13 protein-coding genes and 1 pseudogene (1 of these 14 running past the window's edge) are annotated in these 57,671 nt (G+C 75.4%); 11 read left to right on the top strand and 3 right to left on the bottom strand.

Annotated elements, in window-relative coordinates; genetic code table 11:
• The 10 genes from ACY1JF_RS25225 to ACY1JF_RS25180 form a co-directional block, all read left to right on the top strand.
• A protein-coding gene (locus tag ACY1JF_RS25225) for a YbaB/EbfC family nucleoid-associated protein (RefSeq protein WP_462707530.1) crosses the window boundary here: on the top strand, window positions 1–200 show its 3' end. 211 nt of this gene lie to the left of the window's left edge; 200 of the gene's 411 nt are visible here — the last part of the coding sequence; its start codon lies off the left edge, out of view; it ends in the stop codon at window positions 198–200.
• Entirely contained in the window at window positions 193–522 is a 330-nt protein-coding gene (locus ACY1JF_RS25220) for a hypothetical protein (protein WP_462707529.1), read from the top strand. The genes ACY1JF_RS25225 and ACY1JF_RS25220 overlap by 8 nt, the downstream gene beginning before the upstream one ends.
• Window positions 523–525: 3 nt before the next feature.
• A complete protein-coding gene (locus ACY1JF_RS25215; protein WP_462707528.1) occupies window positions 526–44,076 on the top strand; it encodes a hypothetical protein in 43,551 nt (14,516 codons plus the stop codon).
• Window positions 44,077–44,279: 203 nt separating this feature from the next.
• Window positions 44,280–45,122, top strand: coding sequence for an alpha/beta fold hydrolase (locus tag ACY1JF_RS25210; protein ID WP_462707527.1), 843 nt, complete (start codon window positions 44,280–44,282; stop codon window positions 45,120–45,122).
• Window positions 45,123–45,151: 29 nt separating this feature from the next.
• The gene (locus ACY1JF_RS25205) at window positions 45,152–45,871 is read left to right on the top strand and encodes a hypothetical protein (RefSeq protein ID WP_462707526.1); all 720 of its coding nucleotides are present in this window, start codon (window positions 45,152–45,154) and stop codon (window positions 45,869–45,871) included.
• A gap of 131 nt (window positions 45,872–46,002) precedes the next feature.
• Complete coding sequence (locus tag ACY1JF_RS25200) at window positions 46,003–46,872, top strand: aldo/keto reductase (protein ID WP_462707525.1); 870 nt, start codon at window positions 46,003–46,005, stop codon at window positions 46,870–46,872.
• Window positions 46,873–47,095: 223 nt separating this feature from the next.
• Window positions 47,096–47,704: a flavodoxin family protein gene (locus ACY1JF_RS25195; RefSeq protein ID WP_462707524.1), complete on the top strand. Its 609-nt coding sequence runs from the start codon at window positions 47,096–47,098 to the stop codon at window positions 47,702–47,704.
• A gap of 71 nt (window positions 47,705–47,775) precedes the next feature.
• Window positions 47,776–49,050, top strand: a complete 1,275-nt coding sequence (locus tag ACY1JF_RS25190; RefSeq protein ID WP_462707523.1) for an MFS transporter — start codon at window positions 47,776–47,778, stop codon at window positions 49,048–49,050.
• 1 nt (window position 49,051) lies between these two features.
• Complete coding sequence (locus ACY1JF_RS25185) at window positions 49,052–49,621, top strand: TetR/AcrR family transcriptional regulator (protein WP_462707522.1); 570 nt, start codon at window positions 49,052–49,054, stop codon at window positions 49,619–49,621.
• A gap of 265 nt (window positions 49,622–49,886) precedes the next feature.
• Window positions 49,887–53,231, top strand: coding sequence for a right-handed parallel beta-helix repeat-containing protein (locus tag ACY1JF_RS25180; RefSeq protein ID WP_462707521.1), 3,345 nt, complete (start codon window positions 49,887–49,889; stop codon window positions 53,229–53,231).
• Here ACY1JF_RS25180 and ACY1JF_RS25175 read toward each other — a convergent pair.
• On the bottom strand, window positions 53,212–55,230 hold the full coding sequence (locus tag ACY1JF_RS25175; protein WP_462707520.1) for an AfsR/SARP family transcriptional regulator: 2,019 nt from the start codon (window positions 55,228–55,230) through the stop codon (window positions 53,212–53,214). The genes ACY1JF_RS25180 and ACY1JF_RS25175 overlap by 20 nt on opposite strands.
• A 258-nt stretch (window positions 55,231–55,488) precedes the next feature.
• Here ACY1JF_RS25175 and ACY1JF_RS25170 point away from each other — a divergent pair, with 258 nt between their 5' ends.
• Entirely contained in the window at window positions 55,489–56,877 is a 1,389-nt protein-coding gene (locus ACY1JF_RS25170; RefSeq protein WP_462707519.1) for a dihydrolipoyl dehydrogenase family protein, read from the top strand.
• Window positions 56,878–56,933: 56 nt separating this feature from the next.
• Here ACY1JF_RS25170 and ACY1JF_RS25165 read toward each other — a convergent pair whose 3' ends face one another.
• The gene (locus tag ACY1JF_RS25165; RefSeq protein ID WP_462707518.1) at window positions 56,934–57,554 is read right to left on the bottom strand and encodes a histidine phosphatase family protein; all 621 of its coding nucleotides are present in this window, start codon (window positions 57,552–57,554) and stop codon (window positions 56,934–56,936) included.
• Window positions 57,555–57,559: 5 nt separating this feature from the next.
• Window positions 57,560–57,671, bottom strand: a pseudogene (locus ACY1JF_RS25160) (6-phosphogluconate dehydrogenase); the annotation flags it as partial.

Raw genomic sequence — 57,671 nt, 5'->3', positions numbered from 1 at the left:
AGCTCGCCGCCGACGTGCTGGAGGCCATCTCCCAGGCACGCACGCAGGTCGGCGAACAGGTGTCGGCGCTGATGGAGTCGGTGGCGGGCCTGGGTTCCGGCGTGCGCAGCGACGGCTTCGGTGGACTGGACCTGGACAGGCTGCTGGAACCGACCTGGGTCGAGGACCTCGGCAAGGGCGGCGGGGGCGGCCGTGGCTGACGACGAGAGGACCGTCGCCCAGCCGGACCAGATGGTCCGCGGCGGCGAGCTGACCGATCAGGTGAGCCGGCGGGCGCGTGAGCTGGCCGACGCGTTCGTGGAGGCGACCCGGCAGGACCCGGCCCACCCGGTGTGGGGCGGTGACACCTACGGCAAGACGTTCGCCAAGGACTACGAGGAGTCGCACCGGCAGCTCGCCGAGGCCGTCGTGCAACTGGCCGACGCGGTGGCCTCGGCGGCCGGCATGACCATCTCCTCGGGCACGTCCTTCGCCACTGCCCAGTCCACCGCCGTGGAGCAGATCCAGAGCGGGTCCGCCTGAGCCATGGCAGTCGACGATTTCACCAATGGCGTGGTCCTGGCGCTCACGGGCATGCGGGTCCCGGAAGCGTCCGGCGATGCCGTGCGAGCCTCGGTGGTACGGCCGCACGAGGCCCTCGCCCGCGCGCTGGAGGACCTGCAGCGCCTGATCGCCGAAGTGGCGGGCTCGGTCGCGGGCTCGGCCGAGGGCCGCTGGAGCGACGCCTATGTGGCGGCGATGAAGACCTTCGCCACCGGTGAACAAGCCGACTACATCGAGAATCTGAAGAACACGGCCACCCGGCTCGCCAAGTTCTCCGACGAGTACGCCTACCAGCTCGACTACACCTCTCGCATGATCATCGCGCAGATCGTGCAGTTCATGATCGACTGGGCGCTCACCCTGATCATGGCCATCTGGAACCCCATCGGCGCCCTCATCGAGCAGACCTTCCTGCGCGCGCTGTACCGGGTCATCCTCCGCAGCTTCCTGCTGCGGATGCTCGTCGCCATCGCCGCGCAGGAAGCGCTCAACGTCGGCCTGGCCGCCGCCATGGACGTGTTCATCCGCTGGTCCCTGGCAGCCGAGGGCAAACACACCTCGCAGGGCGGTCAGTACCTCAAACAGGCTCTCGCCTACGGCGCCATCCAGGGCGCCCTCTCCCCCGTGACCATGCTCGGCGGGGCCGCCGCGTCCGTCCTCGGCCATGCCTTCGGCCGCGATGTCGCCGGCACGGTCGGCAGGGCCGTCGAACGCGCCGTGACCACCGAGGGCAAGGGCGCCCTCACCGCCGCCCGCCGGGACGGCCGTGCCTTCGGCCGGCAGGCGGGCGACCTCGCCGCCGCCATGGCCCGCAGCTTCGAGACCGGCGGCATCCCCCAGGCCTCCCGCGAGGTCTTCGCCGCGCGGACCGCGGACGCCTTCGGCGACTACTTCTCCGCGACGCTCGGCCGGGACGCGGCCCGTGACATGGGCCGGGACTGGGGCCGCGCCCTCATGTCCGCGTACGGCCGCAAGGACCTCGGCGACCTGCTCGCCGCCACGCTGTCTCGAGTGGAGTCCACCCGGCTCAAGGACGCCCTGTCGCACCAGCTCGCGGCGTCCCTGCGCACCGACTGGGGCCGCAAGGTGGCCGGCTTCACCGGCAACGCGGCGGCCTACGCCCTCCATCAGAACCTCTCCGAGGGCTTCTACAACCTCCTCACCACCGGCAAGTTCACCACCACGGCCGCCACCGCCCTCGCCGGTGGCGTCGGCGGCGTCCTCTCCCACCTGCTCAGTCGCAACGCCCACCGGCTGGGCTCGGGGCTGAAGGAGAAGATGGTCATCGGCCGCTTCCCCGACGCGCCGGTGGACGTGCCGAAGAACCCCCCGCCCGGCCCGGACCATCCCTTGGGCGGGCGCGGCGGCGCCTCCCGGCCCACGGCTCCGCCACCCGCCCCCATCGGGTTGCCCCTGGCCTCGACGGTGACGTCCTTCGAACCGGGCCGTGGCACGCCGTCGGCCCCGTCTCCGGACAGCACCTTCGTGGACGGCGGTGCCTGGCCGGTCAGCGCTGCGGACAACCCCGCGAAACCCGACCCCGACGCCCTCTCCGTGCTGTCCTCCGACACCTCGGGGACGGTCGCGGGCGCGGAGCCGGAAACCTCCGCCGGGACCGGAGCGGGAACGGGCGTCCGCACTCCCGTCCCGGTTCCCGGCACACCGGCGGCGCCCCCCATCCCCGCCACGGCTTCCGCCGATGAGGCGCCCGCCGCAGACGACGCCGGTACGGCCGCCCTGTGGGCGCGGCTGGGCTCGCTGTCGGCTCCCACCGCCGCCCCGGGCGGCGGGTCCGCGTCGGACGGTACGGCCCCGGCGGGCGACGGCACGGAGCGGGGCGGCGCCCGTCCCGGCGCGGACGGCTCCGCCCAGGAGCCGCTGGCACGGCTCGCCGACCTGCGTGTGCCGTCGGACCGTCCGGGCCCCACCCTCCCCGCCTTCCCCACCGTTCCGGCCGAGGCCCCGGTGTCGTACGCGGACCAGGTACGGGACACCGCCGTGCGCCTGGACGGTCTGGCTCGGGGCGTCGGGATGCCGGCCGAGGTCAGGGAAGCCCACGTACGGGACGTACGGGAAGCCGCCGACGCGGGCGACTGGCCGCGCGCGGCCGACGCGGTCGCCGGGTTCCGGGACGCCGTGGAGGGGCATGACCTGAGCGGCCGGTACGCGTCCTTCGAGGCGCACGTGGACCACGGGTTCGACCGGCTCGCGGAGCTGGGCGTGCCCCGGGCGCAGTGGCAGCGCGACGTCGACGCGGTGCGTACGGCGTGGGAGCAGGGCGACGGCCGCGCGGTGGACGAGGCACTGCGCGACTACACGGCCCTGATCGAACGGCACGTCCCGGTCGAGGTGCTGGCGGACCGGGACGTGCCGGTGCACCACGATCCCGAACTGGCGCACCTGCGGCGGCAGGCGGAGCAGGCGCTCGGCACGGACGCGGACCGGGCGCACGTGGACCTCCTGCGGGCCGAGGCCCTCTCACAGCACCTGCGGGCACGCCTGGACCAGGCCGCGGCGGACGGGCAGGGCGTCCAGGAGGCCGCCCTGCGGCAGCGGCTGCGCACGGCCGGCACCCCGGAGGAGGCGTCTGCCGCCGCGCGGGAGCTGGAGGAACTGCGGGGCGACCAAGACCTCGAGGAGCGCCTGCGCTGGCCGGCGCCGGACGACGACACCGGTCGGGGCGGACCCGCCGGGGACGACGCTCTCCTGCGCCGGCGCCTGGACGCGCTGGGCGACGGTTCCGGCGCGGACCGGCGTGAGGGGGAGCTGCTGCGCCGGCTGGACGGCGCGGACACGGACGGGGAACGGCGGGAGGCCCTGCGGAACCTGCACGAACACCGCGACCTGCGGCAGTTGCGGCAGCGCGTCGAGGAGCTGGGACGCCAGGACGAGGCCGCCTCTTACGCGGAGCTGCGGGAGCGTTACCTCACGCTCACGGCCGACGAGACGGGAGCGGTGGCCGAGACCCGCCGCGAGGTCCTGTCGATGCCCGACGACACCCCCGAGGAGATCGCGGCGCGGCGCGTCGAGCGGGTCGGCGAGGTGCTGCGCCAGGAGGAGGAGGCCCGCCTGGCGGAGGTCCGTGGGCTGGAGGGCGAACTCGCCCACCTGCTGGACCTGCGGCAGGCCGAGCGGGAGGCGTTGCTGACAGCGCTGCGCCCGCCGGCCACCGACCCGGCGACGCCGCTGGACACCCGTCCGGGAGCGGACGGTCCCGCGTCGCCCACCGCCGGCGCCCGTCCCGGCGCCGGCACGACCGGCACCCCGTCCGACGCCGCCGCCGACCAGAACACCTCCGACGTCGCCGGCGCCCCCGTCGCCACGTCCGGGGACGGCTCCGCGCCGCCGTCGCTCGCGAGCCGGATCGCCGAGGTCCGCGCACGGCTCGACACCGCGAGGAGCGAGGCGGAGCGTCTCCAGCGTCTGCGGAACGAGATGGCGGCCGAGCTGCCCCGGATGGAGCAGGACGGGCACCTGGCGCGCATCACCGAGGGCGGGCTGTCCGCCGTACGGGAACGGTCCGCCGAGGACCGGACGGAGGAGCTGCGCCGCCGGTTGCCGTCGCCGCCGGGCGCCACACGCGCCCCCGCGGACCGGTCCACCACCGCTCCGGCCCCCGCTGTCCGGCCCGCCGTGGTCGACACCTCGGACACTCCGGGGACCCGGGAGCCCTCGGGTGCTTCGGAGACTGCCGAGCCGCCCGCGGCCGTTCGTCCCGCCGAGGGAGACACCCCGACGGGCACCCGGCCCGACACCGTCGTCGACGAGGGCACGGCGACGCTCCAGCGCCCCCCGCTGGCCACCGACCCGGAGACCGGCGAGCAGGACGTCGCGGCCCGGCTCGGAGCGCTGCCGCCGCCCCCCTCGGCCGAGGGACTCGCGCAGCTCCGCCGCTCCGTCGCGGACGCCACCGAACCGGCACCCGTTCCGGAGGAGACCCGTCCCGCGCCGCAGGACGACGACGCCCTGCCGTCACCGGCCGGCCGCATGTACCACCCGACGGCCGCCGCCGGGCAGGACGCGACCGCACCGCCGCCGTGGAGCGAGGAGCCCGTCGACCTGGTCGCCGTCACCGAGGACGACGAACACCTCGCCGGCGTGGTGGTCCGTTACGTCCAGGAGTTCACGGGGGAGGTCGCCTCCCCCTTCGAGACGCACTACGACGTGCACCGCCACCGCCGAGGCGACGACACGATCGCCCGGCACGTCGTCCGGATCGGATGGCTCTACGACGAGCGGGACGACCCCCGTGCCCTGCCGCCCGTCGTCTCGGAGGACGGCGGGGAGACGGACGCCGTGACGGCGTTCGAGCGGGCGGTCCGGGACGGCGTGCGCGAGACGTGGAACCGGGGTGCCCGGCTGCCCAACGGCGATCTTCTCGAAGTGGACGTGGAGTTCGTCCCGCTGGGGCGGTACCTCCCCGTGGACCCGGCCACCGGCGCGCGCGAGGTGCTCCCCGCCGAGCGGCGGGCCCATCTCGCGGTCACCCTGACCAGCGCCCACGTGCGGGCGGAAGGGAAGCTGCTCTCCGTCAACGAGCCGCCGCTCATCGCGGCCCACGAGGCGGGGCACTGGCTCGGCCTGCTGGACGAGTACCGGGAGACCGGCCAGGGGCGGCGTGCCGTCTATCCCGACGCGTCCCTGATGAGCAGCTCCGTGGCGTCCCGGACACACGTCAGGGACGCCGACGACCGGGCCCCGGTGCCGCTCGCCGGGCCCTACCTGGCCCCCCGTCACCTCCGCCAGCTCGGCGCCCGGCTGGAGGAAGCCCTGCGGGACGCGGGCGCCGGCACCCCGGAACCGGCCGCCGGCCCGTACCCCGGACGAGCCGACTTCCCCCTGGAGGTGCGGCGGGAGGCGCTGTACGGCGGTCCGCGCGGCACGGGCGGGCATCTGGCCCCCGTCGGAAGGTCGGACCGTCCCCGGCCGCGCTACGTGTGGGAGCCGCACGCCAACGGCACGTACTACGCCGTCTTCGACGAACCGGCGGCGGCGCCACGGGAGCGGACGCGCGACGGCGACGCGCACACGCCGGCCGCCGGCGATCTCGCGGTGGCCGCCCCGGACCGCACGGCGGTCCCGGCACGCATGATGTTCCCCTGGCACTGGACCGAGGACGACGCCGTCTACGCGGCGGAGCAGGCGTACCTGCACGCGCTGCGGGAGGGCCGGGTGGAACCGGTGCCGGGCGGCGGGGGTCACCTGCTGCGCTGGGAGGGCGTCTACGCCGGCGTGCGCGTCGAAGGGGAACTGCGGGGCGGCTCGTTCACCGGCTTCCGTCCCGCCGGGTACCAGGAGGACCTGGTCGTCCCGCCGTACCTGCCGGCGCCGCCGCTGACCCACGGGCCGCGCTTCTCGCCGCGCGCCGAGGACATCGCACGGCTGGGCGACCGCGGGGCGCGTACCGGTGTCCACGTGTGGCCGCCCGCCCACGTGGACGCGGAGGCCGCGTACGGCGTGCGCGTCACCGAGGCACCCGGCACGGCGCACGACAACGGCACCGTCCGGGCCGAGGTGTCCTTCCTCGACCCGCTGGTGCGGCCGGGCGGTTCGGCCGCCGGACTGCCCTCCCGCTGGGAGCGGCACCGCGAGGCGGACGAGCACGTCATGTTCCCCCGGCGCTGGCGGGCGGCCGACGTACGCGCGGCCGTCGACGCCGCCTACGCCGGGGCGCTCGCCCACGGGCTGGTCGTGGAGCTGGACGGGGCGGGCGCGCACGCGTGGCGGGCCGACCGGCACGGGGTACGGATCGAGGGCGTCGTCGACGGGCAGCACGTCGCCTACCGGCCCAGCCCGTGCCAGCCCCGCCGGCACTGGCCCGCCGAGCCGCCGGTGGCCCGGACCGGGACCTACCCGGTGACCGTGCGGGCCGGCCGCGGCGTGCTGCCCGGCACCGGACTGGCGTACCTGCTGTTCGCCGACGGCGAGGTCGGGGCCGTGCTGAGCGTGCCGGTGACACTGGTCCCCGAGCCGGGCATGCCGCAGGCCGAGATCGACGCGTACGTGGCCGCGTTCGAGGCGACGGCAAACGAGCGTCTCGGCCGGCTCCGCCGGGCCGACGACGCCCATCTCCTCCAGGTACGGCTGGACTTCGTCGTCGCGCGGGAGGGCCGGCCCGGACAGCGGACCCTGGAGCTTCTCGGCGGGGCGGACCCCACCGCCTTCGACGTGGTGTCCCTGCTAGGCCTGCCCGGGAAGGCGGCGGCCTGGTGGGACGCGATGTCCGGTCTCCCGCCCGTACCCGACGCCCCCGAGGAGTGGACCGGGACCGGTGAGGAACACCTGACCCGCCTGCTGGCGGAGGGCGCCGGTCTGCGGCCCGGCCCGCCGGAGCCGACCTGGCAGGAGATCCGCCGCGTCGCCTCCCGGCGGCCCGCGCCAAAACGGCCCTGGCCGTCCCTCGGGGACCGCTCGGCCCGGCTGCTGCGCGACCTGGGCGAGGCGGGTGGCGTCGCCCCGGACCTGCTGGCCCGTCCCGCCCCGTGGACGACCGGCTTCCCGGCGGGCTGGACATGGCCGGAACAGCTCTACGCGGCCCGGCAGGTGGCCGCGAGCGCCGGCGGTTCCGGCGAGGAGACCGTCACCGGGGCCTTCGGCCTGCTCACGCTGCGCGTCACCGTGCGGGACGGTGTTCTCACCGGGTTCCGGGCCGTGCGCCCGGGGACCGCCGACGGCACCACGGCGGCGTCCGCCCGCTACGCGCCGGACGCCTCGCTCGAGTCCGGCGACGACCTGGCGCAAAGGCTCACCCAGGCGCTCCGCGGTTACCTCGGGGCCGCCGGGGACGAGGTCGGACCGACCGACGTGCGGCCCGGCCGGGTGGCAGCGCCGGCACACGGCGAGGAACCGTCCGCGTCCCAGGAGGGGGCGCACAGCGGCTTCGGCGGGGACTGGGGCGGCTTCGGCGCGTCGCTGTCACCGGTCAACGACGACATCGACGCGGTGCTGGAGCAGGCCGGCGTCCCGGCACGGAACCTCAAGCGGCTGCAGGCCGTCGCCGACGCGCGGAAGCTGCGCCTGGAGCTGCGGCAGACCAACAGGCACGCGGTCAAGTGGCTGGAGCGGGGGGCCCTGCCCAAACCGGAGGCGGTGAAGGCGAAGTCCGTCAACGACCTGGACCTCCACCTCGGTGCGAAGGCGGAACACCTCGGCCTGGTCGGCTACTTCAAACCGGTCCTGCCCTCCCAGGCGGCCTTGGAGGCCTCCGGCAGGGAACGGGAGATCCGCGACCGCTACGAGCAGCGCCGCGCGGAGTTCACCGGGCTAGCCGGGAAGATGGCCGCGCTCCAGGACACCTACCCGGTGATCGACGGAGTGGTGCACGGCTACCGCGACGGCCGCGCGGTCCCCGTCACCAGCGACCACGACATCTTCGACATCACCACGCCGGGCGGCTCCCCGCTCACCCCCGGCACCTACGATCGAGCCGTCTCCGCGCTGGTCGAGGCGGACGCGGGCGTGATGCACGGCGCGGCCACCTACTGGGAAGCCCGGGGGGAAGCCGACAGGGCGCTGCGCGACAGCATCATCGAGGAGGAGATCGCTCCGGGCCGGTCGGTCTTCGTGATCAAGCCCTACAAGCGCCCGTCCCTGGCCCCCGCCTCCCGCCGCGGGTCGCTCGGCGACATCCTGGCCTCCACCGGGACGGACCCGGCGCCGAAGCGGGCGTCCGAGGCCCGTGCGGCCGCCGCCCGTGTCCCGGAGGTGGACCGCGACGTCCTGGCGCGCTGGGAGAACCGCTTCCGGCGGGCGGAGCAGGCACTGGCCGGGCGGCACGGCGACGGGACGGACGCCGCGCTGGCCGCCGCCGGACAGATCATGGCCGCCGAGCACCAGAGCCCGCCCCTGGACCGCACGGCGCTGTCGGACGCCCAGGCGGAGTACCGGGCCCTCTACGACTCCATGGCCCACGCCGTGGCGCACACGTACCTCACCGACGGCAAGGCGGAGGCGCAGGAGCTGTCGGCCGTCCTGCGGGGCGAGTTCGGCACCCAGCGGCGTGGGGGACTCCCCGGCGGCGTCCCCCCGCAGGGCCGTGGCGCCCGCACCGGCGGTTCCTCCGCCCAGGACGCCCGCAACGCGCGCATCCGTACCAGGGCGGCGCGGGAACTGTCGCGTCTGTTCGTCCCCGTGCCGCTTCCCGCGCAGGAGGTCCTGATCACGGTGCTGACCGCGGCGTCCGCCCGGACCTGGCGCGAGAACTGGCCGGTCGAGGACGCCGCCCTGATGCTCGTGCACAACACGCGGTGGCGCCTGCCCGAGCACCACGGGCTCTTCGACCGCCTGATGCAGCCGGACAGCGCCGAGCTGCGTGAGGCCGTCCTGGAGGAGCCCGCCGTCGGGGATCTCCTGCAGGACCACCCCGACCTCGCGGACGTCCTCTCCGGCAGCGAACAGCTGCTGACGGCCGTACGGCACCTGGGACCGGAGGATCTCGAGGAGTACCTCGACAACCCCCACTTCATGGACGCCCTCCTGGAATCGCCGGGCGGGGACGGCAGGCGGCCGCTGATCGAGGCCGTGGAGGACGGCCGGCTACGGGCGGACCTCCTGATGGCCCTGCCGGGGCTGCCCGACGCCCTCGACCGCAAGGTGGAGCTGGTCACCGCCCTGACCTCACCCGGCCCGGCGGCACGGCTGGCGGTCAAGGACCCCCGCTTCGCCGCCGCCCTGAAGGCCAGGCCGGCCGAGCTGCGGGCGGTGGCCCACGAGTGGTCGGTGTTCACGGTGCTGCTGGACCACCCGTCCGCGTGGCCCGCCTTCGACCACGCCGCCTTCCTCAACCACCGCGAACTGCGGCGGCGGCTGCAACTCCACGCGGACCAGGCCACGCTCATGGTCCGGGTGCCGCGACTGCTGGCCGCCGCCCTGGCGGACCCCGGCGTCGTCGACATCCTCGCCGGGAGCCCGCGGCTCGTCGACGTCCTGGAGGACCTGCCCGCCCTCACCGCCCGGCTCGCCGGCGACCTCGCGCTGCTGCGCGCCGCGGTGGAGAACCCGGCCGTGACCGACGCCCTCTCCCACGATCCCACCCGCTTCGACGCGGTGCCGGACGCGGAACTCCAGGCGGCGCTGCTGGCCACGCGCCGACCCACGCCCGGCACGCCCGCCGCCGTCACGGGGGCCGCGTCCCCGGTGGCGGCGGCCCGAGCGGCCTCGCCCGCCCTGGACGCCGTCCTCGCCGCGGACCCCGCCCTGACCGCCGCCCTCGCCGAGGACGACTTCGCCCTCGCCCGAGTGCTGGCACGCCGGCCGACGGTGCTGGCGGCACCCCACGAGTTCCGGCGGCTGCTGGGCCCCGGCATGGCAGGGGTGCGCGCGGCGGTGCGCGAGGGATCCCCGCTGCTCGCCCCGCACATGCTGCGCGCCGCGCTGCGCCACACCTCGGTACGCGGCTGGCTGTTCGCAATGGACCCGCTGACCGCAGGGGCGGACAACAGCCGCTCCCTGTTCGCCCGGGAGACCGAGAAGGACCCCTCACTGGGTGTGAAGCTGTGGGCGACACCCGTGCTCGGCGACCTGATGCTCCAGCAGGCCGGCCCGTCCAACATCGCCCTCGTCCAGCAGAACACGGCCTTCCCCCCGGTCGACGAGCGGTACCTCGCCCTGTTGCCGGTGGAGGGCTTCCCGAACGCGTGGGTCGACAGCCGGGAGCGGGCGGCGCTGCTCGATCTGCTCCTCCACGACAGGGCCGCGTTCCTCCGCCTCGCGAACGGCGGCCGGACCCTGCTGGACGCGCTCGCGGACACCGCGAAGACCCGGCACGGGGCCCCGGACGCCGTGGGCGACTCGGCGGTGTCCCTGCTTCGCGCGTACCCGGCCACCGTGTCGGAGCTGGCGTCCAGGCCGCCCCTGCGGATGAGTCTGGCGCACTGGCGGGGACTGTTCACGAACCGCGCGCTGCTGGAGGCGCTGAACACGGACGACAGGGCGCGCAGTCTGCTGGCGTCCGCCCCGGAGGCGCTGCGCGAGGCGATCGCCCGTCCCGGGTTCGCCACGGCCCTGGCCAGGCCCGAGGTCCAGGAAGCGCTCGCCGCGGCGCAGGCCGCCAGGAAGCGGGGGAAGAGGGCCGTACGGAACCCGGTGTGGGCCGCGGACCTGCTCCGGCTCGTCCGGGACACCGGCGGCCGGCCGCTGCTGTCCCCGGAAGGCGCGCCGGTGGACCGCCACGACCTCGACCTGGCCGAGGTGTGGGCGATGCCACCGCAGGAGGCCGCCGACCGGCTGCGGGCACGGGGAGCCGCCGGGGAGGACGGCGGCACGGAGCGGATGCTCGCCGCTCACGAGCGGGTCCTCGGGAACGAGAACTGGCTGAAGGCCGCCCGCTCCAGTGCCGCCATCAGCTCGCAGTTCCTGACCAGTGCCGATCTGCTGGACCTGCTGGAGGCTCGGCCTGCGCTGCTGGAACTGCTGCGGAACCCCGCGTCCGGGCTGCTCACGGCACTGGTCACCTACCCGGAGCTGGCCGCGGCCCTGATGACCGACGACCACCTCTACCGTTTCATCAGCACGGACCGGGAGGCGGGCAACCACCTCCGTGCCTATCCCGACTTCGCGTGGGGGGTGATCAACAACCGGGAACTGGCCCGCCTCTTCCACCTGCACCGCCGGCAGCACGCGCTGAGTCACACGGACGGCAACCTGCACACCCTGGTCACGAACTACGACGACCTGGCCCGCGCCTTCGCCGACGACAGTCCCGCCGCCCGGCTCCTCGCCCACGCGCCGAGCCACGAGCTGGCGGCCCGGCTGGTCTCCATGGCGCAGGACGATCCGCAGGCGGCCGAGCGGGTCGTGCGGGCGGTCGTCTCCTCCGGGTCCGTGGCGCAGGCGCTGCTGCGCCGGCCGGCGTCGGCCCGGGTCCTGTCCGACGTCCCGCAGCTCGCCGACGCCCTGGCCCAGCGGGCTTCGCTGTTCACGGACGCCGCGCACGTCGAACGGTTCCTCGGCCACGGGCGGCTCGTCGCCGCGCTGCGGGCCCACCCGGAGCAGAGCGGGGCGGTACTGGCTTCCGCCGACGCGCTGGAGACGGCGATGCTCGCCCCCGACCTGGTGGCCGCGCTGGCCGCCGGGCCCGAGCTGGCGCGGGCGCTCGACCGGGTGCCGGACCTCCTGCCGCTGCTGCGCGAGCAGCCGGGGCTCGCCGCGACGCTGGCCCGCGCGGAGTCGGCGGCGCTGCGCACGGCCCTGGGCACGGTGCCCGCCCTGGCCTCGGCGGTGCGGACCCGGCCGGGCGTCGCCGAGGACCTGCGGGCGGCACCGTGGCTCGTGGAGGCGGTACGGCGCACCCACGGCCTGGCGGAGCACGCCGTCGCGGCCGAGGACCCGCTGTGGGGGGCGGCGCGGGCCTCCCGGGCCTTCGCCGACGCGCTGTCGGCGCGGCTGGTCGGCAGACTGGCCGCCCGCCCCGCCCTGACGGCCCTGGTGGCGAACCGGCCGGAACTCCTGGAGGGCGTCGGGGCGCAGGAGCTGGCGCGCCTGTTCAGCGACCCCGTCCTCACCCGCGTTCTCGACGCGGACCCCGACGCGGCGGCGGTGTTCCTCGCCTCCCCCGGCTGGCGGGCCTCGGCGCTGCGCACGCCCGGGTTCGCGCACGACCTGAGCGGCCTGGCCGAACGGTCGCTGCTGCTGCGGACGCTCACCGAGGAGGAGCCGGCCGCGCCCGGTCCGGCGGCGGACGGCCCGGCCTCGGCCGGCGCCGCGACGGATACGGCGACGCGCCCGGGACGGGCGGCCACGGCCGCGGCGGCGTCCACCCCGGCCGCCGGCGGCTCGCGCGGCGGGAAGGCGCGGCGGCGGCCGGCCCCGCAGGAGTCGGTCTGGGCCCGCGCGCTGGCCTCGGTGCCCGAGGCGGGCGAGCTGCTGCTGGACCCCTCGGCCGCGGAACTGGCGCGTGCCCTGGGCGACCACCCGGACCTGCTGCCGCTGCTGCTCGGGGCGCCCACCGTGGTGGAGGACCTGTCCGGCGACCCGCGGGCCTGGCGCGAGTACGCGTTCGGGGAGTTCCTCGCCGCCCAGGACGGGCCGCCCGAGCGGTTCGAGATCGCGTTCGAGGCCCATCTCGCCCGTACGGGCGTGCTCGTGGAGGGCGACTACCACCAGCGCGTACGGGAGGTGGCGCGGGGAGTGTGGGACCGGTTCCGCGCGGAGCGGGAGGCGCTGGCGGCTCGGCGGGACCATGAGATCGAGGAGCGGCTGGCCGCCTTCGACCCCCGGTCGCCGCACACGTGGACGTACAGCGGCGCGATCGTCTTCGCGGGAGTACGGGAGCAGGATCTGACGCCGGACGCGCTGCGGACGCTGCGGGCGGTGGCCGAGGGACGCTCCCGGCCGGAGGAGTCGCAGATCTCGGTCAACAGGGCACTCCACGTCCACCTCGACGACGGCAGCCACGGCGCGACGCTCGTCTTCACTGTGAACGAGGAGGCCGAGGTGCGCATGGTGGTGTACGCCCTCAGCACCTCGCGCAAGGGCAACGACTACCGCTGGAGCAACAACGGGGGCCGGTACACGGCCGGTCCGCTGGACATCTCCACGGTGTACAACCACCCCGCCCTGGTGACCTCCCGTGCCATGGTGCGGCGGGCGGCGGACCTCGCTGCCGCGCGCGCCGCCGAGTCACGGGCCAAGGAGAAGGACAAGGGCAAGGGAAGAGCCGAGGACCGGCGGGGCCCGGCCCGGGACGGCGGCACCTTCGTACCGGCCGACCCCGCCGCACGGCAACTGGCGGACGCGCTGGCCGCCTACCACACCGCCGCGGCCCGGCTGTCGGTGGCGCGGAACCTGCCGGACGCCGGCCGACGCCGGGGCGTGGCGCAGGAGTTGCACACGGCCGAGGAGCTTCTGCGGGACCTGGGCTGGGATGCCCGGCAACTGGCCCTGGCGCCGGTGGCCACCGAGGCCGCCCGGCGGCTCGGCGTCGGCCGGTCGCGGGCCCTGGTCGTCCTCCAGGAGGCCGCCGAACTCCTGCGGCCCCGCATGGTGATCGGCACCGACGCCACCGACCTGGCTCTGCGCGACGCCCAGCACGAAGCGCTCCTCACCGTCGCGGGCGTACTCCTGGAGGACCCGCGCCGGGCCCGCGCCCGCGCGGACGAACTCGCCGCCGCCGATCCGGCCCTGCGCTCCGTCGGCCCCGGCCTGCGCGGCGGCGCGGGCGGCGCCGAGCGTGTCCCGGCCGCGCCCGGGACCGCCGACGCGTCGACCGGCGTCGGGGAAAGGGTCCCGACGTCCCTGCTGGTGGAGGTCAACGCGCAGCTGAGGCAACTGGGCTGGCCCCATGGCCCGGTGGGCGGGGACCGCGTCGAAGAGGTGCTGCGAAAGCGTCCGGAGCCCCCGGCGTACACGCCCGAACGCTCCCTCGCCTTCGACATCGCCGGCCGGATCGCCCATCACGGCGAGCCGCTGCGGATGCGGGGCGGAGCGATCGGTGCGGAGGACGAGATCTCTACCGTGGTGCTGGGTTCGACCCGTGCGCTGGAACACGGTGACGAACTGTTCGAGAACGCCTACGCGGTGCTCACGGCCGAGAAGACCAGTGATCTGGACGCGCCGTTCCTGGAGATCGTCGGCAAGCCGCTCCGGGTGGTGCCCGGTGAGGACAACCGGCAGGACATCGACGGCTACCTGAGAACGGTCGAGTACGTCCTGTCGCGGCTGCGGCACCCGGGGGTCCCCCTCGCCTCCCTCTTCGGCAACGGTGACGGCTTCGTCTCGCGGGCCAGGGGCGCCGACACCTACGTCCTGAGCGCACCCGGCGACCGTGTGCGCGTCTCCTCGCAGTACACCGTCGGTGTGCCGATGTCGACGCTGCACGAGGTCATCCACTTCGCCATGCGCGGCTCGACGGTGGCGAAGCCCACCATGGTCCCCGACATGGAGGTGAGCCTCGCGCTGGGCACGAGCGTGGCCGCCCTCTACCACGCGCACAAGGAGGGCCGGACCGAAGCCGTAGCACCCTGGTTCACCGTCGAGTCGCTGCGGGACCCGGACGTCCACGCCGTGCGGAACTTCGTGACCCTGCTGTCGCTCCAGGCACTGGCACCCGTGCAGCGGGCCGCCGCGGCTGCGGCCGGCCAGCGGACGAGCTGGCCCAAGCGCTACCTCGCCGCGGCCTCCCGCCATGCGCCGCACGTGCTGCGGCAGGCGCTGTCCGTCCCCGCGCAACGGTTCCTGGACTCCCGCGCCGACGACATCAGGCGGTCGTTCCGCAGCCATGCGCTCCAGGTCGCCGGCCGGCACCTGACCACCGACCCGTTGGACGTCTTCTTCGGCCGCGCCGAGAACGTACGTGTGCGGGAGTACCTGGACAGCGGCCTGCTCGACCGTCCGGCACGCCTCGTCGACCAGCGGGAACTGGCGATGGAGACCACGTACCGCAGGCTCGACCGCAACGAGGACCGGGCGGGCAGCCCACGGCTGACGCACGCCCTCGTCCTCGTAGAACTGCGCAATCTCGCCGACACCTTCACGCCGGACGAGAGAAGGCGCATCCTCCACGACCTGGAACGCATGGCCGCGCGTGCCTACCGCGCTGCGCAAGACCTCAGTGCCTCGTCCCCCGAGGCTCACGCCGCACACAGCCGCGCCCTGCGGCGCCTCGCCGGACAGCCGGCGGTGGCCGCGCTCGAACAGGTCCTCGCGGGGCTGTCCCGGCTGAACCTGGTGCACGAGCACGCGCCTCTCGCGGGTGCCCAGCTGCTCGCGCGGGAGAGCGTCCCGGCCGTGGTGGCCGCGGTGACGGACGCCGTGCGGCGCTCCGCGCCCGGCGCGGGGCACCAGACCGCTGTGCGGGCGTTGGAAGGGTTCCTGGACCGGCTGACGGGCATCGGCACCGACCTCCAGCTGAAGGCGCACCGGCGGCGGGCCGAAGCCGAACAGAACGTCGCGACCTGGGTCGCCACGGTCGCGGCGGCACGTACGGTGCTGGGCTTCCTGGCGCCCGGGTCCGCCGCGCTCGTCCAGGTCGACGCGATGACGGAGTGGATGCGCCTGTCGGCCACCGACAAGAGGCGTTCGACAGCCCTCAAAGCCGTGGACCGGGCCGTCGAGTCGGCCGTGTCCCGCGGGGAGGTCACGGCGTTGCGGGACGTCCTCGACCGGGTGGAGCAGTGGCGGGCGACCAAGAGCGGTCCCAGCGTCCGTGACACGGCGGTACGGGATCTGACCCACGACGTCCTGAACCGTCTCGCCCGCCTGACCGCACCAGTCCCGGCCGCCGCGCGTACCCCGTTCGTCGGCATGGCCGACACCGGTGACGCCATGGCCAACGGACTGCGCCGCGCTCTGGACGATCTGCGCGGGCGGGACGGGGTGAGCGACACGGTCGTACGGCTGGCGGGGGCGCTGCGCACGTACGGACCGGCAGGGGCCGCCTCCTCCCCGGGCACCCCGGTGGTCCGGGCGCCCCTGCCGCCCGCCGTGACCCGGCTGACCCATGACGACCTGGCCGGCCGGCTCGGGCTGGTCCACCTCTCCCCTGTGCCCGAGCGGCCGGTCGCGGACCTGTGGGAGGCGGTGCTGCCTCGGCTCACCGAGATACTGGAGGCCCGTGGCGCGCTGGAGCGGGGCCGGGCGTGGGCCGTCCGGCTGCTCGGCGGCGCGGACGCCGGGGACGCCCGGCCCACCGCCGCCACCCTGAACGCCCGTCAGCGCGACCTGCTCGGCGCCGGCGTGGAGATCCCCCTGGCGGACACCGGACTCGTGCTGCGGGTCCGCCAGCGGCTCGCCGATCCCCGTCCGGCCGCCTCCCGGCTGGCCGACCGGCCCGGCGGGCCGCAGCGCTGGGCGCTGTCCTCCACCACCACGGGAGTCTCCGGCGGCACCGGTGACGTCCGTACGGGCACGTTCACGCGGTCGTACCCGTTCGCGGTCTCCGGCGCCCACTCCCTGACGTCGGCCACCCTCGGCCCGAGCCTGTCCGCGACCCTGAACCAGTGGGCGGCCTCGGCCTCCGCGAACCTCACGATGCGCTCGCTCAACCTCCAGGGCGCGCAGAACGAGGCCACCGGCCTGTACGACTACACCGCGCGCCTGGAGTACGCCCTGACCGCGTCCGGCTCCGGAACGGAACTGCCGGAGGCCGGCTGGCGGGAGGTGCCGGAGGCGCGGTGGACGCAGACGGCGTCCTTCCCCGCCCACCTGCTGGACACCGCGGGGGACGGGGCGGCGGAACGGCTGAGGCCGCTGCCATGGCAGTACGTCGAGGACGCCCTGCCGTACGTGGGCATCACCGAGTTCCCGCACACCGACCTGCTGTTCGAGCAGGTGCTGGAAGGCTTCCCCGACCTGCGCGGCCTCTCCCCCGACTCCTTGCGCGTCCTGCGCGACCACCTCTCCGAGGACGGTCTGCGCGGCGGCCTGGTCAAGCCCGCTTCTCCGCTGCTGTACGGCCGCGACGGCCACCTGATCGGCTATCTGGAGACCGACTTCCGGCTGACCTGGTCCGACGAGGAGGGCTACGCGGGACAGAGCACCGCCACGGCCCTGGAGGCCGGGGACAGCATCCGCGTCACGTCGGCGGGCACCGGCTCCTCGGTGACGAACGGGCTCTCCCTGGGCGCCGCGGGCAGTCTGGGCTGGCTGGACGGGCTGGTGCGCCTCGCCGGCGACGCCGGCGGCCAGTACCGCGAGAGCCACGGCCTGAGCGCCCACCGCACCGTGCTGGCCTCCTCCGGCCTGCGGACCTCCGCACCGCATGTCCTCCAGCGCGCGGAGCTGACCCCCCGGCTGCGCCTGGTGCGCGCCGAGGGCCCGGCGCTGGAGCCCTCGCGGGGGCCGCTCGCCCGGCCCGGCGCCGCCTTCCCGGTGACACTGCGGGTACCGGCCGCCGCGTCGGTGCGCCTGGACGGTACTCCGCCGGAGCGGTCCGTCCCTCCCCGTGACGTGCGCGAACTGACCCCCGGGCTGCTCGCCGCCCCGGTGGCGATGGCCGGCGCCGACGGCCTCTTCCGGGACCTGGAGAGCGCCCTGCGCGAGGGCGGCTGGCTGCCGGGCGGCGGGACGCCGGCGGGTGACGCCGTCACCCGCTTCCATCTCCTGACCAACCAGCGCAAACTCGGCGAGCTGCGCACCTCCTGGGGCCGGCGCGCCCTGGTGGCCGAGCCCTGGGACCTGGTCCTGGAGCGGCCCGGCACGGCCGGCACCTCCCGGCTGGTGGTCCGGCTCGGGGTCGAGCCCCCCGCCCAGGGCGACCCGGCCGGCGACAGCCGGTACGTGCTGCACGCCCCCGGCATCAGGCTGCTCACCTTCATCGGCTCGAACGCGGAACTGGCCCGGCAGCACACCCGTACCGAGTCGGCCTCCAGTGCGGGCGTGTCGGTGACCGTCGGGGGGTCGGTGACGGACCGGGCCGCTCTGAGCGGCGGCGTCGGCTACGCCCGCGGCGCGCAGAGCGCGCGGACCTCGGCCCACGCGATCGCGTTCGGGGAGGAGCAGTACTACTTCAGTCCCGGAGACGGCGGCGTCCATGTCACCGAGCATCCCGGTGTGCTCCGCGCCCGCTTCTCCGACGGGGCCACCCCGGATCTGACGGCCGCCGTGCGGGTGCGGTTCGCCGTCCCGGACCACCGCATGCTGGCGGCGGCCGAGCCGGACGGCCCGACTCCGGCCCCCGTGATCCGCGAGGTGGAGCCGGCGGACGAGCAGGCCCTGGCCGCGCGCGCGGACCGGACGGCGCCGCTGCTGTTCCCCCGGGGGGCCTTCCTCGAACGGCTGACCGTGGCCGAGGCCGTGCGGGACGCGGTCGTCCGCGCCGTGGCACCCGACGCCGCGCCGGCACCGGACGCGCCAGCCGCCGGCGAGGACATCGAACCGGCCGACCGGATGCCGGGAGCCTACGGCCCCGGCGCGGACCCGGCCGCTGCGACGGTCCCGCCCCTTCCCGGAGCGGGCGACGCGGTGCGGGCCGTACCTCATCTGCCGTCGCTCACCGCCCGGCTGCGGGAGCGGATGCGGGCGGCCACCGTCGGGGAGGACCCCGCCGGCGCCGGCTCCCTGTTCCAGGTGATGGTGCGCGGCGCGCTGTCGCGGTCCCACCTCATGGACCTCTTCTCCGGCATGGTCCGCGACCCCGGGGGCGTCCTGGTCGACGTGGGCGAGCGGCAGGTGCGGCTGCGGGCCCACCTCACCGACCCGCAGTGGCTCGGGGACACCGGCGGCGTGGTCACCGAGCGCTGGCACGTGGCCGGCGGCGGCGCGGACGCCACCCGGTCCGCCAGCGTGGCGCACACCGTCTCCGGCACGTTCGGCGCGACGGCCGCGGTGAACCCGTCCGGCCGCTACGACGAGGGCTTCAGCTCCGCCACCAGCGTCACCCGCTCGGACCGGACCGCGAGCTTCCGGATCACCACCGAGGGCGAGGTCCCGGTCCCGGTGCACCACTTCCGCGCCGGGGTCGTCGTGGTGGCCGAGGTCCTGCCCGGCCGGTCCGCGCTGCCGGCCGGTCTGCTGCCCGGCCGGGGGACACGGTCCGTGGCGGTCCGGGCCGACCAGGCCGTCGACTACTTCGTACGGCCCTCCGCCCTGCGCGAGGACGCCGAGCTGTCCCGGCTCGCCGGACCGGCGGACGGTGACGCGGCGGACGCCGCGACCCGCGCCGAGGCCGACCGGCCGCTGCCCGCGTCCTACGCCGCGACCGGTGCCCTGGGGCTGGCCGCCGTCACCCGTATCGCCCCCGCCGACCCCGGCGTCCGGCTCTCCGACGTGGTCACACGGACGGTGCACGCCCTCGCGCCGGGCGCCCTGGTGCCGGGCGGCACCGCCTACGTCCCGCAGGCCGCCAAGGCCGTGCAGGAGCTGACCGCCGAGCGCGGCCTCGCCCAGGCCGTGGCCATGCGGCACGTCTCGGTGTCCTTCCCGCACACCGGCTGGCTCGGCCCCCGCCTGATCACCCTGACGGTCGGCGCCGAACCGGCCCCCGGGTTCGACCGCGTCCGCGCCCGCAGCGCACCGGCGGGCAGCAGCGTGGAGACCCAGTTGCTGCGTGCCACCGGCGAGGGCTCCCTGCTCGGCCCGGCGGCCGCCACCGCGCGGGGCGTCACCACCGGCCGCAGCGGCGCCGTCACCGCCGGCCTCTCCTTCAGGGACGTGGCCGGCCTGTCCGCCGGCGACGGCAACCAGCACGGCGTCACCCAGAGCCGTACGCACAGCACGGACCGGCGGGTGTGGCTGCACCCGGCCGGCGACAGCGTGCTGGAGGCGGACGGCGTGCCGTACGTGGTCCGGATACGGGCGGAGTCCCGTTCCCTGGCCGGCCCGCTCGGCCTGCTGCCCCGGCTGCTGCTGCCGTCCGGCATCCACGACGCCGCCGCGGCGCTGCTGCGCGCGGGCGGCGCCGGCCTGCTCACCGCGGCCGCGCCGACGGCGTCCGCCGAGGTGGCCGTCGTGGCGGACATCCGCTTCGGCGGCGTACGACAGGACGAGCCGGCCGCCGGCTGGCCCCCTCCCGCCGTCACGCCCGCGGTGCTCCGCCACGACCCCGCCCGGACCGCGACGGCGCCCGAGGGCGGCGCGGCCCTGCCCGTGGGCCCGGTGCCGCGCGCCGAGTGGCTGCCGTCGGGCACCTTCGAGGTGCACCACGTCGACGCCCTGCCCGAGCTCGCGCGGGCCCTGCGGGAGGTGGCGCCCGCGCTCGGGCAGCACGCGGCGGACCCCGCGCCCGTCTCCGCCGAGGGCGCGCTCATCCGGATACGGGAACTCCTGCGCGCGGGGACCTCGCGCGCGCTGGGTCCGGAGAACCTCGCGCCCTTCGTCGGCGGCACCTTCCTCGGCGGCTCCGCGGCCGACGGTGTACAGCTGCGGGTCCAGGTGTACGACCCCGTCACGGTGGCCGCCTCGGACTTCTCCGCCGACGCCGTGGACGTCATCGGGCTCGGTGCCTCGTCCGGCGCGACCAACACGACCGTGCCGACGGCCGGCGTGCGCGGCGGGGACGGTTTCGCACTCGGTGTGTCGGCCGGGACCCGGCCGCAGCGCGGGCGGACCGCCGGCGCCACGGCGCAGGACCGCCGGTACCGGCGTACCGGGACGACCCGGACCGGGGCCGACGGCACGGGCGCCACCGGCTACCAGGTGGCGGCCGTGGTCAAGTTCACCGTCCGGGGTCCGGCGGGTGAGCGGTTCGTGGTGGGCAACGCGCACCTGCGCACCCTGGACCGGCCGCCGGCCGGGGCGCTGAACGCGGTGGAGTTCACCGCCGCCGTCACCGACGCGGCGCGGGCCGCGCGCGCCGAGGCGGCGCCGGGTCTGCCGGCGCTGCTGCTCGGCACCGTCCGGTCCACCGCCCCGGCGCACGCCGAGGGAGCGGCGGTGCTGCCGGACGCCGGCGCCTGGCAGGCGACGGGCGGTGACCGCGACGCCGTCACGGCGGCCCTGACCCGGCTCGGCCCCGGCTCCCTGGCCCTGCTGGCGCGAGGTGACGGGCCGACCAGCGGTGAGGTGGCCCTGGCCGCCTACCTCACCCGGGACGACGGGGTGCGGTGGGCCGTCCTGGACGGTGACGAGTCCGGCCCGCGCGTCCTGCCGGACGCCGGCTTCGACGGCTTCGCCGCCGACACGGTGGCCGTCGTGTTCGACGCGGCGGGCCGGCCGGCGGAGGGCGGCGTGCTGCCGCCGGCCTCGACGGACGCCGTCCACGAGGCGGGCGGGTCCGGTGAGGAGGCGGTCACGCCCGGGGAAGCGGTGACGCGGCACGTCCTGGACGTGCTGCGGGGCGTCGACACCGTCTCCCGTGCGGACGGCCGCCCCGCCGGAGGGGCGCGCGGCGAGCGCGAGCTGCTGGACCTGGCGCGGCGAGCGCGGCACGCGGTCACGGACCGCCGAGCCGGCGAGGCGTCCGTCCAGGAGTGCCTGGTCCTGCTGACCGCCTTCCGGAACGCGATGTTCCCCCAGGGCGTGCGCCCGGCCGGGACCGTCGACGACTCCGTGCTGGACGTCCGCCCGGAGGAGGGCGCGCTGGCGCTCGGGGACGGCTGGCGGGCGATCCCGGACTACGCCACGCTCGCCGGTGCCCTGCGCCCCGGCGACACCGCCTTCGTCCTGGCCCGGCGGCCCTCGGGCACGGGACACGCCTGGGCCGCCCATCACGTGGGCGGTCCCCGGGGCGTGGTCTGGATCGAGCTGCTGGACGGCACCGCCGTGTCGGACCGGCCGCCCGCCGTGGCCCCGGCCGACGCCCGTGCCGTCGTGGTCGACTCCTCGGCCCGCGTCGCCCCGCGGCTGCCGGTGTTCGCCGCGTCCTCCTCGGCTCCGCACGCCCTGGTGGACCCGTCGGCCGGCCGCGGCTACGGCGCGCTCGGTCTCGAAGTGGAGCTGAGCGGACGGGTGGTCACCGTCGCGGGCAGGGGCTCGATCGTTCCGGGTGAGCGGCTGGCGACGCACGACGCCTCGGGCGTCATGCTGGTCCACGAGACGTCCGTCGTCGGGGAGGGGACCGACGGCCGTCTGTACAGCACGGACGGCCCGGTCCCGGTGGAGACACCGGTGGTGCTGCCCATCGTGGAGGTCGTCACGCCGCCGCTCGGCGTCCTCGCCGACGAGGACCGCCTGTCACCCGAGGAAGGTCTGCGGGTGCTGCGGGACGTGCGGCACGCGCTGGACAGGGCCCCGCACCGCGCACCGCTGCCGGCCCTGCTGCCGCCCGGGTGGACCGTCACGGAGCAGGGCCGTCGGATCGCCGTGGGACGGCCCGTTCTCGGAGCGGACGGCCGGGACTACGCCCAGTTCACGATCGGTGTGCCGGTCACCGCGCTCAAGTCGGTGCTGGAGCTCACCCTGGAGCACATCGGCAGGGCTTCGCTCACTCCCTCCCTGGACGTGTCGGCACGGTTCGCCGAGGAGATCGCCGCGGGCTTCGCGTCGGAGTACGTCGGGCGGGTGATCACGCCGCAGGAGGTCCGCTTCCTGCTGACCAGCGTCCCCGGCCTGGAGGAGCTGTACGGCTACGCCTGGCTGGCCGGCCAGCACGGCCTCGCCGTGGCGTCCCTGTTTCTCGAGACCGAGCCGTCCCTGGTCAAGAACAAACTCGCCGCCGCGTCACGGACACCGTTCAAGGACATCCGGGAGACGCTTCCCCGCCCGGTGCGGGCCTATCTGGAGAACCGTCACGGTCAGTGGGTGGACCTGTTCGTCCGGAGCACCAGGACGTTCTTCACGCTGATGCGGCAGGACGGCCGTCCGGTGCCGGAGGTGCCTACGCGGACGCTGCTCGACTCGCGGGTCAACCAGCGCTCCCGGGCCACCCTGCGCCGCTACCTCGCGACCATGTTCACGGCGGCCGCGGACCCCGTGACCCAGTACGACGTGGTCGACCTGCGGAACTATCCGCTGGACCGGGAAGGGCGGCTGCGTCATCCCCTCGTCCTGCTGGAACTGCGCGCGTTCGGCAACAACGGACGCCGCCACGCGCGGGAGGAGATCGACCGGTCCTTCGCTCTGCTGCGGCACTTCTCGGCGACCGCGTACGGGGAGGCGGACCGGACCGGGCAGCGGTCCTGGACCCCTGCCGGGGCCGTCGCGGTGCTGGCGCATCCCCTCGTCGCGGCGCTCCGGACGGCCGGCGAGGCCGTCACCGTCAAGCTGGCCGTTCCCGGCCGGTACGCGCCCGTGGCGCTGCTGCCCCGTTCCGCGCTGGCCCGGATGGCCGCACAGGCCGCCCGGTACGCCCTCGGCGGCCCTCTGGACCCGTCGCTCGCCCAGGAGCTGACCGGCCTCCTGACCCGGTCCGGCGAGGTGCTCGCCCGTCCCGACACGCCGGCCCAGGTGGCCGAGGCCGTCACCCGCATCACGGACGCCGTCCGGCAGACGCTGGAGGTGCTCGACGCCGCGTCGGTCGCGCAGGCGGGTCTCGGGCGTGCGCCCGGCCCGGAGGAGATCCACGCCCACCTGCGGCTCACCCGCCACCTGCGGCGCCCGCCGGCCCCCTGGGAGAGCGGCGCGGTCCTGACCGTCCTGGCGTCCCTGGACGCGGGCATCCGCCCGCTGGTCGACGCCGGATACGCGTACGACACCGTCCTGCGCTACTACAACTCCGCCGCCGTCGACCCGCGCACGCCGGGGAACACGCGGCTGGCCGAGGCGGTCCGGCGGACGACGGCGCTGATCACGGCGCAGACCACGGCCACCTCCTCCGAGCTGGGCGCCGCGCTGCTGGGCGGCGCCCGCGACGCCGGCGCCGATCCGGTCGCCGAGGGCCGTCCCGCCGGGGACCGCGTCACGGTGGCGGGTCCCCGCACCAGCGGCGCCGCGCCGCGCCTCGCGCCCGGCTCCGACGTCCCGGTCCCGACGACCGCCGAGGGCAAGCGCGGCGAGGAGTGGGTGACCGTCTCGGGGCCGGTCACCGTCCCCGGCGCCGGGGACGCCGGACAGACCTTCGCCTACCGGGTGAGTACCGTCGGCGGGGTCGTCGTCCTGCCCGGCGACCGGGTCCTGGCCGCCGGTCCCTGGGTCCCGTTCGGCCACGACTTCGTGCAGGTGGACCGGCGGGACGGTGCCGTGTACCTGCTGCGCGGCGACTCCGGCTGGATCGGCGAGGCGGACAACGCCGAGGCGGTGCGGGCGCTGGTCGAGGACGGGCCGGCGGCCGGGCCCGTGCACCACCGCCTGGTCGTCGCCGGGGACGGCCTCCGTCTCGTCGCCGGTGACGACGAGGCCGGTGACGTCCCGCAGGTGAGCCTGCCCGTCCGGCTCTCCCCGGCCGACGGCGGGGCGGTGGCCGACGCCTCCGCCGTCGGCGCTTCCCGGGGCCCGGCGCTCCGGCTCCGGGGCGGCGCGCCGACCCCTGCGGAGCAGGCCGAGGCGTATGCCCGCGTGGACCCGGCGCTGTCGCCCTACGTGCAACGGCGCGTGCCGCCGGATCTGGAGACGGAGGATCTGCGGACGCGGGCGTTCCTGCTGCCCCGCAACGCGGACGGGAGCCTCGGCGACGAAGCCCTCCGGCTGATCGACGAGCGCTACGACGAATCGTTCCGGTCACTCGCCCAGGCCGTGTTCGACACGGGGCAGGTGCGGGTTTCGAGCGGCCTGACCGACGGGGCGCTGAGGGATCTCCTGGAGGACGAGCGGCAGCGGTACGGGCGGCTCCAGCACCCCGAACTCGCGTCCTTCCCGCTCCGCGCCGACCCGGACGAGAGGGTCGACGTCAACGCGGCCCTCGTGGACACGTACCTGACCGTCGGTTCGACGCGCGTCGACGTCCACTACGACCCCACCGAGGACCCGGGGACGCGGGACAGCCGCATCGAGCAGCTCCGGCAGGCGGTGGCGGTCGTGCAGGCGGCGGGCTTCGAGATTCCCGACTTCCACGCGTACCTGCCCAAGTACTCGCGGAATCTGCGGATGCGGAGCAACGGACGGGTCAGGGTCGGCGACCAGCACGACGACGTGCCCCGCGGCGAGTTCGACGCCCCCGACCGGATCTTCGCCGGTTCCGACCTCCTGTCACGCCGTGCGGGCGTTCCGCTCCCGGAGGGACGCGTCCAGTTCTACGACCACCTGTTCGCCGACCGCGGACTGGCCATCCTCGTCCACGAGATCGGCCATCTGCTGCACTACGCGCAGTCCCGGCGGACGATGCACGATCTCCAGGAGACGTCCTGGGCCGGCGATCACGAGCGGACCGCCGGGAAACTCAGTGCGTACGCCACCAAGGAGCCGGTCGAATTCGTCGCCGAGATCTTCTCCGCCCTGGTCTTCGGCAAGCGGCTCGACGCCGACCAGTTGGAGCTGTACCGGGCGCTGGGCGGGCCACGGCCCCGTTTCCGCCGGGACGCGTCCTTCCCCGCACCGGCCCGCGACCAGAGGGCACTGGCCCACGTGGTGAACGAGGCGCTGCAGCGGGACGGCCTCCTCCCGGTGGACGTCGCTGCCGTCGCGGCCGCGTACCGGCGGATCCCGGACGACGCCAGGTGGTACGCCACCGACCACCTGGCCAGGGCCGTCGCGGACGTGCTCGCCGCCGACCGACGGGACCGCGGCGGTCCCGTCGTCGGCATGGCGCTCACCGACACCGCCCTGGCCGACGGCCTGGAGCGTGCCCTCGCGGACGCCCAGCGCGACAACCGCACCGAGACCGTCGCACAGCTGACCCGCGCGCTGGAGGCCCGCCGGGGCACGGCCGGCCCGGCACCCGAGGCCGCGTCCGGCGCCGCCGCGCAGCCGGCCGTCGCCGGGACGCCCGGGGACCCGGCCGCCGCCACCGGCGTCCAGGACGGCCAGGGCGTCACCGAGGCACTGCCCACCGCCCCGGAGACGAGCGGAACACCGGAGACGGCCGGAACGCCCGACGTGTCCGGACCACCGGAGACGACCGGGACGTCGGATGCAGCCGGAACGCCGGATACGACGGAAACGCCGGAGACGGCCGTACCGCCGGAAACGGCCGGAAGAGCGGAGACGACCGGAACACCGGGGACGGCAGCGGCGTCCGAGCGCCGGCCCGCCGCCGCACCCCGCGCCCCCTGGTACATCGGGCGCGGCATGCTCGGCAAGAGCGTCGTGCGGGAGGTCGGGCCGTGGTCGCGGGAAGAGAACGGCCGGACGGTGCGGGCCCTGGCCGCCGCCGTCCCCGACGCGCTCGCCCGGCAGGTCGCGGCGGAGATCGCCGGCGTTCTCGCCGTCGACGACGCCGAGGGCTGGCGTGAGCTGCTGGACGTCGGCGCCATCCGGGTCGTGGACGGCCGGCTGCTGTGGATCAGGCCGGTGCCGAGCGGCGCGGATCCGGCCCCGGAGCGGGCGGAGGCGGGAGCGCGGGACGTACGTGCCTACGGCGTCCACTTCGGGACCACCGCCGCCGCGGTGGAACGGTCCCGCAAGATAACCGGCACGGCCGACCTGGTGCTGTTCACCGCCATCAACGTGGCCTCCGCGGCGGCCTCCGCCGTGGTCGTCGGGGCGCCGACGGCGGCCATCGAGGCGGCGACGAGCCGGACCGGCGGGGTGCGCCGCACGGTCATCTCGGGCCGCACCCTGTTCGTGCAGGACACCACGCGGTTCCGGCTGCGGCCCCTGCGCGTCCGGCTGTTCCTGGACGGCGAGGAGCACACCGCCGACGCCACCGTCGACCGCGGTCTCGTCCTCGGCGTCCCCGACGCCCACACCCGCCCCGACGAGCCGCAGCCGGTCCTGGACGCCTTGGACGCCGTGGACGACGCCCAGGCCCCGGCGTCCGGGGAGTTCCAGCGGCCGGTGCACGGCGCCCTGGTCGTGCACGCGGTCGACACCACCCCGGTCGTCGCCGCGACCCAGGCCCGGCTGCGCCGCGCGGGGGTCTCCGCCCGCCGGACGGCGGAGATCATGGCCCAGGTGGGCAGGCGGCTCGGGGAGCGCGGCGGGCTGACCTTCAGCCGGCACCTGATGACGAGCGGCATGACCTCCCACGAGATCGCGCTCGGCTGGGGACTGCCGGGCACCGACGGCTTCCGGGGTCACTTCCGCATCGTCCAGTCCCTGGCCGGCCTGCAGTACCTGGGCACCTCCGAGCTGAAGATCCGCGAGGACACGGGCACGGGCCTGACCAGCATCTCCGGGACGGGCACCGAGAGTGCCGCCGCCCTCACCTTCGGCGCCACGTTCACCGGCCTGACCGCCCCGGCGCTCGCGCACTCCGGCTCCCCTGTGGCCAAGGGCCTCGCCCCGATGGCCGCCGTGACGGCCACCGCCTCCCGGGACGACCACAACCGCCGTGCCTCCCAGTCCCTGCGGCACGTCGTCCTGAACGAAACGGTGCCGCACGCCCGGTACCGGGTCGGTGTCCACGTTCTCGTGGACTGGGTCTCCTCGACACACCCCGGACTGAACCGGCCCGCCGCCCCGGTCCTCGTCGAGACCGAGATGTCCGTACCCCTGCGGGAAGCCGCGGACTTCGAACGCCGGGTGCTCGGCAGCGTCCGCACCGGTGAGCCTGAAGGCGCGTCGGGCCTGCCGAGTGCCCGGCAGCCCGTCGAGACCCAGCCGTACGTCCGGGCGCTGCTGCGGCAGGCCGACGTCCCGCAGGTGCGCCGGGCCGCGCCGCCCGCCCGGCTCGACCCGGCGTACCGGCTGCGGCGGGACGCGCGTGAACCGCTCGCCCTGGCGACCCGCCGCGCCCTCGGCTTCGCGACGGCGCTGCTGCCGGGCGCGGAACTGGTCGAGGACGGGTTCCGGGGCCTGCTCAGGGAGTGGGCGCGGGCAGGCCGGCTCGGCCGGGTCGGCAACTGGGCCTCGGTGGACCGCCAGCTCGACGCGCACTTCGGGGTGCCCGCGCTGGACCTGTCCCAGCTCCTGTCCGGGCACGCCCAGACGCTGACGGTCGGCTCGCGCCCGGTGACCCTCACGGTCCGCGCGCACCTGCTGGACTCGCTGGGGGTGACGCCCACCGAGATGGTCTTCAACGACCGCGCGGCGGTCTCCGAGACGGTGACCAGCGGGACCGACCGACGGTGGGCCGTGCAGCTCGGCGCGGGCGGCGGCGTCCGGATCGGCCTCGGCGACATCGCCCGCTTCCAGCTCGGCGGCGTGCGCGCGCTGGGCCGGATCACCGGCGGAACGGCGGAACAGTTCGGCACGGGCGGCAAGAGCTACCGGCGCTCGGAGGACGAAGGGGTCGACCTGCACACGCTCGACGTCGTCTACGAGCTGTCCGCGCGCGTCGGCGACGGCCCCGAGGAGCGGTGGTGGCTGGACCGCCCCGGCGACCTGGTGGCGCAGGTCGTCGTACCCCGGGCGCACGCCCCGGCCGCTCCGGTCGGCGGCGAGCGGGCGGCCGCGGCCGGCACCCTGCGGGGCGCCACCCGGCGCTGGCCGTCCGACCCCGACCGGCTCGACCTCTCCGCGGGTGTCTCCGGGATGTACCCGGCGTTCCTGGACCTGCCCGCGCTGCGCGCGACGGTGGCCGGGCTGTACGCCCGGCTGCACGGCGGTGCCGCGCCGCCCGACGACATCGCCCGCCTGTTCCAGCCGACGACGCTCGCCGCGTTCTTCGGCCGGCTCACCGACAGCCAGGGCTGGACCTCCTTCTTCACCTCGCCCGACGGCCGGTCCACCACCTCGCTCCGGCTCCGGCTGCGCGCCTACCGGCCCCGGGAGGAACTGGCCGGTACGGACACGGAGATCGAGCACTACGAGCAGTCGGTACGCCGTCATGTCCGGCAGCGGGAGACCGGCTGGTCCGTCGAGGCGCAGGCCGCCCTCGGACCGCAGGTCAGGTTCGGTTCCGACACCGGCGGCGAGGTCGAGATCAGCGACGGTCACGGCGACCACGGGAGCCACCACGGCGGTGACGCGCCGGGCGGACGGGTGACCCTGGCGGCGTCCGGCTCGGTCCGGCGGACCTTCCTCACCGAGCACGAGCACGTCGAGGGCTCGATCGCCATCTCCCGCGCCACCTACGCCGGTCCCAAGGTGGTGTACGTCACCGACCCGGTGTTCGAGGTCGTCCTGGGCCGGTCGGCCGGCGGCCGGCGCCGGGAGGAGATCACGCGGTACGTCGGTCTCACCGACGGCATGCTGCTCCAGGTGCCCCGGGAGCGGGTGCGCGACGTCCTGCCCGGCCGGCCGGACGCGGCGGTGCCCGCGCCGGACGACGCGTCGCGGGTCACCCGGGGCTACCTCGTCGACGGCAGGCTCCCGGTCACCGGCGTCCACCCCGAACTGCTGCGGGCCGACGCCGTGCACGACCGGATCGTCGGCATCCTCGCCGCCCGCCGCCCCGACCTCCTCGACGGGCCGTCCGCGGCGACGGTACGCGGTGTCCTGGACCAGTTCACCAGCGCCGGGCTGCTGCCGCTGATGCCGCAGCTCTTCGACGGCGTGCACGTCCAGACGCTGGTCCGGGGCTTCGCCGGCACCACTCACCGGCTGTCCGTGCGGGTGGCGATCCGGACGGTGGAGGCCGCCCACGCCCACCGGCCGCGCCCGGAGGTGAAGCACACGCTGCGCGGGGAGAGCGTGACGGAGGACAAGGACACCCGTCAGCGGGGCCGGACGGCGGGCGTCGGGGTGGCCGTCACCGCGCGCGGCGGCACGCACGACGCCGTCAGCGGCGAACAGGGGCACGCGGGCCTCGACTACGCGGCGGGCCGGGTCTCCGGCAGCAGCGCCGCGGAGATCGGCACGGCGAAGCAGGTCACCATCATCCGGGGCAACACCCGTGACAAGCAGGGCTCTCACGAGTTCGCGCACACGGTGGTCCTCGACATCGAGGTCGGCCTGACCCGGCAGCTCCCCCAGGCCCTCGACACGCTGGTGCAGGGGACGGGGATGCTCACCGGGTCGGTCGCCCGGCTGGCCGGCCGGGGCGACGCCTGGCAGCGGTTCTGGCTGGGCCACCAGCCCTGGAGCTGGCGGGAGAGCGACACGGTCACGGGCGAGGTCCGGTTCCTCGTGCCCGACCATCTGACGGCTCCCGTCGAGAGCCCCTCCCCCACGCCGGTGCACGAACGCCCCACCGGCCGGAACGCGCGTTGGGTGCCGTCGTCGCGGGCCGTGCTCGACGCACCCGACGAAACGCTGCTGGCGAACCTGCACCCCTGGGACGTGCCCGCGGCCGCCGTGGTCCGCGACCACGCCGGGATCGCCGCCCTGCGCTCCTCGCGGGCTCCGGCGCCGGACAGTGCGCTCGCCCGGCTGGGCGAGGCGTCGCGGCTGCTGACCCCCGAGGGCATGCGCTACGCGTTCGAGACCAGCGCCCACCACATGCGCCCGCGCATCGCGGACCTGCTCAAGGGAACGTACGAGGTCGCGGTCGGCGACCGCCGGGTGACGGTCGGCTTCCGGATCACGGCGGCACGACCGGTCGAGGGTGCCGGGCGAGTGGCGTACAAGGGGCGGCGCTACACCCAGAACGACAACGGCGTCGAGCACGTCGTCAGGTCCAGCCGGGGCTTCCACCAGGGCGGCGGCACGGACGGCGGGGGCGGGACCGCGGAGTACGCGCTGCTCGGCCGGACGCCTTACGAGGCCGGCTGGTCCCAGGACGGCAAGCAGACCTCCGCCCTGTCGGAGACGGACGAGCACAACCAGGAGGGCGTCCGGGACTTCCGCTTCTACCGCTTCGACGTCACCGCCGTGCTGCACGGCGTCGGCGGGCCCGCCCGCGCCCTGGAGGTCGACGTCCCCGACGGTCTGGTCGCCATGCTCCCGCTGCGGGACGAGAAGCTGGCCGACGGCCTGGAGGAGCGGTACCCGCACCTGTTCGGGACCGGTTCCGCCGCTGCGGCCCCGGACCGGCCGGACGCCCGGCCCACGACGTCCGCACCCGCCGGGGCACGCCCGGCGGCGGTTCCCCCGGCCGACGGCCGAGCGGGCGGAGAGCCCGCTCCGCGCCGTACGTCCGACCGGGTGTCGCGCCCGACCCCGCTGCCCACCATCAGCGAGGTGCCCGAGCCGGCCGCCACCCGCCGCCGCGCCTCGCGGGAGCCCGCCCTCCCCACTGTCCCCGAAGTTCCCGAACCGGCCACTGTCACGGACCGGGACAGCAACGCCCCGGAAGCCGTTCCGGCGGACGGGACGGTGTCCGCGACCGTCCGCGCCGAGGACCTGGCGGCACGGTCACAGGTCCTGGAGGCCGACGGCCGGGTGCTCGCGGTCGTCCTGCCCGGTGCCGGCGGCGCGGCGGTGGCGGCCGGTCTCACCCCACAGGCCGCCGGACGGCTGCCCGCTCTGCTGCCGGAGCGCCTCGTCGTGGTCGCCGCCGAGCACCGCGCCGGCTGGCCGGTCGTCGACGGCGTACCGGTGGCACCGGCCGCCCTCGCCGCGCTCCTCGCCGCCCGTGCCCCGCTGCACGCCCCGCTCCTGACCGCACCGGACGCCGGCCCGTACGCGGTGGCCCTGGCCGAGGCCCTCGGCCTGCCGGTCGCCGCCTCCGCCCAGGGCGTACGCCTGGACGCGGACGCCGGCACCGTCGTCCCCGCGCGGGCGGACGGCACGGGACCGGCCGACGGCTGGCTGCGGCTGTTCGACGCGCGGCACCCCGAGGGCAAGCCCCTGCCATCCGAACGGTGGGGCGCCCGCCCGTCCCCCGCCGACCCTGCGGGCGAGCGGCCGGACACCGTGCCGGACGAACCGGTCGAGGTGCACCCGGCCGCCCGCTCCATCGGCATCCCGCGCGCCGAACTGCCGGGCGTCCCCGAGGTGATCGCCCGGATCAGGGAACTGGCCGGGGACGCGGTGGCGCGGGTACCGGAGGACGAGTGGACCCGCCTCGCCCTGGTCCTGCTGGGCACCTACCCCCGTCTGGTCCCGGCGCCGGACGGGCCGGTGTCCGGCGGTGTGCTCCTCACCCTGGGCCGCGCCGAGGTCCTGGTCACCCTCGACCCGCGTGATCCGCGCCGGGTCCGGCACCCCGCCGCCTCCTACGACGGCCTCGCCACCGCGCCGGCGGCCGACGACACGGCCGTACCCCCGCCCGGCGAGACCGGGGCCGGGACAGGCACCGGGTCCGCCGGGCCGGTGGACGCGAGCCGGGCCGTCGCGGCCGGGCCGCAGCCGCTGCTGACGCCGCGCGACCCGGAGGCCCAGCGGTTCGAGACGGTCGGAGCGGTCAACGGCTCGTTCCTCACCGGCGCCCACGTGCAGAGCCACTCGGGGGCGACCTCCGCCCTGCGCGGCGCGCTCACCCTGTCGGCCGGGATCGGACTGGGCGCCGGCCCGCTCCAGGTCGTCAAGGTCGGTCTGGGCCTGGCCGGCACGCTCAACGCCTCCGCCCGCGCGACGACCAGGACCAGTGACGCCGAGGGCGGCCAGGTGGAGGTGTCGACGGACACCTCCACACCGGTCGCCTACGCGGCGCACTGGACGGTGCGGCTGCGCACCGACCCGGCTCGTCGCTGGGAGGAGACCGAACCCGTACCGGTGGAGCCGGCGGACGGCCGCCGGCTGGTGCTCGCCGTGCCCGACCACTATCTCGGCCACGCCGGTCCCCAGCTCACCGCCGTCGGCACCGAGGGGCGCGAACGGCGGCTGCCCCCGGTGTACTACGCGTCGGGGCTGACCGGCCTGCCCGCGCTGTTCGACGAGATCGCCGCCGCGCTGGCCGGGCAGGGACTGCGCCTGACCGTGGGCAGCGCCGCGCGCGAGGAGCTGCTGCACAAGCTGTGGCGGCTGGAGTCCCATCTGGACGAGGCGGTCGGCACGGGCGACGGCTACCGGTTCACCCTGCACGGCACGCGCGGCAGGCCGGTCGCCACCGTCGAGGTGCACGGCGTGCGCACCTCGCGCGGTGAACGGGTCGGCGTCACCAGCGACAAGGCACGGCTGGAGCGGGTGCGCACCGCGATCGACGGCACCGGCGGCAGCCACACGCTGGGCGACTCCGCCGCGGTCACGGCGCCGTCGGTGGAGCTGAGCCTGCTGCCGCTGCCCTCCGGCGTGCCCGCCCCGGCGCTGGGGCTCAGCGCCTCGGCCGCGCTGACGTCCGTGAACAGCCAGGGGCAGAGCGCGGGCCGCACCGGTCTGCGGGTCCTGGTGTCACGGGAGGCGGGCGAGACCTCGGCCCACCTGGTCGGGCTCCGCCTGACCGCCGTGGTCGCGGCGCGCGGCGCCCGGCCCCGGACCACCCCGGCCGTGCCCGGACAGGTCCTGGTGCGGATGAGCGAGGCCGACGCCTTCGCGTACGGCTTCCCGGTGGACGAGACCGCGCTGCGCGTCCCCGTCGCGGGCGCCGCCGGCGACCCGGCGGGCGGGGAGCGGGACGGCGTTCCGGGCCGGGCCACGCCCGGCGACGGCCTCCGGGTCAGCGAACTCGGCACCCTCACCGATCCCGGTGCCCTGGCGGACCTGGCGGAGCGCGGCGAGCCGCTGAGGCCCGCCGCCGTGACCGAGGTGACCGAGCCCGTGACCGTCACGGACGGCCCCGCGGGCCGGACGGTGGCGTACGCGCCGGACCTGCTGCGCGGCACCGGGCGCCGCCCGGACGACCCCGACCGCCTCGATGTGCCCGCGCACGTCGCGCTCGGCCGGGGCATCGGCACGGGCCTGGTCGACGTGGCGGAGGGGACCGTCCGCGAACTGCGCCGGCTGCTGTCGGCCGAGCTGACCCGGCTGGGCTTCCTGCCCGGGGACCCCACCGCGCCGCTCGCCGCGAGCGGCCCCGCCACGCACGGCGCCGAGGTGGACAGCCGGCTGGCCAACCTGGAACTGGTGGAGAAGTTCGTCTCCCGGCGCGGCCTGGAGACGTTCTACGACGAGATCCACCAGGACGGGCTGACGTTCACTCTGCGCCGGCGGCGGGGCGTTCTCGCGACCGACTTCGACGTGGACGCCGCCCGCGTCACCGTCCGGGCGACGGCCTCCGAGGAGGCGCCGCCCCGGTTCGAGGGCCGGACGGACCGGATCCACGTCGTCAACCTGTTCATGGGCATGGACACCGCCGGCCAGTCCGCGGGCGGCAGCCGCAAGGCCGCCCTCGGCTTCCGGTTCAAGGTGCAGGCCAACCAGCTCAAGGGCGCCGGCACCGGCTTCGACCTGCACCGGACCGTGGGCGCCACGGAGAACGTCCTGCACCTGAGCAACCAGCCGAAGCTGTCCGAGTACCACGGTCCCGTCGACCGGTTCACCCTCACCAGCGACTACACCGTCACGGTGGAGCTCCAGCACAGCGGGGTGCGGGGCCGGCTGCGGCCGGGGACCCGCGTGCCCCGGCCCATCACGCTGTCCGGGCAGGAGGCCCTGACCCATCTGCTGCCGCTCGGCGCCGCCGACCCGGCCGACGCCCCGGCTTCGGGAAGCACCCCGGTCACGGTGCTCGACCGCGCGGTCGTCTACTACCTTGACGCGAGCGGAGTGCGCGAGGCCGCCCGCTCGCTGCTGGCCGGCCTGACCGGCCCGCAGGGGCACGCCGACACCGAGGTGTCCGCCTTCACCGGCCTCACCCAGCTCATGGCCCACCTGCCGGAACTGCTCGCCGGGCACTACACCACCGACCAGTTCTTCGACCCCGGCTGGCTGGGCGACACCCTCGCCGCGCTCGACGTACGGGGCGAGATGGGTCCGTCCGTGTTCGCCGGCGCCACCGACGAGCCGTTCGTGATGGGTGTCATCCGCTTCGGGCTGGACCAGGCGGGCGTCACCGACACGGGGTCCCACGGCCTGAAGTGGGTGCAGGCCGATGTCGCGGTGGGCGGCGCGCCGGACTCCGGCGGCACCGGCACCCTCCAGGGAGGGGCGGACGCCGGGCGCGGCCGGCAGTGGAACACGTCCGCCACCGGGACCGTCAGCGCCGCCCGGGAGCGGATCGAGCTGGACTTCAACCGGGCGTACGCCTTCCGCTCGACGGTCGACTTCACCGTCACCTCCCGTACCGAGACGTCCGGCAAGACACGGCCGCTCACCGCCGGCACGGACCGGCGCGCGGTCCCCGGCCGCACGGTGCTGTACCTGCTGCCGGAGCCCGAGGCGCTCGCCCAGTACGCCGCCGGCCGGCTGGCCCTGCCGGACCGTCAGCTCGTCGACGTGCTGAACCGCTGGTACGGCGGGGAACTGCGGCTGTCCGGCGACACCGTCGCCGGCCTGCTGACCCGCTGGACCGCCGCGTCGCCCGAGCCCGGCACCCGTTCCCCGGACGAGGGCGGTCCGACGCCCGGCGCCCTGACCGCGGACCGCGCGACCCTGGCGCGGGCGCTGGCCGGGCTCCACGGCGAGCGGGCGCTGCTCGTGCTGGACCCGGCGGTGCGGGCCGCGTTCGGCGAGCGGTTCGGCCTCGACCTCGCCGACCTGGCGACCGGCACCCCGGAGACCGGCCTTCCGCAGTACCTCACCCGCGCGGACACGGACCGCCGGATCCTCGGCCACAGCGGTGTGCACACGATCCGCTACGACGACCGCCCGTTGCTGGACGCCGTGCTCGGCGGTCTCGCCGCGGTCGCCCCCGGACTGCTCACGGCCGGCCCGGACCTGTGGGACGGCCGGGGCCGCCGCATCGGCCGGATGCAGGGCGGCGTCGACACCGTGCAGGCCCTGCTGGCCGGCGGCCGGGAGGCGACCCTGTGGGACGACCTGCTCTCCCCCGACGGATACGTCGTGCACCTGGCCAACCCCATCGGCTGGGCGCTGTCGGACGTCGTCCGGATCAGGCTGCGCGCCGTCCTGACGTCCGATCCCGAGATCGGCGACTTCCGGCCCGAAACGGGGCTGGAGAACTACGCCCACGGCGCCGTGGCCTCGGCGGTCGGCACCTCCCGCGACGCCGCCCAGACACTCACGGCAGGACGGCTCGGCGGCGGTGACGCGCACGCCTCCGGCACGGGGGCCGTGGGCCTGGGCGAGGGCCGGCACCGGGGCGTGACCCGCGCCGGGACGGAGACGAGCATCGGCACCGTGTACGCCTGGGACGGCACCCGGCTGGTCACGTACCGGTTCCGCGTCGACATCGGCATCGAGCGCGTGAACAAGCCCGGCGGTCAGCTGACCGGTCCGCTGGTCCGGTGGTACCGCTCCCTGGACGCCACCCGCTCCGCCCCGTTCACCGACACCGTGACCGGCGTGCTCGGCCTCCAGGTCCCGCGCGGCCTGTCGGAGTTCCGCCCCGTGTACGGACCGCAGGCGGCGCCCGACCCGCGCCCGCTGCCGCCGTTGCCCGGCGACGCGTACGTGTCCGGTGTCGCCATGGACGGCGTGGAACGGGCCGCGCTGCGGCTGGCGGGCCGCGTCTTCGGCGAGCACGCGGCCGGCGGGACGAGCCGCGCGAGCCTGGCACTGCTGCGGCTGCTGACCCCCCGTCAGCTGGCCGAGCACGTGCGCAGGGCCTCGCAGACCGCGCCCCTGCTGCTGACGGGCAGCCTGCTCGACCCGGCCGACCCCTCGCGCAGGGCCGCCCTGTACCTGCGCGGCGCCCTGTACGACCTGGAGGTGATCGGCCCGGTCGCCGGCACCGGCACCGGCCGCTACAGCAAGTACCAGAAGGGCACCTCGGTCAACGCCGCCGACGACCACTGGCGGGCCTCCACCACCGCGAGCGCCTCAGGTTCCGGCGTGGTCCAGGCGCCGGAACAGGCCGACGCGCGGCCCCCGCACGCCCTGGGCGGGGAGACCGGCGCGTCCCGGACCACGGCGGGCGGCCAGGGCGGCACGGGCAGCGAGAACCAGCGGCGCGAGGAGCACCTCAAGCAGCAGGGCCCCGTGTACTCGGTGCTGCTGCGCTGGCGCGGCCGGCTGGAGGCCCGCCCCTACACCCGGCCGCTGCTGGGCCCGGCGGGCCGGCCCGGGAAGAAGACGCTGTACGGCGAGACCTTCACCGGTGACGTGTACGCGGAGCTGTTCCGGTCGGAGGTCGAGGAGCTGCGCGCCCGGCACCGGCAGGTGCCCGCTCCCGCCGGTGACGCCCGCCCGGCGTCCGCGCACCGCACTCCGTCCCCCTCTTTCGACCTGGCCGGGCTGCTGGCCGACGCCGCGCGCGAGCCCGGCGTCGGCGCGACCCGGCTGCACCAGGCCGTGGCCCACACGATCTCGGCGGGGACGGACGGCACGCCGGAGACGGTCACCCTCCACCTGGACCGCACGGCGCTGCTCCGGCGTGTCCACCGGGACGTGCTGCGCTGGGCGGTCGACACCCTCGGTGCCCGCCTGGCCGGCGACCACGCCGCCGGACCGGGCCGGGAGGCCCGCGCGGCCCTCGCCCGGTACCGGGCGGAGCTGGCCCGGCAGCAGGTCGACGGCCGGACGGTGACCGAGGGCACCGTCCACGACGTCGTGGCCGAGGTCGGCCGCCACCACGACGCGCTGTCGGCCGGCACCCCGCCGGCCGGCCCGGTCGTACTCCCCACGGCCGCGTCCCTGCCCGCCCTCTCGACCGGCCCCCTGGTCCGGGGCATCGCCCGGGAACTGGGCACCCCGGTACGGCTGCACGTCCGGGGCCTGGACGGTGTGCTGCGCAGCCACCTGGTCACCCCCTCCGACCGGGACGACACCGGCCTCCCGGGCACCGATGCGGCGACGGCGTCCCCCGCCACGGCGTCAGCCCGGCCCGCCGCGCCGGCGGTGGACGGCGTACGGCCGCCCGGTGCCGACCCGGACACGTCCGCAGGTCCCACCACTCCCCGGACCGCGGACGCCGGTGTCACCCCTCCCCGGACCGTGGACACCGCTCCCCCGGCCACCGGCCGTGCGGCGGCACCCGCGCTCACGGCCGCCGACCGGGACCGTGTCGGGGACGCCTTCCGACGCTGGCCGGCCGCCGGGCAGGATGCCCTGCCGGCGCTGGAGGGACTGCTGCGGGCGGCCGGCGCGGGGGCCAGGTCCCTGGTCCTGATCGACGGTGAGGAGTCGCGGGTCCAGCTCTACGCGGTGAACCTGCGGGGCCGCGTCGAGTGGCTGGACGCCCGCTCCCGCACCCGGCTGGACGGTGCCCCGAGCGTGGCGGGCACCGTGTGGTCACTGGACCTGGACGCCCATGGCACCCTCCTGGACCGGGTCCTTCAGGGCCCGCAGCAGGGTCCCGACGCGGTGCGCTTCCCCACCTTGCGGCTGGGCGCCGACCTGATGGGCGTCCTCGGCGACGCCCACGCGACGGACGGGGAGACGGAGCCCGCCTCGGGTCCGGACACGGCGGCGCGCGACGTCGCGGCACCGGTGCCGTCCGCGTCCCGGGCCGGCTCGGGCGACGTGCCCGGCGGCGATGTCGTACCGGCCGGATCCCGCCCGCGCCCTCAGGACGCGTCGGCGCGCGCGTCGGTGCGGGATCTCGCCGACCGGCTCGTCGCGGCGGACCCGACCGTGCGCGGCTCCTCCCCCGGCCCGCGCGGCGGCGCTCCTCGTGGTGCGCCCCAGCAGGAGGTTCCCGCCGGTCCCGGTCCCTCGGTGGTCCGCATCGTATGGACGGCCGAGCAGCTCCTGCGCGCGTTCAGGGCATGGCGTGCGGAAGGCCCGGCGCTCGGCGAGGACCGCGGCGACGCCTTCCCTCCGCGCGATGCCACCGTCCAGCTGCCGGGTTTCACCGAGAGGGTGGCGCTCGGAAGCGGTTTCACCCACTGGTACAAGCGCGGCGAGGTGCTGCGGGAGGACCAGCTCGCAGCGTTCCGGGCGGAGGGGATCCCGCTCCGGCAGCTGCCGCAGGGCGAGTACCTGATCGACGCGCCGGAAGTGCGACGGCAGCAGACCAACCGAGCGGCGCTGAGGTCGTATCCGTGGACGGTGGACCAGGTGACCAGGGCCCTCACGCGGTGGCGCGCGGCGTCCGAGGACCGCGACCGCGCGTGGCCGCCGGCGACCAGCGTGATCGAGATCCCCGGCACGGACATGCGCATCGACATCAGGGAGGTCGTCGACACCTGGATCCGGCTGGGGAAGGGGCTCTCGCCGGAGGAAGGACACGCGCTGGCCGGGCTCGGAGTCCGCACCCGCACCCTGCCCTCGGGGAAGCTGGTCCTCGCCGAGGCGCAGGACTACCACGGTTCGGCGTCCGCGGACCCGGTACCGCGAACCCGGGCGGTCCCCCGCAGGCCGGTGGTTCCCCGCACGCGGCCGGCGAACGACGTTCCCACGGCGGCCCCGCGCGTCGGGACGGGGCGCGACGCGAGATGGTCGGCGCACACCTACTGGACGACGGACCTGTTCATCGAGGCCGTGCGGGCATGGCGGCGGGACGGTGACGGGCTGGGAGAGGACCGCAGCGGCAGCCTGCCGGGCTACCAGGACAAGACGGTGCTCCCCGGCACGGGGCAGGAGGTCGGCGTGGGACACGCCTTGCAGAACCTGTACGCCGGGAAGCGGAGGTTCGGTCACGAGGAAGCCGCCGCGCTGTCAGCCGTCGGCCTCACCCTGGAGCAGGTCTCCCCCGAGGAACACGTCGTGATCCGCCCCCCGGCGCTCACGCGGTGGACCGTGGATGCCATGGCGGAGGCTGTCAGGGCGTGGCGTGAGGAGGGCGCGGACAAGGGACTGGTACGTGATCGCCTCCTGCCTCCGAGCGCGGCGAAGGTGGTGCTTCCCCGGTCGGGGGAGAAGGTGTACTTCGGGTCGGTCCTCGATGGCTGGATGCGCGGCGGACGGCTCTTCGGCGCCGCCGACCGGGCGACGTTGTCGGCGGTCGGGATCCCGTTCCGGGAAGCGGCTTCCGGCGGGTACGTCATCGCCCGTCCGCCCGCCGACGACCACGTGCCGCTGAGCGTGGAGGCGATGGCCTGGGCCGTCGACGCGTGGCGTGCCGGCGGCGCCGGCACGGGTGAGGACCGTCGCACCGTCTTCCCCCCGCGGCACGCCTCCGTGCACAGGCCGGGGTCGCGGGAGCCACTGCCCGTCGGCGAGCTCCTGGTCCGCTGGGCCACGGTGAGGAAACACCTCACGCCACGTGACGCCGAGATGCTCGGTGCCGTAGGGGTTCCGCTGGCGCGACTGGATTCGGGGTACTACGTGGTCGCCGCGCCCGAGGAGACGCCGGGGACGGCGGGGGATTCCGCAGGCGGACAGGTGGCCGTCGCGGAGAACGGCGCCCCCTTCCCCCCGCTCGCGGTCGAGTTCGAGCCGTTCCACGACCCGACGGGCTCGATCCCGGACTGGGACGATCCCTCGGCGGACCTGTGGATGAACGCCTACCCGACCGATCCGGCCGAAGGGGAGCCGCTCGGCCCACGCCCGGCCGCCCCCTCCGCGTACCGTCATCAGGAGGTCCTGGGGACGGAATCGTCCGGGGAGCTTTCCGGCTCCGGGCCGGACGCCGTGACCGTGACGGCGGCGGCCGAACGCGGCCTGCGGGTGGCGGACGTCCCGGCGGACGGTGACTGCTTCTTCCACTCGCTGATCGCGGTGGTCGGCCTGACCCGCAACGGCCTGCCCGTCACCCCGGCCCAGGTCCGCTTCCTCCTGGCCAAACCGCTGCGGGACCGGGGGATCGGTGCTCCCGGGGGAGAGCTGCTCGACCACGTCCCCGGCCTGCACGCCACGGTCCTGCATCAACTCGCCGGCCAGGGGCAGGTCCACCGGCCGACGGCCGTGGACTGGCTCGACCTCGCCCGGTCGATGAGCACGCCCGGGCAGTGGGACACCATCGCCGGCGACCTCGCCCCGCTGATCGCCGCTCACCTGTACGGCCTGACCCTCCACACCGTGCACGTCACCCCCGGCACCACCTACGACGTCACCATCGGCAACGGCACCCGCCACGTCCACCTCGTCCGCCGCGTCGGCCACGGCGCCGAGCACTGGATGCCCGCCTGGCCGGCGGCCCCCCGCGCTGACGAGACCTCCGCCGAGGACTCCGGTGAGGTACCGGCCCATCTCCTGCCCTACCTGGACCAGGCGGCCGCTCTGCTGCGTCCGCCCCTGCTCATCGGCGTCGACCCCGAGACCGAGGCTCACCGGGCCCGCGTCCACCAGGCCCTCCTCACGATCGCCCGCGCGCTGCACGAGCAGCACGGCGGGTCCGGCCCGGCCGGGGATCTCGCCATGGCTGACCCCGCGTTGAGCACGTCCCGTCCCCGCCTGCCCGGCGGCGCTCCCCGTACCGGCTCCCGGACCGAGGACGATAACGCGGCGGGGCCGTCGGGGACCTGGCTGGCGCTGCCGTCCGGCGATCCCGGCCGGACCGCCGACGAGAACACGGACACCGACTCCCTGTTCGGTCCGGACGAGGAGGAGGAAACCGCCGGTCCCGCTCGGACGGAGCCCGCTCCCCCGGCAGGCGGCGCCCTCGCCTCCGTGTCCCGGCGGGAGACCCCTGTCGATCTCGACGCCCGGATCAACGCCCGTAGCGACTTCGCCCGGACCCGGCTCGGAGCGGAGGCCGACCGCCTGTTCGCGTTGCCCCCCGCCGACGGTTCGTGGCACCGCCGGGCCGTCCTGCCCCTCGCTCCCGGCGCACTGGAGGAGCTGTACGCCCACGTCACCGCCCTGCCCGACCTGACCCTGGGCGGACTGTGGGAGCACCTGTACGCCACCGGGACCGATCTCGACGCCGCCCAGGTCGCCGAGATCCACCGGCATTTCCACTTCCACCGCGCCGGTGCCCCGGCCGGCACCGGAACCGGCCCGGCCGCGACAGACCCGGGACGGGTCCGGTGGACGCCGGAGCTGTTGGCCGAGGCCGTCACGGCCTGGCGTGCGGAGGAAGCCCGGACCGGCCGCGACCACACCCGCGCCGTACCGCCCCAGGCAGCCTCCGCCCTGGTTCCCAGCCTGGGGAGAGTGGTCGAGTTCGGCGCCAGGCTGTACCACTGGACCAGGACCCAGAAGGTCTTCGACCCGCCCCAGGCGGACATCCTGTCGGCCGCCGGACTCCCCTTGCTGCGGCTCACCGACGGCACGTACGTCCTCACCCGGCCCGTGGAGAACCGGGCCGCGGCACCGCGCCCGGAACCCGCCCACCAGTTCCAGCGGGAGAACGTCAAGTGGACGCCGGAGCTGTTGGCCGAGGCCGTCACGGCCTGGCGTGAGGAGGGAGATCGGACCGGCCGCAACCACACCCACCCCGTACCGCCCAAATCGGCCATCACCCTGGTTCCCAGTCTCGGGAGAGTGGTCGACTTCGGCTACAAGCTGTACCACTGGACCAAGACCGAGAAGCCCTTCGACGCACACCAGGCCGACAGCCTGAGGGCCGCCGGACTCCCCCTGCTGCAACGCGCCGACGGCACGTACGTCCTCACCCGGCCTGTGCTGAACCGGGCCGCGATACAGGACCCGGAACCCGAGGAACCCACCGACCAGGCCCGTCGGAGAAACGTCGTCTGGACAGCACCGCTGATGGCCGAGACCGTCATGGCATGGCGCGCGGAGGGAACGGACGAGGACCGCAGACGCCTGGTACCCCCCAGGTCGGCCATCACCCACGTCCCCACCCTGGGCAGGATGGTCGGCTTCGGCTCCACCCTGCACCACTGGGCCAGGACCGGAAGGACCTTCGACGCGGTGGAGGCGGCCTACCTGTCGGCAGCCGGCCTCCCCCTCCGGCAGCTCACCGACGGCTCACACGTCATCACCCGGCCCCAGCGGCGCACTGCGGCGGCGCCCGGACCGGAGGCGGGGCAACCGCAGGCCGCATCGGGCACCGCGCCGGGCGCACGACCGCCGCGCACGGGAACACGCCCCGAGCGGCCGCTCGGGGAGCAGGCGCCGGACGGTCCCGAGCTGCCGCGGACGCACGGGGCCGGCATGCCCGCCGCCGGCACCGACGCGCGGCAGGTGCCGTGGACACCGGAGCTGGTGGCAGCGGCCTACGCGGCGTGGAACGCGGAAGGGGACCCGTCGGGCGCGGCCCGCACCGGCACCCTTCCGCCGCCGGGGACCACCGTCGCGATCGCCGGCCTGCACGAACCCGCGGACATCGGCTCGGTGCTCCACGCCTTGAGCAGGTACGAGGCACGGTTCGACCTCGCCGAAGCGCAGATCCTCTCGGCCGCCGGTGTTCCCGTGAGCCGGATCCCGTCCGGGGGGTACGTCGTCGCCGGCCCCGGCACGGGTCACCTGGCGACGGCGCCCGCACCCGGGGCCGGCACCGAACCGGCGGACGACAGCGGCCCCGTCCGCCGTGCCGGTACGGCGCGCCTCAAGTGGACGCCGCAGCTGATGGCCGAGGCATTCAGCGCGTGGCGCGAGGAGGGCGGACACGTCGGCGAGAACCGATCCCGGATGCTTCCGCTGAAATCCAGCTCTTCCCTGGTGCCCCGCCTTGGCAGGAGGGTCGACTTCGGCGTCGTCTTCTATCGCTGGAGCGGAACCGGGAAGGCGTTCGACCAGGAGGAGGCGCGCGTTCTCTCGGACGCCGGCATCCCCCTGCGTGAGCTGCCGTCCGGGGGCTACGCCGTCATCAGGTCCCTGGATCACGGGGGATCCGCGCCCGCCGACTCCGTCCGGCACGAGCCGGTGGACACGCAGGCCGCGCCCGCCGGGCCGACCGGTCCGTTCCCGCCGTCCACTCCCGAGTTCGAGGCCTTCGAGGACCCCTCCGGGACCCTCCCGGCCTGGGACGACCTGCCGATCGGCGGACACTTCGACCCGGCCTTCCCGGTGCCCGCTGCCGCGGACCTGCCGTACGCCGGGCCGGACCCCTTGGCGGCCGAGGGCGTCCCGGGGGACGCGGTGGCGCTCGCCGTCCACCGGGCGGCGGCCGCTCGCGGCCTCCAGGTCGTGGACGTACCCGCGGACGGTGACTGCTTCTTCCACGCGCTGACCGCGGTGGCCGGCCTGGTCCAGGAGGGCCGGCCCGCCACCCCCGCGCAGATCCGCGCCCGCCTGGCCCTGCCTCTGCACGGCCTGGGGCACGACGCGAACGGCACCGCACTCCTCACCGGCATCCCCAACCTCCACGCCACCGTCGCCCACCAGCTCCCGACCGGTGTGCCCACCGCTGCGGACTGGCACGAGATCGCCCGCTCCATGAACACGCCCGGACAGTGGGACACCATCGCCGGCGACCTCGCCCCCCTCCTCGCCGCCCACACCTACGACCTGACCCTCCACACCGTCCACGTCACCCCCGACACCACCTACGACGTCACCATCGGCAACGGCACCCGCCACGTCCACCTCGTCCGCCGCACCGGCGACGGACCCGAACACTGGATGCCCGCCTGGCCCCTCGCCCCCGACGTCCGGCTTCCCGAGGAGAGCCGGGCCGAGGACACCGGTCCATGACCTCCCGCCCGCGCCGGCGGGAAGGCTCCCGCCGCGGGCCTTCCCGTGGTGCGACCACCGCCAGGGGCCACGTGCTCGCCACGGTTCGGCAGGAGCAGGCCAGGGGGTCAACAAACGGGCCACAAAGTCTCCACTTCCCCCGTCGATGATGAAGCCGTGGCCGCAGTCGGCCCCCATCCCGTACGGCCCGCCGAGGAGACGCCATGGCCCCCGTGACCCACCACACCGCACCCACCCAGTTCGTCGAGGCGGACGGTGTCCGGTACGCCTACCGCAGGCTCGGCACCGGCGGCCCGGCGCCGCTGGTCATGCTCCAGCACTTCACCGGCAACCTCGACAACTGGGACCCCGCGCTGGTGGACGCCCTGGCGGCGGAGCGCGAGGTCGTCCTCGTGGACTACCCCGGGGTGGCTTCCTCCACCGGTACACCGGCGAAGACCGTCGCCGAACTGGCCCGTCAGGTCATCGACTTCACCGTCGCCCTCGGCCTGGAACGCATCGACCTCCTGGGCTTCTCACTCGGCGGTTTCGCCGCCCAGGACGTGGCGCTGGTCCGCCCCCGGCTGGTCCGCCGCCTCGTCCTGGCCGGCACCGGCCCGAAGGGGGCTCCCGGGATGCACGGCTGGCGCAAGGACATCGAGACCCACGCCCGCGCCGAGGTGCCCACCGGCGAGGACCTGCTGTACATCTTCTTCGCCCCCACCGAGACCAGCCAGGCCAAGGGGGCCGAATTCCTCGGCCGGTTCCTGGCCCGCACCGAGGACCGGGACGTGCCCAGCAGCCTCGCCTCCCGCGACGCCCAGTACGACGCCGTACTGGAGTGGGGTGTCCCGGACCACTCCGCCCTCCAGCGGCTGACCGGCATCCAGGCGCCCACCCTGATCCTCCAGGGCGACGACGACCTGATGATCCCCACCAAGGTCAGCCACCTGATGGCCGGTCTCATCCCGGACGCTCGCATCCGCATCTACCCCGACGCCGCGCACGCCTCGCTGTTCCAGTACCCGCAGGAAGCGGCCGCGGACGTCAACGCGTTCCTCGGCTGACCCACCGCACACGCACCAGGAGAGACACCGTGTCCGATCTGCTCAGCACCGTCCTCGACGCCCACGGGGGCCGCGCCCGCTGGGAGGAGGCGAGCGAGATCCACGCCCGCCAGTTCTTCGGCGGCGCCCTGTGGGCGATGAAAGGCCACCCGGGTGCCCTGAACGACGTGGACGTGACCGTCGGCCTGCGCCGCCAGTACGTCCGGCAGGAGCCCTTCTTCCAGGACGGCCACCACACGTCGTTCACGGCGGACCGGGTGGCGGTCGAGGACGCCGACGGCGGGACCGTCGAGGAACTCCTCGACCCGCGCGCCTCGTTCGCGGGGCACGACCTGATGACCCCGTGGAACCGGCTCCAGCTCGCCTACTTCTCGGGCAGCGCGATGTGGACGTACCTGGCCGAACCCCTCTCCCTGACCTTCCCGGGGGTGCGCACCGAGGAGATCGGCACCTGGACCGAGGACGGCGAGACCTTCCGCCGCCTGCGCGTGGTCTTCCCGGACGACATCGCCACGCTCAGCACCGAGCAGACCCTCTACGTGGACTCCTCCGGGCTGATCAGGCGGCGTGACTACAGCGTCGGGATCGCGGGCTCCACGCCGGCGGCCCACTACGTCTCCGGACACCAGGAGGTCTCCGGCCTGGTGATCCCGACCACCCGCATGATCTACAGCCGGGACGAGAAAGGGCAGAAGGTGCCCGACCCGCTAGTGGTCTCCGTCCGGCTGGAGAACGTGACGGTCTCCTAGCCCTGTCCGCGAAGTCCCTCTCCAGTCCCCCGTCGTACGCCGCCGGCCTCCTCCCCCCGTGGGCCACGGCGTACGACGGGCCCCGGTGCGCGACGGCGGCCGGGCAGCACAGCCAGAAAGGCGAAACCACCATGAGCGGCATCTCGGCGGCGTCCTCCGGGACGTTCACCCTCGGCGGCGAGCTGGAAGTGAACCGGCTCGGTTACGGGACCATGCAGCTGACCGGCTCCGGCGTCTGGGGCCCCTTCCCCGACGAGGAGCGGGGCGTGCGCGTGCTGCGGCGCGCCGTGGAACTGGGCGTGACACTCTTCGACACGGCCGACTCCTACGGTCCCGGCGCGGCGGAGGAACTGCTGCGCAAGGCCCTGCACCCGTACCCCGAGAACGTGGTGATCGCCACGAAGGCCGGTCTGACCCGCCCGGGTCCGGGACAGTGGCGGTCCGACGGGCGCCCCGCGTACCTGCGACGGCAGGCGGAGTCCAGCCTGCGCCGGCTCGGCCTGGAACGCATCCCGCTCTTCCAGCTCCACCGCATCGACCCGGCCGTGCCCTTCGAGGAGCAGATCGGCGTCCTCGCGGAACTGCGCGCCGAGGGGAAGATCGCGCATGCCGGGCTCTCCGAGGTGGGCGTGGACGAACTGGAGCGGGCCCGCGCGATCGTGCCGATAGCCTCCGTGCAGAACCTCTACAACGTGGCCCAGCGCGACTCCGAGGACGTCCTGACGTACGCGGAGGCGAACGGGATCGCCTTCCTGCCGTGGTTCCCGCTGGCCACCGGCCGGCTCGCCGAACCCGGCGGCCCGCTCACCCGGATCGCCGGCCGGTTGGGCGCCTCCCCGTCCCAGGCGGCCCTGGCGTGGCTGCTGCGCCGTTCCCCCGTCGTGCTCCCGATCCCCGGCACCTCGTCGGTGGACCACCTGGAGGACAACGTGGCGGCCGCCGCGCTGGAGCTGTCGCAGGCCGACTTCGAGGCCCTGAGCCACCCGTTCACCCAGGGCTGAGCACGCCCGGCCCCGAGCCGGACCCCCCCGATCCCGTGCGGGCCGGGGCCGGCTCCGGCGTCCCGTCGGGCGCCCTCCTGGAACGGCGTCGGTCGTCCCTCGACCAACTAAGACGACCGGTCATATTTACACGGCGATGTGAGAGCCGAACAGCGCGACACTCCGCCGACCGGCCCGATTCCCCTGCCCATCCCACCCCTTTCATCTGCTCAAGGAGCGCACCATGACCGCCTCGACGAACCGCCCGACCGTCGCCGTCGCCTACCACTCCGGTTACGGACACACCGCGGTGCTGGCCGAAGCCGTCCAGCGCGGCATCGTCGGAGCCGGGGCCGACGTGGCCTTCGTGAACGTCGACGACGTCAGCGACGAGCAGTGGCAGCAGCTGGACGACGCGGACGCGATCATCTTCGGCTCCCCCACCTACATGGGCGGCGCCTCCGCCGGCTTCCACGCCTTCGCCGAGGCCACCAGCCGCCGTTTCATCGAGGGCCGCTGGGCGGACAAGCTCGCCGCCGGTTTCACCAACTCCGCCTCCAAGAGCGGTGACAAGAGCAACACCCTGGCCTTCTTCGCCGCGCTGGCCGCGCAGCACCAGATGCTCTGGGTCAGCCTGGGCCTGGCCCCGGGCTGGAACAGCACCACCGCCTCGGAGAACGACCTGAACCGTCTCGGCTTCTGGGCCGGGGCCGGCGCGCAGACCCCCATGGACGGCGGGACGGACACCGTCCACGCGGCGGACATCGCCACGGCCGAGTTCCTGGGCGCGCGGGTCGCCCGTCACGCGGCGACGATGAGCGCCGGCCGCCGGGCCCTGTCCGTCGCCGCCTGATCCGGGCGGTGGCCCGCCGCGGCCGGCAGGCCACCGCCCGTCCGCCGGAACAACGGCCGCGAGGAGACACCGTGACATCCTCCGCAGTGACGCCCGCGACACCCCGGCCGGTGCCCTCCGGCCCCGCCTCCGAGGGCCAAGAGGGCCGGGGCAGACCACTGGCGACACTGGGCGTGGTCATCGCCTCGATCGCCGTCGCCTTCGGAGCCGGGGCCGGCAGCCCCCTGTTCGTGCTCTACCAGCACCAGTGGGGCTTCCCCGACTGGGAGCTGACTCTCGCGTTCACCGTCTACGCGGTCACCCTGCTGGCCACCCTGCTGGTGGCCGGATCGGTCTCCGACCACATCGGCCGCCGGCCGGTGCTGATCGGCGCCATGCTCCTGCTGCTGGTGACCAGCGCACTGTTCCTCGCCGCCGACGACATCGGCTGGATCATCGCGGCCCGTGCCGTCCAGGGCATGGCGACCGGCGCGGCCACCAGCACCTTCACCGCCGTCATCATCGAACTCGCCAGCCCCCGCCGACGGGCCCTGATGACCGTGCTGACCAGTGCCGCCCCGGTCGGCGGGCTCGCCCTGGGCGCGCTCTTCGCCGGTCTGGCCGTGGAGTTCACCGACCAGCCCACCGAGGTCGTCTTCCTCGGCCTCTCCGTCGTCCTGGTCTACGGCATCACCTCCGTCCTGGCCGCCCCCGAGACGGCGGCCCGCCGCCCGGGGGTCCTGGCCTCCCTGCGCCCACGGCTGAGCATCGTCCGCCCGGCCCGCGGCTGGTTCTGGTCACTGGCCCCGCTCGTCGCCGCCGGCTGGATGTTCTCCGGCCTCTTCCTGGGCCTGGCCCCCTCCTTCGACAGCCAGGTCTTCGGTATCCACAGCGGCGCGGTGAACGGTGCGATCGTCGCGCTGCAGCCCCTGTCCGCGGCCGTCGCCGGCATCGCCTTCGGCCGTGCGACGGCCGCGGCGGCCACCCGCGCGGGCGCGCTGCTGCTCCTGACGGGCGCCGTCCTCGCCGTCGTCGGCGTCGCGGTGTCCAGCCTGCCGCTCGTCGTCGCCGGCGCCCTCACAGGAGGCTCCGGACAGGGGGCCGCGTTCGGCTCGTCCCTGCGCATCCTCGGCCCCACCGCGGACAACGCCCACCGCGGCGGCCTCTTCGCCGCGGTCTACCTCATCGCGTACACCGCGTACGGGGCACCGGTCCTGCTGGCCGGCCTCGCGACCGACTTCGTACCGCTCCCCGCCACGGTGGTCGCCTACGGCGCCGTCGTCGCGCTGCTCGCCGCGACCGCCGCCCTCTCCCTCGCCCGGCGGGCACGCCGTCCGGGCCGCCCGCACCCCGTCCGAGGAGGCTGACATGCCGTGCGTGAACGTGAAGGAACGCCTGATCGAGCACGCCGAGGACGCGTTCCGCCGCAAGGGGGTCGACGCGGCCGGCGTGCAGGACATCACCGAGGCGGCGGGCGTGCCCAAGGGGTCGTTCTACGACCACTTCGCCAGCAAGCAGGACCTCGCGGCCGAGATCGTCGCGCGCTACGCCAGGGCCACCTACTTCTCCGCGCTGAGCGACGAGGGCCCCGCCCTGGACCGGCTGCACCGCCATCTCACCGGTCAGATCGACCGCATCCGCGCGTCGGGCGTGGAGTTCGGCTGTCTCCTCGGCACCTTCGCCGGCGACGGCACCACCGCGGGACGGCGGGTGCGCGAGAGCGTGCGCGACGCGCTGGGCGGCTGGGCCGGGGCGATGACCCGGACGATCGCCGAAGGCCAGGCCACCGGGGAGATCACGGCGGACCGGCCGCCCGCCGGCCTGGCCGTCTTCCTGCCCGATCTCCTGGAGGGCGCCACACTGCGGGCCAAGGCCACCGGGGACCAGTCCTCCGTCGCCGACGAGGTCCGCATCGCCCTGGACGCGCTGCGCGCCTGACCTCCCGGCAGCGACGTATGTCATGCTCCTCGCACATACCCCGATGTCGGGTACGGGGCACATCCACGGTCCAACATGTGAAGGCGGCTCGTGAACACATGTGTTCCTTGGATAGTCTCAGGGTGTACCAACCGCGCACACCCGGCCGTCCTGGGCCGGTTCGGCGCCGGCGGACGGAATCCGGGGCACACCACCGCACGGGTCCGGGTCCGGCCGCCCGCCGGACAGGGGACGGCCCGCGGCTGCACTATGAGGAGGATCGGCCGTGGCACGCACGACACTGACCGTGAGCCAGGACGGCACCGGGCACCACCGCAGCATCGGGTCCGCCCTGTCCGGCGCCCGGGCCGGCACGATCATCCGGGTCCGGCCCGGTGTGTACGCCGAGAGCCTCACCGTCCGCGCGCAGGTCACGATCGTGGCGGACGGGCCCAGGGGATCGGTCGAACTGGCCCCGCGCAGCGGCACGGCCGTGACGCTGGCCGCGGATGCCGTCCTCCTGACCGACCTGGTGCTGCGCGGCAACGACGACGACCTGCCGGTGGTGGACGCGGTGCGCGGCCAGATCGCCCTGGACGGCTGCGAGATCTCCGGCTCCGCCTGGACGGCGCTGCTCAGCCGGGGCAGCGGTTCGCTGGCGATGCGCAACTGCCGGGTCACCAACCCGGAAGGGGCCGGGGTGGTGGAGACGTCCTCCGCGGGCAGCGTCCTGGAGGACTGCACCCTGGAACACATGGGCACCTCCGCCGTGGTGATCAGCGAGGACGGCCGGGCCGTCATCCGCGACTGCGTGGTCCGGGACGCCCGGGGCAACGGCGTCCTCGCCAACGGCCGTTCCTCCGGGACACTGGAGAACTGCGACCTCTCCGCCACCGACCGGCCGGCCGTCGCCCTGGAGGGCGAGACGACGCTCGGCGTGGCCCGGACCACCGTCCACGACTGCGCGCTGGGCGTCTACGTCGCCAGTTCCGCCCGCACCGAGCTGACCGAGGTCCACGTCCACGACACCGCCGGGCACGGATTCGCGGTGGCCAACCGTTCCGACCCGCAGGTGTCGGGCTGCTCGACCGTCCGCACCGGCGGCAGCGGACTGTTCCTGACCGAACGCGCCCGGGGCCGCTACACGGACTGCGCCTTCGCCGACGCCGCCCAGGCGGCCGTCCATGTGGGCCAGGCGAGCGCTCCCCACCTTTCCGGCATGAAGATCCAGGGCGGCTCCGAGGCCGGGGTGCTGCTCACCGACGCGGCCGAGGCCGACATCGACGGAGCGGACATCACCGGCACCCAGGGGCCCGGGGTGTCCCTGGCCTCCGGCGCCCGGCCGCTGCTGCGACGGGTGCGGGTACGGTCGCCGCGGGCCGCCGGCATCCTCGTCGGCGACCGCGCCAAGGGGCGCTTCGAGAACTGCGAGGTCCAGGGCAGCACCGGTCCCTCGGTCCGCGTCGAGCAGGGCGGCCACCCCCAGTTCGGCGACTGCGCCTTCTCGGGCGCCGGCAAGGCGGGCGTCTCGGTCGCCCGGGGCGGGAACGCCTCGCTGCGCGACTGCACGGTGACCGGCAGCGCCGGCTCGGGCGTCGCCGTGGACGACGGCGGCGACGTCTCCCTGGTCCGGGTGCGGGTCGACGGCACGCGGGCGCACGGGGTCCTCGTCTCGGCCGGCGGCAAGGGCTCGCTCACCGACTGCGTCCTCACCCGCAACACCGGTGACGGGATACGCCTGGACGGGACCGCCCCGATGTCCGTCACCGGCTGCACGGTCCACAGCAACCAGGGCGCCGGGCTGCGGCACACCCGGCCCGGCCCCGCCCTGACCGTGGACCGGCTGGAGAGCTCCGGCAACGGCCTGCCGGACGACTGGCGGATGCCGGAGCTGGCCGCCGGAGCCCCGGCGACCGGGCAGGGCGCGCACTCCCCGCAACCGGGACCCGCCGCCGCGCCGCTGGACGGTCCGTTCGCCGAACTGGACGCCCTGGTCGGCCTGGCCGGGGTCAAGGAGCAGGTCAACATGCTGGTCAGCCTCGGCCGGCTGACCCAGCGCCGCGCCCAGCTCGGCATCCCGGCCCCGCCGATGAGCCGCCACCTCGTCTTCGCCGGTCCGCCCGGCACCGGCAAGACCACCGTCGCCCGCCTGTACGGATCGATCCTGGCCGGTCTGGACATGCTGCCCTCGGGGCACCTCGTCGAGGTGTCCCGCTCCGACCTCGTCGCCCAGGTCATCGGCGGCACGGCCATCAAGACCACCGAGGCGTTCCAGAAGGCTCTGGGCGGGGTCCTGTTCATCGACGAGGCGTACACCCTGCTCTCCGACAGCAAGGGCTCCGGGGCCGACTTCGGGCAGGAGGCGATCGACACCCTGGTCAAGCTGATCGAGGACCACCGGGACGAGGCAGTCGTCATCGTCGCCGGCTACTCCAAGGAAATGGAGAGCTTCCTCACCGCCAACCCGGGCCTGGCCTCGCGGTTCACCCGCACCATCCAGTTCGACAACTACTCGGTCGACGAACTCGTCACCATCACCGAGAACATGTGCACGAACCACAGCTACCGGCTGGCCCCTCTGACCCGAGAGGCGCTGGGCGTGCACTTCTCCCGGATGCGGCGCGACGCCACCTTCGGCAACGGCCGCGCCGCCCGCAAGGTCTTCGAGTCCATGGTGGACCGGCAGTCGCTGCGGCTGGCCGCGCTGCCCGACGCCGGGGAGGCCGACCTGACACTGATGCTCCCCGAGGACGTGGGCGAGGAGGAGGCCGCCCAGCTGCGCTCCGGCTCCGCGGAACCGGGAGACAGCGACGCGCTCGCCACCATCCGCGCCATGACCGGCCTGGAAGCGGTCAAGCGCGAGGTCGGCGGCATCGTCGACCTGCTCTCCGCGTACCGGCAGCGCGCCGCGCTCGGCTTGCCCACCCCCCGCATCAGCCACCACCTGGTCTTCTCCGGCCCGCCCGGCACCGGCAAGACCACCGTCGCCCGTCTCTACGCCGAGCTGCTGCGCTCCTTCGGCGTGCTGCCGCGCGGCCAGCTCGTCGAGGTCGCCCGCGCCGACCTGGTGGGCCGGTACGTCGGCCACACCGCGCAGCTCACCACCGAGGCGTTCCAGAAGGCTTTGGGCGGGGTCCTGTTCATCGACGAGGCGTACACCCTGACCCCGGAGAACTCGCCGCAGGACTTCGGCCGGGAGGCCGTGGACACCCTGCTGAAGCTGATGGAGGACCATCGCGACGAGGTCGTCGTCATCGTCGCCGGTTACCCGGCCGAGATGGGCCGCTTCCTCGACTCCAACCCCGGCCTCGCCTCTCGCTTCACCCGCCGGATCGAGTTCGAGAACTACACGACCGATGAACTGCTGGCCATCGTCGGGGAACAGGCCCGCACGGCCGGATACGTGTGCGCTCCCGCGACCCTGGAGGCGCTGCGCCACCACCTGGAGGCCCTGCCCCGGTCCCGGTCCTTCGGCAACGCGCGGCTGGCCCGCCAGATCGTCGAGCAGATGATGACGCGGCAGGCGGGTCGGCTGGGCGGCGTGACCGACGCCGACGTCGAGACGCTCACCCTGTTGCTGCCGCAGGACCTTCCCTTCGCCGCCACGGCGGTCAGCGAAGCGCCGGCCTGACCCGGGGCGGCAGCCCCGCGCGGGTGGCGCGCGTCCGCCGGCCGGGGAACGGCATGACGACACGCCCCGCGCCGGTCCGCGCGACCCGGGTGACGCCCGTCCGCCGCCGTGCCTCGCGCGCCAGCTCCCCCGCGTACGCCAGCACCAGGGGATGTACGCCGTACCGGTCCGGCCGTACGGGGGTCAGCAGCCGGGCGCGCACCAGTTCGGCGACGGCTCCGGAGACCGTGCGGGCCGGCACCGGGGCGAGTCCGGCCAGTTCCGCGGTGGTCAGCTCGCCCCGCCCGCGCCGGGGCAGGGCCCGGAACAGGCGTGCCGCGTCGGGTCCCAGGGTGCGGTAGGACCAGGAGAACACGGCACGCACCGCGTTGCTCCGGTCGTCGTCGCTGAACACCTCCAGGCTCTCCCCGGCCGCCGCCAGTTCGTCGGCCGTCCGTCGCAGCGGCAGGTCCGGGAAGGTCGCCACCCGGGCGGCCACGATGCCCAGGGCGAGCGGCAGCCGTCCGCAGTGCTCGACGATGTCGGCGACCGCGGCGGCGTCCGTGCCGGGGCGTGCGGCACCCACCCGTTGGAGGAAACACCGGGCCGCCTCCGCCGCGGAGGGGACGTCGAGCGACAGGAGCCGGGCCCCGTTCAGGGTGGCGAGGTCGGTGAGCCGTCGCCGGCCGGTGATCAGTACCGTGCACCGGGACGAGCCGGGCAGCAACAGCCGTACCTGCGCCGCGTCGTGGGCGTTGTCCAGCACGACCAGCACCCGCCGTGTGGCCAGCACGCTGCGGAAGAGCGCCGCTCTGGCGTCCGTCCGGGCGGGGACGCGGGCGGCGTCGACCCCCAGCGCGGCGAGGAAGCCGGCCAGTACCTCGCCGGCGTCCGCCGGGCCGCCCGTCGGGCCGAAGCCGCCGAGGTCGGCGAAGAGCTGGCCGTCGGGGAAGCGCGCGGCGATCCGGTGGGCCACGTGGACGGCCAGGGCGGTCTTGCCGACGCCGGCGAGGCCGTCCACCGCCAGCACGCGCAGCGTCCCGTCACCGTCCGCCGCGAAGCGCTCCGCGTGTTGCAGGACGTCGGCGCGTCCCGTGAAGCAGGGCAGGTCGGCGGGGAGTTGGGCCGGGGCGTGCGGCGCTTCCGGCCCGTCCGCGGCCGGGCTTGCGGGGGCGGGTTCCACCGGGCCGGGGCCGGTGGCCGGGACAGCGGGCTCCTCGGGTCCGCGCAGGATGCGGTCGTGGGCGGCGCGCAGTTCCTTGCCCGGTGACATCCCGAGTGTGTCCCTCAGGTCCACCCGGAAGCGGTGGTAGAGCGTGAGCGCCTCGGCCTGTTTGCCGTCCGCCGTGAGCAGCAGCATCGTCTGGGCCAGCAGCCGCTCGTCGAACGGGTGCCGTTCCGCCGCCTGGCGCGCGGCCAGCAGGACCGCACCGGGCCGGTCGCAGCGCAGCGCGGCGGTCGCGGCCGCCGACACGGCGGCGACGTACTCGTGGTCCACCGCGGCGAAGACCTGGGGGGCCGGGTCCTCGGGCACCACGTCCGCCGCGCACCGCCCCTGCCACTGCTCCAGCGCGGCGACGAACCGGTCCACCGCCTCGCTCGCGTCCCGGGCCGCGCGGGCCTGCTGGACCAGCCGCCGGAAGACGACCAGGTCGAGTTCGTCCGGGCCGACCCGCAGCAGGTATCCGCCGGCCTGGCGGACCAGCCACCGGCCCGGCGCGCGGGCCGGCAGTCCCGGTTCGAGCAGGCGCCGCAGCGCTCCCACGTAGCGGTGCACGGCGTTGGCCGCGCTGCGGGGCGGGTCCTCCTCCCACAGCAGGCCGACCAGTTCCTCCAGGGATACCGGACGCCCGGCGCGGGCCAGCAGCGCCGCCAGGACCAGCCGCTGCTGGCGCGGCCCGGTGGGCAGTTCGGCACCGGCCGCCCACACGCGCACCGGGCCGAGGACGCGGAAGCGGACGCCGGTCGCCGTCTCCCGGTCGGGTCCGTCGGGGGTGGTGTCCCTCGGGTCCATGGTCATGACGGCCTCCGCTCATCGCTCCCGTGCGGCCCGCCGCACCGAGTCTTCGGCGGCCGGGCCCACCGTAGGGCCGCCGTCGCGGGGCGGGCATCGGTCGGATGACTCAACGCCGCCGCTCCCCGTGCGCCGCGCGGAGACGAGTCATGTGACCGATGCGCGGTGGCCCGGCCGGGGCGACGCTGGACCCGGCGGTGCCGGCCGGAGTGCCGGGCGACCCGTCACGTTCCCACTGGTGACACCTTGAGGAGTGCACGCCTGATGATCGGTTCCGAGGACGTCGTGGAGGACGTCGACCTGCTGGTGGTAGGAGGCGGCAAGGCCGGCAAGACCCTGGCCATGGACACCGCGTGGTCCGGCCGGGGGGTGGTCATGGTCGAACGCGGCATGATCGGCGGCACGTGCATCAACGTGGCGTGCATCCCGACCAAGGCCCTGGTCACCAGCGCCCGGCTGGCCCGCCGCGTGGCGACGGCGGAGTCGCTGGGGCTGAACCTCGGCAAGCTGGAGGTCGACCTGCGGCTCCTGCGCTCGCACAAGGAGGGCGTGGTCTCGGAGATGGTCGATCTCAACCACCGCCAGTTCCTCGACAGTGGCATGGACCTCGTCCTGGGCGAGGCGCGCTTCGTCGCGGAGCGCACGGTCGAGATCCGGTTGAACGACGGCGGGCGCCGCGTCGTCCGGGGCGGTGACGTGGTGATCAACACCGGGACCGTGCCGCACCTGCCGGCGGTTCCCGGCCTGGCCGAGGCCGGGGCGCTGAACAGCGAGACGATCCAGCAGCTCGACCGCATCCCGGAGCGGCTGGTGGTGCTCGGCGGTGGTTATGTCGGCCTGGAGTTCGCGCAGATGTTCGCCGCCTTCGGCAGCCGGGTGACCGTGCTCGACCGCAACCTCACCCTGCTGCCCCAGGAGGACCCGGACATCACCGAGGTCCTCGCCGAGTACCTGCGCGAGGACGGCGTGGAGATGCCCAGGGGGGTCTCGGTGAAGGAGGTCGTCCGCGAGACGGGCGGGGTGCGCGTGTTCCTGGAGGACGACCGTTCCCTGGTCGCCGACGACATCCTGGCCGCGACCGGCCGGGACCCGGTCACCGCCGGGCTGGGGCTGGACGCGGCGGGCGTGCGCACCGACGAGCGCGGCTTCATCCGGGTGGACGAGCGACTGGCCACCGACGCGCCGCACACCTGGGCGGTGGGCGACGTGGCCGGCAGCCCGCAGTTCACCCATGTCTCCCTCGACGACTACCGCGTCGTGAAGGAGAACATCGCGGGCGGCAGCCGCAGCACCGCCGGCCGGCTGGTCCCCTGGAACCTGTTCACCGACCCGGAGCTGGCCCGCGTGGGCCTCACGGAGGCGCAGGCCCGCGCCACCGGCCGGAACGTCCGCGTCGCCAAGCTCCCGGTCAAGGCCATTCCCCGCTCCCGTACGCTGCGGGACACCCGGGGTGTGTGGAAGGCGGTCGTGGACCGCGACACCGACGAGATCCTGGGCGTGGCGCTGCTGGGGCCGGAGTCCTCCGAGGTCCTGACCGTGGTGCAGACGGCGATGTGGGCCGGTCTGCCCTTCACCGCGCTGCGCGACGGCCTCATCGCGCACCCGACCATGGCCGAGGGACTGAACGCCCTCTTCACCGCCTGGACGGACTGACCCGGAAGGGGTGGTCACGGAAAAAGTGGCCACCCCCTCGAATTCCGCTCGGCCGGTCAGCCCACGGCTTCGAGTACGGCCGCGCCCGTGGTGTTCCACGCCATGAGCGCGGCCCTGCCGTGTTCCCTGCCCAGCCGGGACAGTGAGCCGGTGCCCAGGACGAACAGCCCTCCGGCGGCGGCCGGCAGACCGAGGTACCGGGCGGTGAGGACGCGCAGGACGTGGGCGTGGGCGACGAGCACCACGTCCGCCGCGTCCGGGGCCGCCAGCCAGGTCTCCACCCGGGCGAGCACCCGGTCGGCCCGCGCGGCGACCAGGTCCGGGCTCTCTCCGTGGCGGCCGTCCGCGGACCCCGGCACTCCGTCGGTCCACAGGTTCCAGTCGGGCCGGGTGCGGTGGATCTCTGCGGTGGTGACGCCCTCGTAGCCGCCGTAGTCCCATTCCCGCAGGTCGTGCTCCTCCCGCAGCCCGTTGAGTCCCGCCAGGGACGCGGTGCGCACGGCCCGTCGCGCCGGACTCACCAGCACCTCGCCGATGCGGCGGCCGGCCAGCAGCGGCTTCAGCGCACGCGCCTGCGCCTCCCCGGCCGGGGTGAGGGGCACGTCGGTGAAGCTGGTGTGTCTGCGCGAGCGGGTCCACTCCGTCTCGCCGTGCCTGATCAGCAGCAGCTCGCCCACCGTGCTCACCTCGCCAGTTCGACGGCGTGGCCGCCGAACTGGTTGCGCAGCGCGGCGATCATCTTCATCTGCGGGGAGTCGTCCTGGCGGGAGGAGAACCGGGCGAACAGGGAGGCG

It is taken from the genome of Streptomyces sp. SYSU D01066-1 (genome assembly GCF_054956795.1).
Note: the sequence above shows the minus strand (reverse complement) of the source record. Positions and strands in the feature narration are given on the sequence as shown.

What these genes read in the sequence shown, in the direction of transcription:
- ACY1JF_RS25215 (WP_462707528.1), top strand. Translation starts at nt 526, where the DNA reads ATGGCAGTCGACGATTTCACCAATGGCGTGGTCCTGGCGCTCACGGGC.
- ACY1JF_RS25210 (WP_462707527.1), top strand. Translation starts at nt 44,280, where the DNA reads ATGGCCCCCGTGACCCACCACACCGCACCCACCCAGTTCGTCGAGGCG.
- ACY1JF_RS25200 (WP_462707525.1), top strand. Translation starts at nt 46,003, where the DNA reads ATGAGCGGCATCTCGGCGGCGTCCTCCGGGACGTTCACCCTCGGCGGC.
- ACY1JF_RS25195 (WP_462707524.1), top strand. Translation starts at nt 47,096, where the DNA reads ATGACCGCCTCGACGAACCGCCCGACCGTCGCCGTCGCCTACCACTCC.
- ACY1JF_RS25185 (WP_462707522.1), top strand. Translation starts at nt 49,052, where the DNA reads ATGCCGTGCGTGAACGTGAAGGAACGCCTGATCGAGCACGCCGAGGAC.
- ACY1JF_RS25175 (WP_462707520.1), bottom strand. Translation starts at nt 55,230, where the DNA reads ATGACCATGGACCCGAGGGACACCACCCCCGACGGACCCGACCGGGAG.
- ACY1JF_RS25170 (WP_462707519.1), top strand. Translation starts at nt 55,489, where the DNA reads ATGATCGGTTCCGAGGACGTCGTGGAGGACGTCGACCTGCTGGTGGTA.